General features: G+C 40.4%; 65 protein-coding genes and 1 tRNA gene (2 of these 66 only partly in view). 42 read left to right on the top strand and 24 right to left on the bottom strand.

Going from position 1 to position 57457, the window contains the following annotated elements:
- Together DMO16_RS07170 and DMO16_RS07165 are read left to right on the top strand one after the other, a co-directional pair.
- On the top strand, positions 1–328 hold the 3' end of the coding sequence (locus tag DMO16_RS07170) for an ABC transporter ATP-binding protein (protein ID WP_061968990.1). It extends 677 nt beyond the left edge of the window; the window shows 328 of its 1005 coding nt (coding positions 678–1005); its start codon lies off the left edge, out of view; the stop codon is at positions 326–328.
- A gap of 81 nt (positions 329–409) precedes the next feature.
- Positions 410–1261, top strand: a complete 852-nt coding sequence (locus DMO16_RS07165; protein ID WP_129476313.1) for a DegV family protein — start codon at positions 410–412, stop codon at positions 1259–1261.
- 28 nt (positions 1262–1289) lie between these two features.
- Here the strand turns inward: DMO16_RS07165 and DMO16_RS07160 are convergent, their stop codons facing one another.
- From DMO16_RS07160 to DMO16_RS07150, 3 genes are all read right to left on the bottom strand, one after another.
- Positions 1290–1826, bottom strand: a complete 537-nt coding sequence (locus DMO16_RS07160) for an HD domain-containing protein (RefSeq protein WP_061968994.1) — start codon at positions 1824–1826, stop codon at positions 1290–1292.
- A 187-nt stretch (positions 1827–2013) separates the two neighbouring features.
- A complete protein-coding gene (locus DMO16_RS07155; RefSeq protein ID WP_129476310.1) occupies positions 2014–3768 on the bottom strand; it encodes a UbiD family decarboxylase in 1755 nt (584 codons plus the stop codon).
- Positions 3769–3854: 86 nt separating this feature from the next.
- On the bottom strand, positions 3855–4040 hold the full coding sequence (locus DMO16_RS07150) for a hypothetical protein (protein ID WP_061968999.1): 186 nt from the start codon (positions 4038–4040) through the stop codon (positions 3855–3857).
- A gap of 139 nt (positions 4041–4179) precedes the next feature.
- Here DMO16_RS07150 and DMO16_RS07145 point away from each other — a divergent pair, with 139 nt between their 5' ends.
- The 3 genes from DMO16_RS07145 to spxA all read left to right on the top strand — a co-directional run bounded on the left by DMO16_RS07145 (position 4180) and on the right by spxA (position 5533).
- Positions 4180–4743, top strand: coding sequence for a GNAT family N-acetyltransferase (locus DMO16_RS07145; RefSeq protein ID WP_061969001.1), 564 nt, complete (start codon positions 4180–4182; stop codon positions 4741–4743).
- A 24-nt stretch (positions 4744–4767) separates the two neighbouring features.
- A complete protein-coding gene (locus DMO16_RS25140; protein WP_276203841.1) occupies positions 4768–4896 on the top strand; it encodes a hypothetical protein in 129 nt (42 codons plus the stop codon).
- 241 nt (positions 4897–5137) lie between these two features.
- A complete protein-coding gene (spxA, locus tag DMO16_RS07140) occupies positions 5138–5533 on the top strand; it encodes a transcriptional regulator SpxA (RefSeq protein ID WP_061969003.1) in 396 nt (131 codons plus the stop codon).
- A gap of 36 nt (positions 5534–5569) precedes the next feature.
- Here the strand turns inward: spxA and DMO16_RS07135 are convergent, their stop codons facing one another.
- Entirely contained in the window at positions 5570–6232 is a 663-nt protein-coding gene (locus DMO16_RS07135) for a TerC family protein (protein ID WP_129476306.1), read from the bottom strand.
- A 313-nt stretch (positions 6233–6545) separates the two neighbouring features.
- Between DMO16_RS07135 and mecA the strand changes: the two genes are divergently transcribed.
- From mecA to pepF, 3 genes are all read left to right on the top strand, one after another.
- On the top strand, positions 6546–7220 hold the full coding sequence (gene mecA, locus DMO16_RS07130; protein WP_129476303.1) for an adaptor protein MecA: 675 nt from the start codon (positions 6546–6548) through the stop codon (positions 7218–7220).
- A gap of 90 nt (positions 7221–7310) precedes the next feature.
- A complete protein-coding gene (locus tag DMO16_RS07125) occupies positions 7311–8525 on the top strand; it encodes a competence protein CoiA (protein WP_129476300.1) in 1215 nt (404 codons plus the stop codon).
- A 34-nt stretch (positions 8526–8559) separates the two neighbouring features.
- Positions 8560–10377 (top strand): oligoendopeptidase F, encoded by a 1818-nt coding sequence (pepF, locus tag DMO16_RS07120; protein WP_129476297.1) that lies wholly within the window; start codon positions 8560–8562, stop codon positions 10375–10377.
- Positions 10378–10673: 296 nt separating this feature from the next.
- Here the strand turns inward: pepF and DMO16_RS07115 are convergent, their stop codons facing one another.
- From DMO16_RS07115 to DMO16_RS07100, 4 genes are all read right to left on the bottom strand, one after another.
- Positions 10674–11570, bottom strand: a complete 897-nt coding sequence (locus DMO16_RS07115) for a ClpXP adapter SpxH family protein (RefSeq protein WP_061969017.1) — start codon at positions 11568–11570, stop codon at positions 10674–10676.
- Positions 11567–11977, bottom strand: coding sequence for a globin (locus tag DMO16_RS07110; protein ID WP_061969019.1), 411 nt, complete (start codon positions 11975–11977; stop codon positions 11567–11569). The genes DMO16_RS07115 and DMO16_RS07110 overlap by 4 nt, the downstream gene beginning before the upstream one ends.
- A gap of 209 nt (positions 11978–12186) precedes the next feature.
- Entirely contained in the window at positions 12187–12819 is a 633-nt protein-coding gene (locus DMO16_RS07105) for a lytic transglycosylase domain-containing protein (protein ID WP_241840476.1), read from the bottom strand.
- A gap of 63 nt (positions 12820–12882) precedes the next feature.
- Complete coding sequence (locus DMO16_RS07100) at positions 12883–13458, bottom strand: CYTH domain-containing protein (RefSeq protein WP_129476294.1); 576 nt, start codon at positions 13456–13458, stop codon at positions 12883–12885.
- 133 nt (positions 13459–13591) lie between these two features.
- On the opposite strand from DMO16_RS07100, the gene DMO16_RS07095 reads away from it, so the two are divergent.
- From DMO16_RS07095 to DMO16_RS07080, 4 genes are read left to right on the top strand one after another with little or no spacing between them, the layout of a single operon-like run.
- Positions 13592–13972 carry a hypothetical protein gene (locus DMO16_RS07095; protein ID WP_061969026.1) on the top strand — a complete coding sequence of 127 codons (381 nt, stop codon included), beginning with the start codon at positions 13592–13594 and terminating at the stop codon, positions 13970–13972.
- A 22-nt stretch (positions 13973–13994) separates the two neighbouring features.
- Positions 13995–14636 carry a GTP pyrophosphokinase gene (locus DMO16_RS07090; RefSeq protein WP_061969028.1) on the top strand — a complete coding sequence of 214 codons (642 nt, stop codon included), beginning with the start codon at positions 13995–13997 and terminating at the stop codon, positions 14634–14636.
- 26 nt (positions 14637–14662) lie between these two features.
- On the top strand, positions 14663–15457 hold the full coding sequence (locus DMO16_RS07085; RefSeq protein ID WP_176716375.1) for an NAD kinase: 795 nt from the start codon (positions 14663–14665) through the stop codon (positions 15455–15457).
- Positions 15458–15468: 11 nt separating this feature from the next.
- Positions 15469–16374 (top strand): RluA family pseudouridine synthase, encoded by a 906-nt coding sequence (locus tag DMO16_RS07080; RefSeq protein ID WP_129476291.1) that lies wholly within the window; start codon positions 15469–15471, stop codon positions 16372–16374.
- A 209-nt stretch (positions 16375–16583) separates the two neighbouring features.
- Here DMO16_RS07080 and prpE read toward each other — a convergent pair whose 3' ends face one another.
- Positions 16584–17321, bottom strand: a complete 738-nt coding sequence (gene prpE / locus DMO16_RS07075) for a bis(5'-nucleosyl)-tetraphosphatase PrpE (protein ID WP_129476289.1) — start codon at positions 17319–17321, stop codon at positions 16584–16586.
- A gap of 71 nt (positions 17322–17392) precedes the next feature.
- On the bottom strand, positions 17393–18550 hold the full coding sequence (locus tag DMO16_RS07070) for an FtsW/RodA/SpoVE family cell cycle protein (protein WP_129476286.1): 1158 nt from the start codon (positions 18548–18550) through the stop codon (positions 17393–17395).
- Positions 18551–18754: 204 nt separating this feature from the next.
- On the opposite strand from DMO16_RS07070, the gene DMO16_RS07065 reads away from it, so the two are divergent.
- From DMO16_RS07065 to DMO16_RS07025, 10 genes are all read left to right on the top strand, one after another.
- Positions 18755–20596, top strand: a complete 1842-nt coding sequence (locus DMO16_RS07065) for a monovalent cation:proton antiporter family protein (protein WP_129476283.1) — start codon at positions 18755–18757, stop codon at positions 20594–20596.
- A gap of 97 nt (positions 20597–20693) precedes the next feature.
- Positions 20694–20840, top strand: a complete 147-nt coding sequence (locus tag DMO16_RS24160) for a hypothetical protein (RefSeq protein WP_090232940.1) — start codon at positions 20694–20696, stop codon at positions 20838–20840.
- Positions 20841–20951: 111 nt separating this feature from the next.
- Complete coding sequence (fabI, locus tag DMO16_RS07060) at positions 20952–21728, top strand: enoyl-ACP reductase FabI (RefSeq protein ID WP_061969041.1); 777 nt, start codon at positions 20952–20954, stop codon at positions 21726–21728.
- 394 nt (positions 21729–22122) lie between these two features.
- Positions 22123–23112, top strand: coding sequence for a glycosyltransferase (locus DMO16_RS07055; RefSeq protein ID WP_129476281.1), 990 nt, complete (start codon positions 22123–22125; stop codon positions 23110–23112).
- 52 nt (positions 23113–23164) lie between these two features.
- Entirely contained in the window at positions 23165–24172 is a 1008-nt protein-coding gene (galE, locus tag DMO16_RS07050; RefSeq protein ID WP_129476278.1) for a UDP-glucose 4-epimerase GalE, read from the top strand.
- A 27-nt stretch (positions 24173–24199) separates the two neighbouring features.
- Entirely contained in the window at positions 24200–25186 is a 987-nt protein-coding gene (locus tag DMO16_RS07045) for a glycosyltransferase (RefSeq protein WP_129476275.1), read from the top strand.
- Positions 25187–25301: 115 nt separating this feature from the next.
- Positions 25302–25985 (top strand): PIG-L deacetylase family protein, encoded by a 684-nt coding sequence (locus DMO16_RS07040; RefSeq protein ID WP_129476272.1) that lies wholly within the window; start codon positions 25302–25304, stop codon positions 25983–25985.
- 39 nt (positions 25986–26024) lie between these two features.
- Positions 26025–26645 carry a methyltransferase domain-containing protein gene (locus tag DMO16_RS07035; RefSeq protein ID WP_164988876.1) on the top strand — a complete coding sequence of 207 codons (621 nt, stop codon included), beginning with the start codon at positions 26025–26027 and terminating at the stop codon, positions 26643–26645.
- A 143-nt stretch (positions 26646–26788) separates the two neighbouring features.
- Positions 26789–27580 (top strand): glycosyltransferase family 2 protein, encoded by a 792-nt coding sequence (locus tag DMO16_RS07030; RefSeq protein WP_129476266.1) that lies wholly within the window; start codon positions 26789–26791, stop codon positions 27578–27580.
- Between the two features lie 15 nt (positions 27581–27595).
- A complete protein-coding gene (locus tag DMO16_RS07025) occupies positions 27596–28402 on the top strand; it encodes a glycosyltransferase family 2 protein (RefSeq protein WP_129476263.1) in 807 nt (268 codons plus the stop codon).
- Between the two features lie 104 nt (positions 28403–28506).
- On the opposite strand, the gene DMO16_RS07020 is transcribed toward DMO16_RS07025, so the two are convergent.
- The 5 genes from DMO16_RS07020 to DMO16_RS07000 form a co-directional block, all read right to left on the bottom strand.
- Positions 28507–29463: a GDP-mannose 4,6-dehydratase gene (locus tag DMO16_RS07020; protein ID WP_241840474.1), complete on the bottom strand. Its 957-nt coding sequence runs from the start codon at positions 29461–29463 to the stop codon at positions 28507–28509.
- A 22-nt stretch (positions 29464–29485) separates the two neighbouring features.
- On the bottom strand, positions 29486–30775 hold the full coding sequence (locus DMO16_RS07015; protein ID WP_129476257.1) for a UDP-glucose dehydrogenase family protein: 1290 nt from the start codon (positions 30773–30775) through the stop codon (positions 29486–29488).
- 106 nt (positions 30776–30881) lie between these two features.
- Entirely contained in the window at positions 30882–31859 is a 978-nt protein-coding gene (locus DMO16_RS07010; RefSeq protein WP_206738068.1) for a hypothetical protein, read from the bottom strand.
- Positions 31860–31879: 20 nt separating this feature from the next.
- Positions 31880–32866 carry a hypothetical protein gene (locus tag DMO16_RS07005; protein ID WP_206738067.1) on the bottom strand — a complete coding sequence of 329 codons (987 nt, stop codon included), beginning with the start codon at positions 32864–32866 and terminating at the stop codon, positions 31880–31882.
- 46 nt (positions 32867–32912) lie between these two features.
- Entirely contained in the window at positions 32913–34007 is a 1095-nt protein-coding gene (locus tag DMO16_RS07000; protein ID WP_129476248.1) for a sugar phosphate nucleotidyltransferase, read from the bottom strand.
- Between the two features lie 131 nt (positions 34008–34138).
- Here DMO16_RS07000 and DMO16_RS06995 point away from each other — a divergent pair, with 131 nt between their 5' ends.
- The 6 genes from DMO16_RS06995 to DMO16_RS06970 all read left to right on the top strand — a co-directional run bounded on the left by DMO16_RS06995 (position 34139) and on the right by DMO16_RS06970 (position 39358).
- Positions 34139–34795: a class I SAM-dependent methyltransferase gene (locus DMO16_RS06995; RefSeq protein ID WP_129476246.1), complete on the top strand. Its 657-nt coding sequence runs from the start codon at positions 34139–34141 to the stop codon at positions 34793–34795.
- 36 nt (positions 34796–34831) lie between these two features.
- The gene (locus DMO16_RS06990) at positions 34832–35632 is read left to right on the top strand and encodes a glycosyltransferase family 2 protein (protein ID WP_164988874.1); all 801 of its coding nucleotides are present in this window, start codon (positions 34832–34834) and stop codon (positions 35630–35632) included.
- A gap of 97 nt (positions 35633–35729) precedes the next feature.
- Positions 35730–36857, top strand: a complete 1128-nt coding sequence (gene glf / locus DMO16_RS06985; protein ID WP_129476241.1) for a UDP-galactopyranose mutase — start codon at positions 35730–35732, stop codon at positions 36855–36857.
- Positions 36858–36888: 31 nt separating this feature from the next.
- A complete protein-coding gene (galE, locus tag DMO16_RS06980) occupies positions 36889–37878 on the top strand; it encodes a UDP-glucose 4-epimerase GalE (protein WP_129476238.1) in 990 nt (329 codons plus the stop codon).
- A 16-nt stretch (positions 37879–37894) separates the two neighbouring features.
- A complete protein-coding gene (locus tag DMO16_RS06975; RefSeq protein WP_129476235.1) occupies positions 37895–38605 on the top strand; it encodes a glycosyltransferase in 711 nt (236 codons plus the stop codon).
- Positions 38606–38635: 30 nt separating this feature from the next.
- Positions 38636–39358, top strand: a complete 723-nt coding sequence (locus tag DMO16_RS06970) for a glycosyltransferase (protein WP_129476232.1) — start codon at positions 38636–38638, stop codon at positions 39356–39358.
- Positions 39359–39406: 48 nt separating this feature from the next.
- On the opposite strand, the gene DMO16_RS06965 is transcribed toward DMO16_RS06970, so the two are convergent.
- From DMO16_RS06965 to DMO16_RS06960, 3 genes are all read right to left on the bottom strand, one after another.
- Positions 39407–39844: a hypothetical protein gene (locus DMO16_RS06965; protein WP_129476228.1), complete on the bottom strand. Its 438-nt coding sequence runs from the start codon at positions 39842–39844 to the stop codon at positions 39407–39409.
- A 165-nt stretch (positions 39845–40009) separates the two neighbouring features.
- Entirely contained in the window at positions 40010–40162 is a 153-nt protein-coding gene (locus tag DMO16_RS24155; protein WP_156412556.1) for a hypothetical protein, read from the bottom strand.
- Between the two features lie 34 nt (positions 40163–40196).
- Complete coding sequence (locus tag DMO16_RS06960; protein ID WP_129476225.1) at positions 40197–41063, bottom strand: hypothetical protein; 867 nt, start codon at positions 41061–41063, stop codon at positions 40197–40199.
- Between the two features lie 191 nt (positions 41064–41254).
- Between DMO16_RS06960 and DMO16_RS06955 the strand changes: the two genes are divergently transcribed.
- Complete coding sequence (locus DMO16_RS06955; protein ID WP_129476222.1) at positions 41255–42346, top strand: hypothetical protein; 1092 nt, start codon at positions 41255–41257, stop codon at positions 42344–42346.
- A 114-nt stretch (positions 42347–42460) separates the two neighbouring features.
- Positions 42461–43351, top strand: a complete 891-nt coding sequence (locus DMO16_RS06950) for a hypothetical protein (RefSeq protein ID WP_129476219.1) — start codon at positions 42461–42463, stop codon at positions 43349–43351.
- A 41-nt stretch (positions 43352–43392) separates the two neighbouring features.
- Here DMO16_RS06950 and DMO16_RS06945 read toward each other — a convergent pair whose 3' ends face one another.
- The 4 genes from DMO16_RS06945 to DMO16_RS06930 form a co-directional block, all read right to left on the bottom strand.
- A complete protein-coding gene (locus DMO16_RS06945) occupies positions 43393–44073 on the bottom strand; it encodes a YetF domain-containing protein (protein WP_241840658.1) in 681 nt (226 codons plus the stop codon).
- Between the two features lie 90 nt (positions 44074–44163).
- Positions 44164–44601: a GNAT family N-acetyltransferase gene (locus DMO16_RS06940; protein WP_425590021.1), complete on the bottom strand. Its 438-nt coding sequence runs from the start codon at positions 44599–44601 to the stop codon at positions 44164–44166.
- 2 nt (positions 44602–44603) lie between these two features.
- Positions 44604–45122, bottom strand: a complete 519-nt coding sequence (locus tag DMO16_RS06935; protein WP_061969090.1) for a 2'-5' RNA ligase family protein — start codon at positions 45120–45122, stop codon at positions 44604–44606.
- Between the two features lie 64 nt (positions 45123–45186).
- On the bottom strand, positions 45187–45909 hold the full coding sequence (locus DMO16_RS06930) for an alpha/beta hydrolase (RefSeq protein ID WP_061969092.1): 723 nt from the start codon (positions 45907–45909) through the stop codon (positions 45187–45189).
- Between the two features lie 129 nt (positions 45910–46038).
- On the opposite strand from DMO16_RS06930, the gene DMO16_RS06925 reads away from it, so the two are divergent.
- The 3 genes from DMO16_RS06925 to DMO16_RS06915 all read left to right on the top strand — a co-directional run bounded on the left by DMO16_RS06925 (position 46039) and on the right by DMO16_RS06915 (position 47610).
- Positions 46039–46593, top strand: a complete 555-nt coding sequence (locus DMO16_RS06925) for a phosphatidylglycerophosphatase A family protein (RefSeq protein ID WP_129476214.1) — start codon at positions 46039–46041, stop codon at positions 46591–46593.
- Between the two features lie 128 nt (positions 46594–46721).
- A complete protein-coding gene (locus DMO16_RS06920) occupies positions 46722–47417 on the top strand; it encodes a DUF6143 family protein (protein ID WP_206738066.1) in 696 nt (231 codons plus the stop codon).
- A gap of 117 nt (positions 47418–47534) precedes the next feature.
- Positions 47535–47610: transfer RNA gene (locus DMO16_RS06915), tRNA-Val, on the top strand.
- A gap of 374 nt (positions 47611–47984) precedes the next feature.
- Here DMO16_RS06915 and DMO16_RS24150 read toward each other — a convergent pair.
- The gene (locus tag DMO16_RS24150; RefSeq protein WP_164988872.1) at positions 47985–48158 is read right to left on the bottom strand and encodes a hypothetical protein; all 174 of its coding nucleotides are present in this window, start codon (positions 48156–48158) and stop codon (positions 47985–47987) included.
- A 360-nt stretch (positions 48159–48518) separates the two neighbouring features.
- Between DMO16_RS24150 and DMO16_RS06910 the strand changes: the two genes are divergently transcribed.
- The 6 genes from DMO16_RS06910 (at position 48519) to DMO16_RS06890 (ending at position 54715) form a co-directional block, all read left to right on the top strand.
- A complete protein-coding gene (locus DMO16_RS06910) occupies positions 48519–49355 on the top strand; it encodes an STAS domain-containing protein (protein ID WP_061969100.1) in 837 nt (278 codons plus the stop codon).
- 311 nt (positions 49356–49666) lie between these two features.
- A complete protein-coding gene (locus DMO16_RS06905; protein ID WP_061969102.1) occupies positions 49667–50374 on the top strand; it encodes a DNA alkylation repair protein in 708 nt (235 codons plus the stop codon).
- An 816-nt stretch (positions 50375–51190) separates the two neighbouring features.
- On the top strand, positions 51191–51334 hold the full coding sequence (locus DMO16_RS24145; protein ID WP_164988871.1) for a hypothetical protein: 144 nt from the start codon (positions 51191–51193) through the stop codon (positions 51332–51334).
- A 139-nt stretch (positions 51335–51473) separates the two neighbouring features.
- Positions 51474–52217, top strand: coding sequence for an SDR family NAD(P)-dependent oxidoreductase (locus DMO16_RS06900; RefSeq protein WP_129476207.1), 744 nt, complete (start codon positions 51474–51476; stop codon positions 52215–52217).
- 82 nt (positions 52218–52299) lie between these two features.
- Positions 52300–53193, top strand: a complete 894-nt coding sequence (locus tag DMO16_RS06895) for a cation diffusion facilitator family transporter (RefSeq protein WP_061969108.1) — start codon at positions 52300–52302, stop codon at positions 53191–53193.
- Positions 53186–54715, top strand: coding sequence for an MDR family MFS transporter (locus DMO16_RS06890; protein ID WP_129476205.1), 1530 nt, complete (start codon positions 53186–53188; stop codon positions 54713–54715). The genes DMO16_RS06895 and DMO16_RS06890 overlap by 8 nt, the downstream gene beginning before the upstream one ends.
- Positions 54716–54738: 23 nt before the next feature.
- On the opposite strand, the gene DMO16_RS06885 is transcribed toward DMO16_RS06890, so the two are convergent.
- Positions 54739–55110, bottom strand: a complete 372-nt coding sequence (locus DMO16_RS06885; RefSeq protein ID WP_129476202.1) for a VOC family protein — start codon at positions 55108–55110, stop codon at positions 54739–54741.
- A gap of 130 nt (positions 55111–55240) precedes the next feature.
- On the opposite strand from DMO16_RS06885, the gene DMO16_RS06880 reads away from it, so the two are divergent.
- The 3 genes from DMO16_RS06880 to DMO16_RS06870 all read left to right on the top strand — a co-directional run.
- Entirely contained in the window at positions 55241–56101 is an 861-nt protein-coding gene (locus DMO16_RS06880) for a LysR family transcriptional regulator (RefSeq protein ID WP_129476199.1), read from the top strand.
- 75 nt (positions 56102–56176) lie between these two features.
- The gene (dapD, locus tag DMO16_RS06875) at positions 56177–56893 is read left to right on the top strand and encodes a 2,3,4,5-tetrahydropyridine-2,6-dicarboxylate N-acetyltransferase (RefSeq protein ID WP_129476196.1); all 717 of its coding nucleotides are present in this window, start codon (positions 56177–56179) and stop codon (positions 56891–56893) included.
- Between the two features lie 26 nt (positions 56894–56919).
- Positions 56920–57457, top strand: partial view of an N-acetyldiaminopimelate deacetylase gene (locus tag DMO16_RS06870; RefSeq protein WP_061969118.1) — the 5' portion only. It continues 587 nt past the right edge of the window; 538 of the gene's 1125 nt are visible here — the first part of the coding sequence; it begins with the start codon at positions 56920–56922; its stop codon lies beyond the right edge, outside the window.

Below are 57457 nucleotides of genomic sequence, written 5' to 3'. Positions count from 1 at the left end.
AGGTGTGATGTATCTTGGTAACATTGTAGAACTGGCAGAAAGTGATGAGCTTTACGAAGAACCATTGCATCCTTACACCCAGGCTCTTCTCTCCGCTATTCCTGTTCCTGATCCGGAAGTGGAACGCAGCAGGGAGCGTATCATTCTTGAAGGCGATCTCCCTAGCCCGATCAGCCCTCCAAGCGGCTGCCGGTTCCGTACAAGGTGCCCGCACGCAATGGATGTGTGTGCCAGCAAAGAACCGAAATGGTTGGAAGCGCGGGAAGGCCACTGGGTAGCTTGCCATCTTTATGACAATGAGTTGAACACTGAGAATAAACAGCAGTAAATACAGCGATCTCCTGTATATCGGGAGATCGTATTGTGTTATGTTAAGGAAGCAAGGAATCTTTTCTAGTGAGGTCATTGAATGAATATTACGTTTGTACTGGATAGTGCCAGCGATTATTGTGCAGAGCATCATGCGTTATCCGTTCCTTTAGCCGTCGTTCCTCTTAATATTACGTTTGGCAGCGACCATTTCTTAGATGGCGAAACGATCAGCACGGATATGTTTTACGAGAGAATGGCAAAAGAAGAACACCTTCCAAAAACCAGCCAGCCATCCCCGCAAGCCTTTTTGAATGTATTCCAAAAAGAGATTGAAAAAGGGAATGAGCTTATATATGTAGGGCTTTCATCGAATTTGAGCGGAACTGTGCAAAGCGCGTCCATTGCTAAAGGGATGCTTGATGAAAAGGTCCAGAACAGAGTCCACATTATCGATTCAGGTACTGCTTCTGCAGGGGTTCAAGTGTTGATTAAACTTGCAGACTCTCTGGTCTGCCAAGGCAAAAATGCAAAGCAGGTTGTTGAGGAGATTGAACAACAAAAGGAAACCATTATTGCTTACGTGCTCCTGGAGACATTGGAGAATGTTAAAAAGGGCGGGCGTATTTCAGCAGTTCAAGGTGCTATTGCGGAATTTTTAAATATTAAACCGCTCCTATCAGTACAAAATGGAATCGTTGAAACAGTGGGGAAGTTTAGGGGAAAGAAAAAGGGACTTTGCAAGCTGAAAGAGATCCTGCAGGATTGGCACCATCAGCATCCTGAGAAAGAACTCTTTATCATTCACAGCCTTCCGTCAAAACAGGAAGTAATCAAAGAGTTTGGCGAATTTTTCTCATTCTCTAAATTTAAATCGGTTACATTTACACGCTTTGGAAGTACCATTGGAACTTATGCCAGTGAAAACGCGATAGGATTTATCCTTCATTAAAATATAAAAAACACTCCGTATGATTTGTTTATACGGAGTGTTTTAGATTTTCAGTCTCATATTGAGCATCCACCAATCGGTCCAATTTTTTAATGCGGGAAAGTGCGGTCTTCATATCCAGATTTCGATAATGATGCATTCCGCCTGGCTCTTCGTCTGCTTCATCTGCCAATGCTACTACCCGTTGAAGAGGCAACAGGTCCAGCTGTCCTTTTGGAAGATAGGAATCGGTGTGAAGTAAAATGGCTAAAGCAATTTCTTTGGCTTTACGAGGATCTTCTCCAAGCCGGATCAGCAGCTTATGTGCCCGTTCCGCTCCTTTTATCGCATGGATATCATTCTCTTTGTAAAGCGAGTAGTCCCATTGGCCATTCGTATACCAGGTATAGTGTCCGACATCATGCAACAATGCCGCTTTTGTGGCAAGATCAGGATCGACTCCATACTCTTTTGCAAACGATAAGGCATGATAGGCGGTAGCAATCGCATGAACAACACCAGACCTGTTCAAGTACTTTTGGGCGGATGGTTGCTGAAAAATATCGGTTAATGTTACATTTCTCATCGCAATTTCTCCTTCCTTTGTTCTTTTAAAAAAAACCCACCTTATTCAGAGGGCTTGTTTCTCCAGAAATGTATATTGTTATATACTATACCACCAAAATGGAGGTGTATCAACAAATAAAAATGTAAAATAATTGGGAGCGCTCTCATTTGAACAAAAATTAAAGAAGGGATTTCTCCCTTCTTTATTAAAAATATTCCTTCCAGCGCTTGGTTACCAATTCATTGATATCTGGCCGTGTTTCAACCGTTTCAGGATAAAAAGGTTTCATTCGTGCATCAATAATGATAGGGCCGCTGTATTTTAATTTATTCCGATCCACCTCATGTTTCGCATACAGATCAAAGGCAGGGTCGAACCGGGTAAAGGTGGTCCATAAAAATTGTGATTGAGAAGCTGCAATGGAGGCATCATCCACCAGGAAAACAAGCTGCCAGTCGCTAAGCTGCCGAGCTGCAGTTGCCAACAGTTTTTCAGCAAAATCAGGATCGTCTTCAAAAGATGGACCGGAAAGGCATATACACCCTCCACAGTACAGCTGGACATCATGAATACCCGGAATGGTTGCACCATCATAGGTCCTCCGCAATTCTCTGACAGGCTCACCAAGGCCTGTCATGACCGCTTTGCTGCCGGTGTTGAATTTTCGCCCCGTATAGTCCAAGGTGTCCATCGAGGTATCGTTAAGGATGAGGAGATCACGCTCAGGCAAAAAGCGCTCAAGCACAGCTTCGAGCAACTGAGAAAAATCCTGCAAATCCACATCTTTATTCGTCACCATCAAGAACTTAGTTAACGTCAGCTGGCCTTCACCCATAATACGCAGCGCATGGGCAAGTCCTTCTTTATAATAGGATTCACGGACAACTGCACCAGCAAGGGCATGGAAGCCTGTTTCTGCGTATGTCCACAATTGTTTAACCCCGTTCATTACCACTGGGAAAAGGGGGCTCATAAGGCGTTGCAGGTATTCTCCGATAAAGTAATCTTCCTGTCTTGGTTTTCCCACGACTGTAGCAGGGTAGATGGCATCCTTACGCTTCCACATCCGGCCAACTTCAAAAACAGGGAAATCGTGTGCCCATGAATAATAGCCATAATGGTCTCCAAACGGTCCTTCTGGTTCTCTAACATGCGGAGGCGCATAACCGCCAAACGCGAACTCCGCTTCTGCGATCAATGGATGTGGATACCCGGGAGCGTGAGTAAGATTCAGCTTGTCACCCATGAGCATGGAAGTGAACATAAGCTCAGGGACAGCTTCAGGAAGCGGGGCGATGGCACTGATGGTAAGCGCGGGTGGACCTCCAAGGAATAATGTCACAGGCAGCTTTTGATTCATCTGCTCTGCTTCATAGTGGTGAAAGCCGCCGCCCTTATGAATCTGCCAGTGAATCCCGGTTTTCTTTTCTTCTTTAATTTCAATTCGGTACATACCAAGATTGTGTTCATGTTTTCCGGGATGCTCCGTATACACAAGAGGAAGCGTAATAAAAGGATTGCTGTCCAGATGCCATCCTGTCAAGGCAGGCAGCTTCTTCATATTAACGTCTGTTGTATAGTGCTCCATAACAGGAGCTTTAGAAGGTTTAACTGCTCGTGTTCCTATTTTCAAAACATCTTTTATCATTCCTCTTTTTCCCCATAATTTTGACGGGGAAGGAGGGAGGAGATCATCGATTGAGTCAACCAGCTGCTGCACGAGAACTTCTGGTTTGGGACCGAATGCGAGCTCCACGCGCCGGATTGTGCCGAATAAATTGGTTACCACAGGGGTATCTGAGCCTTTTACATTGGTAAACAGCAAAGCAGGACCCTGCTCGTCAATTACTCTCCGATGAATTTCGGGGATTTCAAGATAAGGGTCAACCGGTGCATTTATTTCAATTAGTTCATTTTCTTGTCGAAGTTGTTGTATAAAGGTACGTATGTTAATATGCATGTATCCACCTCTAGTATGTAATTAAAATCTTCTAAGTAATATCTTTATCTTCACAAAAAAACAACTTCCCGTAAAGTAGAAGCTGTTCAAAGGTCTCTTCTTTTTACATTTCTCCAGCTTGACTGAAACGATTTGGTACGATCCACAAATTTTAAAACCGACTTTCCGCCAAACAACTTAAGTGAAAACCAATGTGAAATGATCCCCATGAATGCGGTTAAACCGATGACAAAAACGGCGAGCAGAAGCAAATCCCGGAAAAACAAGGCCATCAAATCCCCTCCAGTGAAAAGGCATTCATTCCTCTTCATTGTATAAGATGTTTATCCCTTTGGAAAGAGGGAAAACTAGTTGGTGGTAAATTTACTAACTCTATAACTAAATAACTGCGTTAGGAGCTGGCTTATTATTATGAACTGGTATGACAAATTGAATCAATACTTTCCGATTGAGGAAATGAAATCAAAAGAACACATGGAACTCCTTTTGAAGGATAAAGGAGACATCTACCATAAAGATGAAGGTCCTCATCATGTATTAATGTATGTTGAACTGGACGACTTTATCTTTATTGATTATTTATTTGTAGCAAAAGAGTCAAGAGGTCAGGGGCTTGGAAAAAAACTTCTGCAGCAGCTGAAAGAAAAGCGAAAGCCGATCATACTTGAAGTCGAACCCATCGATTATGAAGACACAGATACAGAAAAAAGGCAGCGTTTCTATCGCAGGGAAGACTTTACCCATGCTTCAAAAATCGGGTACAGACGAAAATCCCTTGCAACCGACAAAGTGAACGAAATGGAGATTCTTTACTGGGCTCCCGAAGGAGAAAGTGAAGAAAGTGTTTATGAAAACATGAAAAAGACGTATAATGAAATACACACGTACAAAGATAAAGAATTGTACGGTAAAGCATATGAAGATGTAACCGATGTATTAACCTTTCAGCACGATAAAGGCGCCATAACCGAGTAATTTCTATGGCAAGGAGGTATCTGCATGAAAGCCAAGGAAAAGAAAAAACAGACCAAACGGGAAATGCTTAAAGAGATGCTGAAAAAGAATCTTAGAGGCTTATCAAATGTTCCCAAAAAAGGTCCTGCTTCGCAAGTCAAATCAATTGCATAATCAAGCATATAGGATGAAAATTTCTTCATCCTATTTCTTTTTTTATGTTTTGTGAAACTTTTTACAGGGTAATACGTCTATATAATTGAATTACATAATTTCGATTATGGTGTATAAGTTTTATTACATTTTTGTGAAGACCTTTCTTGTTTAAAGAAAATGTAGTATAATAAAAAATATGATTTAATAACTATTTTAAAGTAGATACTAAATCAGGAGTATGGGGAAGGAGAAGATCCATATGGTTACTCTATTTACTTCGCCGAGTTGTACATCTTGTCGTAAGGCAAAAGCGTGGTTAAAAGAAAATGAAATTCCATACCAAGAAAGAAATATTTTTTCAGAGCCTTTAAGCATAGAGGAAGTTAAACAGATTCTTCGCATGACAGAGGACGGAACGGATGAAATCATTTCTACCCGTTCAAAGACGTTTCAGGAATTGAACTTGAACGTTGAAACTATGCCCCTTCAGGATTTGTATCAGTTAATTGCTGACAATCCAGGGCTATTAAGAAGGCCAATTATCATGGATGAAAAACGACTCCAGGTAGGCTACAATGAAGATGAAATCAGAAGGTTTTTACCTAGAAAAGTCCGTACGTACCAGCTTCTTGAAGCACAGCGTATGGTTAACTAAAAAAACTTCTACAGATTAACTTCTGTAGAAGCTTTTTTATTTGGATTTTTTTGCTTTTTTAATGAATACACCTGCAAGCATGACGCCGAGGACGACAAAGATGATTACGCCGTATTCCAAAGCGGGATTTGATCTGAAGAAGGGCTGCAGTTCCTTTTCGGATATAATCATGCCAGCCGCTGTATAAGCAAGAATGGCCGAACCGATATAAATCAAAAAAGGAAATCGTTCCATTAAGTGAAGAATGGCTTTACTTCCCCAAATAATGATCGGCACAGAAACAAGCAGTCCAATAATAACGAGCGGAATGGAGCCGTGTGACGCTCCGGCAACTGCCAATACATTATCCAGGCCCATGGCAACATCGGCCACAACAATCGTGCGTATAGCCCCAATGAGTGACATTCCAGGTTTGATATCGTTTTCCTCATCATCGTCAACAAGCAGCTGAAAAGCAATGTAAATAAGAAGCAATCCGCCAATCAGATAAAGAAATGGTACCATCAGCAAATAAACAACGAGTACAGTTAAGAGTACCCTTACAACGATGGCAAGGCCTGTCCCAATTAAGATCGCTTTATTGCGTTGCCGCTCCGGAAGATTTCTGCTGGCTAAGGCAATGACAATGGCATTATCTCCTCCAAGAAGAATATCTATCGCGATAATTTGCAACAGTGCGATCAAAAAATCGGCTTCCACGAATCTAAAACCCCTTTCAGGTGATAAACCCCATCATGTGTGTTAATATATACGAAAATGTTTTAATAAAGACCATTGAATTATATGACAGCAGATATAGGGCGTCAAGAAAAGCTCTTTTGATGAAAAAAAGGGCAGAAAAATGGGTCAGCATTTTTATTTCCAACTTTGAACTTTTGTCATAGAATAAGAGTACAAGAATGAAGCAACTTTGGATTGAATTTTCTTATTTTAGGGAAAAGTGACTATACATCATACCCAGGGGAAAATATCCCTTCATAGGATACAATACGGAAAGAAGGGAGAGAACGAAATGGAAATCGAAAGAGTAAATGAATTTACCATAAAGTTTTTCATTACGTATAGAGATATAGAAGACCGCGGTTTTGATCGAGAAGAAATATGGTCAGATCGTGAACGGGGGGAAGAGCTGTTCTGGGAAATGATGGACGAAGCCCATCAACAAGAACAATTTCCGCTTGAAGGACCGTTATGGATTCAGGTTCAAGCATTGGATAAAGGACTTGAAATCATTGTAACCAGAGCCCAAATGTCCAAGGATGGCACGAAATTGGAGTTGCCGTTAGGTGATGAAAAAATTGATCTTCCTGTGGATAAAAATATCGAAAAAATACTGGATCAGCAATTTGCTACAGATGAATCAGATATAGCAGAGGATATTGAGCTAGCAGATGAAGATTATCTCTCATTCCTGCTGGCGTTTAAGGATTTCGAGGACATGATCATGCTCTCTCATAATGTTGACAGCACCCTGTTTGCCAACTCCCTGTACCACTTTGAAAATAAGTATTACTTGTATGTGACTTTCAATCCAGAGACGACAGATCGGGAACAAGATGACTTATTGTCTCAATTGCTTGAATATGGTGCTGATTCGGATGCTTCCATCCACCGGATTCAAGAATACGGAAAGCAAATCATTGCAGAGCACGCGCTCGAAGAGGTCTCTACTCACTTTAACCTTTAAGCAAAAACCGATTTCATAACTGGAATCGGTTTTTTTGTTATTGAAAACTTTGGAGAGGTAAAATAAACTAAAAGAAAAAGGAGTGATGTCATGCTCGTTGCTTATTTGGACAACGGGACCCGGGTTAATCTGTTAACCGGTTATACGAAAGATGAGCTAAAAGAAATGCAGCGCAAAAACGGTTTTTACTGTCCGGAATGCCGCAGCAGGATGCAGATTAAAGCAGGTACGATGAAAGTGTGGCATTTTTCCCACCTTCCCGGCGTCAGTGATTGCTCCCTGTTAAAAGGAGAGTCCATGTATCACCTTCTCGGCAAAAAACTTCTGTATGAACAGGCCAGCAGGCAATATTCCGATGTGCTTTTGGAACCGTTCTTTCCGGATATCTCCCAGCGGCCGGATTTTTTTATCCCCGCCAACTTTCCCATTGAGTTTCAATGCTCGACCATGTCTCCATCCCTTTTTATGAAACGGACGAAAGGTTATATCGGCAAGGGAATGTCACCAAAATGGATTTTGGGCAAAAAAAGACTGAAGATACTGAGCCCCTTTATGTTTCAGCTTTCCTCATTTGATTGGCTTACTGCGAAACTTTCATCACCTCAACTTCCATCCCTCACTTATTTTTGCCCGGAAGAGGCAAAAGTGCTTCATTTAACGTCGATCATTCCTGTTACCTCAACCCGTGTTTACGGAACCCTTTTTCAAACTCCACTAGAAGAGTATTCCTTTCAAGAATTACAAACCCCGCCTTCAGAAAAAAACACCAACTCCTTATTTCCTGTTACCTCCTGGCTTCACATGAAAAAACAGTGGAGACTCTACGCCTTTAAACAAAATCACCCAACCTTTTACTATTTAAAAAAACTTTTTCTTCAAAATGGATCCGCCATAGCCTATTTCCCTTCTGAAGCCGGTATGCCTGTATTGGGTTCCTACACGTTGACCGAGCCCTCTTATGTCTGGCAATCATACCTTCTGCTTTTAAGCATCATTCCTTTAAAAATGGGAGAGCCCATCAGTTTTTCACGTGCCTATAAATCCATGCAATGGCTGGTTGAGAAAAAACTGCTGACAACAAGGAAGCTGCCCCTGATTGAAACCCACTATTCGCATGCTGTTTTGAACTATCTCGATCTTTTATGTGCTTACGGTGTATTAAAGCCGGCAGGAAAACATCAATTTATTAAAATTCGACAGCCTGTGTTCCCGAGCACAATGGATAAGGCGTTAAAAAATGATTTCCATATCATGCAGTTCAGTGTAAAACATGGTTTGAATCCACTGTTTTCTGGTAAAATGTAGTTATGCACAATACTACAGATGGAGGTGCAGCCAAATGGCTCAAACCAAATCCAAGTCTCTTCCAAAAAGAGAAGAGCTGCCATTGCAGGATACATGGGATCTTGAAGCGATTTATGCAACCAACGACAAATGGGAAGAAGAATTTAGTGAAGTTAAACGCTTATTGCCGGAAGTTAAGCAGTTCCAAGGAAAACTGGGTGAATCAGCAGATATGCTGTTTCAGTTTTTTCAAAAACAGGATGAGCTGACAAAAAAGCTTGGGAAGCTGTATACATACGCCCATATGAGATATGATCAGGATACAACAAACTCACTTTATCAGGGACTGAACGACAGGGCATCTAACCTTGCCACACAGGTGGGCAGTTCATTATCATTTGCCGTGCCGGAAATATTGTTACTCCCGGAAGAAACGATTGACTCCTATATCAAGGATAACAAGGATCTTGGGTTGTACAAGCATGTCCTTGATGAAATTAACCGCCAAAGACCGCATGTTCTTTCTAAAGAGGAGGAAGCATTGCTGGCTGATGTCAGCGAAGTAACGGCAAGCCCTAGTACAACCTTTGGCATGCTGAACAATGCAGATTTAAAGTTTCCTGTGATTAAAGATGAAAATGGCGAAGAAATCGAGGTAACCCACGGAAGATATATTCGCTTTCTTGAAAGCAGCGACCGCCGCGTAAGGGAAGATGCCTTTAAAGCAGTGTACGGCACGTATGACAAGTTTAAGAATACCTTCGCAAGCACCTTGGCGGGTACTGTGAAAAAAGATAACTTTTTTGCTAGAACGAGAAAGTTTGATTCAGCCAGACAAGCGGCATTGAATGATAACAACATTCCAGAAGAGGTTTATGAGAATCTGGTTAAAACCGTAAATGATCATCTGCATTTGCTTCACCGGTATGTGGATATACGGAAGCGAGCTCTTAATCTGGATGAATTGCATATGTATGATCTGTATACACCGCTTGTACAGGATGTGAAAATGGAAGTAACCTATGAAGAAGCCAAGAAGCTCGTACTGGAGAGCCTGGATCCGATGGGTGAAGAATATAAGAACATCGTAAAAGAAGGCTTTGAAAAACGGTGGATTGATGTTCATGAAAACGCTGGAAAGAGGAGCGGTGCCTATTCTTCCGGAGCATACGGAACCATGCCATACATTCTTCTTAACTGGCAGGACAATGTCAATAATCTTTTTACATTGACTCATGAAGTCGGACATTCTGTTCACAGCTATTATACTAGGGAATCTCAGCCTTATCCGTACGCCGATTATTCCATCTTTGTAGCGGAAGTGGCATCTACGTGCAATGAAGCCTTACTAAATCACTATATGCTGAACAAAACAAAGGATAAGCAAGAGAAATTGTATTTGTTGAATCACCATCTTGAAGGGTTCCGGGGGACCGTTTTCAGGCAAACCATGTTTGCAGAGTTCGAGCAGGCAATCCATGTACGTGCGGCGAATGGGGAACCGTTAACGCCAGAACTACTGACTCAGATCTATTACGATTTGAATGTAAAGTACTTTGGCGAGAATGTGGTGATTGACAAGGAAATTGGTCTGGAGTGGTCCAGAATCCCGCATTTTTATTACAATTTCTATGTGTATCAATATTCCACAGGCTTCAGTGCGGCAGCCTCACTTTCCAAGCAAATCCTGGAAGAGGGCGAGAGTTCGGTTTCCCGGTATATTGACTTTCTGAAAGCAGGGTCCTCTGATTATCCGATTGAGGTACTGAAAAAAGCAGGAGTGGATATGACAACTTCCAAGCCGGTTGAAGATGCTTTGAAAGTTTTTGAAGAAATATTGGATGAGATGGAAAGCTTGCTGTTTGAACAATAAAAAGAAGCTCCTTGCCGTTCCCCGGCCGGGAGCTTTCTTTCATTGATGAAAAAGCTTATTAAGTTTATAGCGATAGTTCAGGCATAACATTAATAACAGGATGGCCACAAACAGAATGGGGACTGAAAGAGCAAAGGATATCATCTTCAACAACGATAAAAGAAAGAAATAAAAACCGCCAGCAAGCATGAATGCACATAAGAGGAATAAAATGATAAACACAATGAACAACCTCCTTGGCATTATTCTATTTGCTTAAAGCACAAAAAAGACGAACCATATAGGGTTCGTCTTTTTTAAGAATGGGTATATTTCCAAAAAGTACCGTGTTTAACAGGCACCTTTTTCACAACTTGCTGCAAAACCAGTTTCTTCATTATTGTTTCGACTTCGCTTTCCGTCATATTGTAGACGACTGCGAGTTCTTTGGTTGCCACAAAGCGATAAGTTTTCATAAATTCTTCTATCGCTGGAGGGGCACTGGGCTCCGGCCGAAAACCGAGCATTTCTTCTATGATGGTCACATAAATGGAATATTGATAGCTTCCTGCAATTTTTATGCCTTCTTCTTCAGCTTTATCGTTAAACATGATCAGTGTTGGTATTTGGTCAATTTCCATCTCGTTGGCAAACTTCCAGTCACAATGCAAGGCTTTGATGGCTGATTGTGAATGAATATCTTTCATAAACTCACACGCGTCCAATCCAACCATTTCGGCAATGGAATAAAGAACGTCTTCTTTTGAGATATTTTGCTTTTGTAAAAATAAATGTTCTCTCAGTGTTCGCAAAAATTTGTTTCCTGACTGTTTGCCTTGAAGCTCGGCTGCCTTGATGGCAAGAAAAACCAGATAAGGTGCAAGTATTGGATCTTCCCGCCATAAATCGCCGTCACAGCTCATGCCTGTCATGTTGGCAGTCTTATCCCACCTCTCTGCAATCCGTTTTGCAGATGCATATCCCTTTTTTCTAAAAGAGTTCAGGGAATCCAACCGGCCGCCGAGGATATGCCTTAATGTGAAATATTGGCCGTATTCTACCTGCAGCTTTTTTAATATAGGTTCAAGTGCCCAGCACTCGGGGCTCAAAGGATCAATAACAGAATAGAGTTCCAATGGTTTATGACAGTTGGAAGCAGCGATATTCCCCTTCTGCTTCGCTTCAAAAGGATACCCGGCTTCAGAAAATGTCAATAGTTATTCTCCTTTCCATGGCTATCATCGGACGTATTTACCATATGATAAGCAGTCATGGTTAGACGGCTGATAATAAAATCCCGTAAAGGGCCTTGCAGGGATACAGAGTCCATCGCTTTTTCCATACAGCCGAGCCAGGCTTTGGCATGGCGGTGTGTAATGGGAAAAGGCATATGTCTTGCTCTAAGCATAGGATGCCCATGCTCGATCGTGTATAAAGAGGGACCTCCAAGAAACTGAGTTAAAAATTGTGTTTGTTTACGTGCGGTTTCAGTCAGATCATCTGGAAAAAGCGGAGCCAAAACCTCATCTTGCTTCACAAAACCATAAAAGTTTGTAACCATTTCCTTTAAAACGGCTTCTCCACCCAAATGTTCATAAGGGGTCATGTCCATATCATTCATGGTGAAAACTCCTTCATGCTTATATCAAAATAAGAAAAATAATGGGGATGTTTCTGTTCAGACTAGACCATCCATCCTGAAAAATCCGGAAGAATAGTATTCCCATTTTTCATTTGTGTAAACTTATTGTAGCAAGGGTATGGCAGTCTTAGCAAACAATAGGTCTGAGGACTGTACTACAGCAAAAAAAACACCCTTTTTAAGGGCGTTTATGCGTTGAGGGCTTCATAAGTATGTAATACTTTGGCCACATAACTTTGGGTTTCTTTAAAGGGAGGAATGCCTCGGTATTTGGCTACGTTTCCCGGGCCGGCATTGTATGCCGCCAGAGCTAATTTTTCATCACCGTGGTACTTGTCGAGCAACTGTTTGATGTATTTGATTCCGCCTTCAAGGTTGTCTTCAGCATGATATGGATTTCTGACCCCCAGGCCTCTGGCGGTTTCAGGCATAAGCTGCATAAGTCCCATTGCTCCTGCAGGGCTTTTGCTCATGGGGTTAAACCCTGATTCATGCTGTACTATCGATGTAATGAGTGCGGGATTCATATTGTATTTGGAACTGATTTGATCAATCAGCTGGTGTATATCCTGATGCGGTTTGGAAGCGAGGGGTGCAGTAGTTGGCTTTACAGGCAACTGCTCCTGCTGGGAAACATTGGTCACACTCAATCTCTCCTGAGATCCCGCCGTTGTCTGCTCGGGCATTATGCCCGCAGCCTCAAAAAGCTGTTCAAGAATCATCGCAAACGGTGAAGATGCAAAAGGGGATTGGATGCCGGCAGCACTTATATGCTTTAGAACTTTAAGCTGCAGCATCATTTTTATCGGATTAAATTCCATTGGTTTCTCTCCTCATCTATAGAACTAATCATACCAAATGAGGTAGATATAAACAATTGGCTCTTAGTTGTTTTTTGCTTCAAAAAACCGCTGGATTTTGTTTAATGTGGCCCGTTCAGGAATTCCGTAGCTTTTCAAAAGATCTTTAAAATCCTTCTCACCCTGCAGTCTTTCTTTTGCCTCGTATTCAAGTTCGAAATCTGTATTTGAAAGATACTGGTTTTCATCCAGAACCAGGATTCCGTCTCGATAAGGCAATTCCGCCCGCCTGGTGGTTAGTGTGCCGAGGTAAGCAATGTCTTTGGGATGAATTTCCAACTCCATCAGAATGGAGGGGATATCGCCATTCACCAAAGAGTTTTCTTTCATGATTTGATCAAATTCTGAATCTGTCAGGGATTGATGGGTCTCAAGAAGGCCGTCGGGATGGGGCTGCTTCAGGGTAAGTATGCGGCTGCCGTTCTTTTCGCGGATACGAAGAGCACATTTATGATGCTTTAATGAGAAAGAGGGGGTATCGAAATAGTGGTTGATCTGAGTGATAAAAGATTCTTCTTTAAGGGACAGATCGTTCGAGATTCGAAAAAATTCATCAGGAGTCAATAAATTTTTAAATTCAATTTCAACTTCTTGCTCCATGGCCAGCACTCCTTTTTGGTTGTTTTACACGAATCTCATTATGACACAGGTCATTTTGATTCTCAAATGACAAAATGTACACATACTTATGTTAAACTAGGGTGTAGAATATTTGTTTTTTTAGGAGGTACATATGGCAATCAGACATGACATACAACACGCAGAAACGGGTGATCAGCTTATTCTTCAGATTGATCAGAACGGTATATCCCAATGGAAGGATGGGGAAAGGATGCTGGTGGATTCCGATCAGCTGTCCTTTATCTATGTTCTGGAAACGGAGGATGACCTGGTTTATATCGGGCTGCCAGAACCATTCTGGGGCAAGTTAAGCGAAGCCTTAACAGCCAGACTTCCTGTAGTACTGCAGGTAGCCGGAGGAGAGGAAGCCTTACCGCTCGGAGCTATTCATTCTGAACTGTCTTATCTGATAGAGAACATTAAAGATAACAGTAATTATGGAGAAGAGATGCTGGAAGCAGTAGAAAAAGCGTTTTCGGCTCATATTAAGTAAAGACAGGAAGGTGAATAAGAGTATGGACTGGGAAACCCTTCTCGCACCCTATAAACAAGCTGTTGATGAATTAAAAGTGAAGTTCAGGGGCATTCGCGAACAATATCAAAAAACGATCAAGCAATCTCCGATTGAATTTGTGACTGGAAGGGTAAAGCCTATTAATTCGATCCTCAATAAAGCCTGGCAAAAGAATATTCCGCTGGATAAAATTGAGGAAGAAATTCAGGATCTGGCGGGATTGCGCATCATGTGCCAGTTTACGGATGATATTAAAAAAGTAATCGACATGCTCAGAAATCGGAAGGATTTTGAGATTGTAGAGGAGCGCGATTACATTACCAATAAAAAACCAAGCGGTTACCGATCCTATCACCTGGTGATCCGCTATCCTGTACAAACCCTGGATGGAGAAAAGCCCCTTCTTGTAGAAGTGCAAATCCGGACCCTCGCGATGAATTTTTGGGCTACAATTGAACATTCATTAAACTATAAATACCAGGGCCAGATCCCAAAGGATATTCAGCTTCGTCTTCAGCGCGCCGCTGAGGCAGCTGGCCGGCTGGATGAGGAAATGGCTGAAATCAGAGGGGAAGTTCAGGAAGCTCAGATCGTTTTTTCAGAACGGACGGACGACGGACCTGGATCGGCTCCAACTACATAACTTCTTTGAAAGCAGGTGACTCACACGTGAAGTTTGCCATTATTTCAAAAGGCGACCAAAAATCGAATACACTGAAGCAAAAGATCAAAACCTATCTTCAGGAATTTGAATTGCAATACAATGAAACAGAACCGGATATTGTCATAACGGTAGGAGGGGACGGAACCCTCCTCCATGCCTTTCATCATTATGTACACCGGATTAATGATACAGCATTCGTGGGTATCCATACTGGTCACTTGGGTTTTTTCGCGGACTGGGTGCCGGATGAAGTTGAAAAACTGGTGATTCATATTGCCAAAACACCTTATCAAATCGTGGAGTATCCGCTATTGGAGGTAACTGTCCGATATTTGGACGATGTGGACGAAAAAAGCTATCTTGCATTAAATGAATGTACTGTGAAAAGCGGCGAAGGCTCACTGGTGATGGATGTTGAGATTAAAGGGGATCTGTTTGAAACGTTCAGGGGAGATGGCCTTTGCATTTCCACTCCATCTGGCAGTACCGCCTACAATAAGGCTCTTGGCGGGGCGATCATTCATCCTTCGCTGCCATCCATCCAGCTTTCAGAGATGGCGTCCATCAACAACCGTGTGTTCCGTACCATCGGTTCACCCCTTGTGCTTCCACAGCACCACACCTGCATGCTTAAACCGGTGAATGATGTTGATTTTCATATTACAATTGATCACCTGTTTTTGCTGCAAAAGAAAGTTAAATCCATACAATGCCGTGTTGCAGAGGAAAAAATCCGTTTTGCCCGGTTTCGCCCATTCCCATTTTGGAAACGGGTTAAAGAAGCATTTGTTACGGACTAACAGGAGAACGTATGACAACATTTGTAATCAAGTGGATGGTAAAGGAAAACGAAGCCGGCTTGCTTCGTGAGTTTTTACGGGTCCATAAAAAAATTTCCAAGAGTGCGTTAGCTGACATCAAATTTGCCGGCGGTGAACTCCTTGTGAATGGGGAGCCGTCGACGGTAAGAAAATCAGTTGTAACAGGTGACGAAATTTCGGTCCGTTTTCCTCCGGAAGAAATCAGTTCCTCGATGAATCCATTGCTGATCCCGCTTGATATCCTTTTTGAAGATGACCACCTTTTGATCGTGAACAAGCCACCAGGCCTGCCAACGATCCCGTCTCGTTATCAATCGTATGGATCACTTGCACAGGCCGTTCTTTACTATTATGAAGAAAAAGAAATTCAAAGCACGTTTCATGCCATCAACCGTCTCGATAAAGATACTTCGGGGCTGGTGATGATTGCGAAGCACCGCTTTGCTCATTCGTTATTCTCAATACAGCAAAGAAACAAAGAAATCAAACGGACATATCTTGCCGGTGTAAGCGGAACGTTCAACGAAAAAAAAGGCACCATATCCGCTAATATCGCAAGAAATACGGAAAGCCTTGTTGAACGGATGGTCTGTGAGCACGGACAAGTGGCAGTTACCCACTTTGAGCTATTGAAGGAATTGGGACAGAATAGTCTGGTTGCTCTTCAACTCGAAACCGGAAGGACCCATCAAATCCGTGTGCATATGTCACATATCGGTCATCCATTACTTGGAGATGACTTATACGGAGGCCCAATAGATGTAATCGGCAGGCAAGCGCTTCACAGCTGGAAGGTATCTTTTTATCATCCGTTTGAGGAAAAAGAAATGGCGTTATTCGCTCCGTTGCCCGAAGATTTAAGTCGTTTATTTGGTCATATTGAAGCTGAGGATTGATGAAAAAACGACTATAATTAGTGAAAAAAACAGCCAGAAGGCTGTTTTTTTTTTCTGTCTTTTTACGAAAAAGGGGATTCTGGAAGGACACATGCTCCTAATTTACGGTAAGATAAGGCTTACGATGAAAATACGAGCCGAAATCGAAAACTTACTGGCCGGATTTCGATATTTACTGGCCAAAACAAAGAGCTTACTGTCTCTGTCCCTTACCTTGAGAAACTGCGGAACTTTTCCTCGGCATAAGGCATGGAAGAAGAGACTGAGATGAGTTCCTTTTCTGGATATCTCAATGCGGTAAGGCGGTTGCCGAATACGCAGCCGGTATCAATATTGATGGTGTTATTTAGCTCCCTCGGTTCCTGAACGGGAGTATGTCCATAGACAATATACGCTTTTCCGGAATATTTTGCGGCCCAGTCACGGCGCTCCGGTGTGCCGTCCGGATTGTGTTTTCCGGTTATATCGCCGTAAAGGACAAAGGTTTTTACCTGTTTTCCTTGTTTGCCGATCAGGTCCTCTCGAATCCCGGCATGAGAAACCACAAGTTTGCCGCCATCAAGAACGAGGTAGAGCGGAGCTTTTTCATACAGTGAGATAAAATGCTCTTTGACCTTTTTGTAAAGAGGACGGCGGAGATTCTGTATCTCAGCTACAGTCGTTTCGAGTCCGTAATTAATCGTCACGTTGCGGCCAATCAAGTAACGATAAAGCTTGTTGCAGTGATTGCCAGGCACATATAACGCTTTATTCACCGACACCAGTTCATATACGTGTTCCATCATTTTCACCGATTCTGGGCCGCGGTCTGTCAAATCCCCAAGGAAGACAAGCTGACGGCCAGTATGAACCGGCACACCTTCGTTCCATTCATATCCAAGCTTTTCCGTCAGCTGCCTGTATTCATCCCAGCAGCCGTGGATATCGCCTATAATGTCATACTTCATTTCATTCACCGTCCTTGTTGGTTATTACTATAACCCCAAATCATTAAAAAAAACACCTGCAAGGCAGGTGTTTATTCGAACATGTATTTTCTTGTTCTTGACCTTACATTGAGAACGAGACCAAAGGCAATCATCTGGGCGAGAACCGAGCTTCCTCCATAACTAATGAAGGGGAGGGGGATCCCGGTAATCGGCATGACCTGAATGTTCATTCCGATGTTCTGGAATACCTGGAAGGTGATCATGCCGATGACACCCGCACAAAGGTAGCTGCCGAACGCTTCATTGCTTTCCAAGGCGGTATTGATCATTCGGTAGACGAATAAAAAGAACAAGGAGATCAGGACGCTTGTACCGATAAAGCCCCATTCTTCACCGATCATGGAAAAAATAAAGTCGGTATGTGCTTCTGGAAAATAAACGGAACCATTAGTAAAACCTTTACCAAAAAGCTGGCCAGATCCAACAGCCATTAGCGCGTTACGAATTTGATATCCTGTGTCCTTATGACCGTAAGGATCCAGCCAAGCGTAGAATCGCTGAAGCTGGTATTCATCCAAAATATAATCAAGAAAGAACTGAGGAAACGTAAAGTAAAGCCATACCAGCAGGCTGATAAAAAGAATTCCAATCAGGGCGATAATAGATAATAGCCTCCATCTAATTCCTGAAACGAGCATCAAGCTTAGAGTGATTGCAACAAATACCAATCCTGTGCCCAAATCGGGCTGCATTAAAATGAGCAGCATGGGGGGCATGACAATAAATGCGATTTTTCCTATCAGAAGTAAATCCTCACGTAGGGTACGCACAATATATTTCTCATTGTGTGTAGCGATGCAATTACTGATCGAAATGATCAATGCTACTTTCATCAACTCTGAAGGCTGAAGGGCGAAAGGGCCAAAGCGGAACCATGCCCGTGCACCATTAATGTTCGGAACAATGGATTCGGGAGCGACGATAATACCAATTAAGAGCACGATACCCAGTCCATATAAATACCATGAAAGTTTTCTAAACTGATCAAAATCAAGAATCATGACCCCAACGACGGCAAAACCGCCGATGGCATACCACATGATTTGTTTGATCACAAAGTTCGAATCATATTGAGCAACCTGCTGAGCACTGTATATACCCAAGCAGCTCACACACATCAACAAAAACAACAAAAATATTAAATTATAATCAAGCTGCTGCAGCGGGGACTGCCTGTTAGTTTCCATTGCATTCATACTCCTTATTTCGATAACATGTTCTATCTTACCGAAATTTTTCAGGTTTGCCTACTAATAAGGAGAGATTTAATTTGACAATTCCTTTACTTCTTCATTATAGTGGACAAAATCAAATGGTGCATACTAAAGTAAGAAGGGTTTTCATAAAATTTATCTTGGGTAATAAGAATTAATGGAAAAAAGGAGGTAGCTATGGGAGGCCATGCTTCAATCACATCACTCGTAATTGTTATTTTAACGGCATTTTTCATACCAATCATTCTCAGCAAACTGAGGATCAAGTTTTTACCGGTTGTGGTAGCGGAGATTATTGCCGGGATCATTATCGGAAAAAGCGGATTTGACATCGTTCATGCTGGAACATGGCTCGATATTCTTTCTGTGCTCGGCTTCATCTTTTTAATGTTCTTAAGCGGACTTGAAATTGATTTCTCCGTATTCGCGCCAAGCTCAGAAAAGAAAAAGCTGCCTAACGGCAAACGTGAACCGAACCGGCTCAAGATATCTACGATTATATTTACCTTGATTTTTATCGTCTCATTCGGTTTGTCCTTAATTTTTGTCTGGACAGGGTTTACGGACGATGCGTTTTTCATGACACTGATCATCTCCACGATATCACTGGGAGTGGTTGTGCCGACACTTAAAGAAGAAGAATTGTCACGTACCGGCATTGGCCAAATCATTCTGCTAATTGCTGTTATTGCCGATTTGGTGACCATGATTCTGCTTGCAGTCTTTGTTTCCCTTCAATCAGGGAACAGCGCTCAGATGTGGCTGCTGCTTATCCTGTTTGGAGCAGGGATTATTCTCTATTTTGTCGGAAAATACATGCGTCATCATACGTTCCTTGAGACGCTGTCCAAAGGTACGGTGCAAATTGACACAAGAGCTGTTTTTACACTCATTATCGTACTCGTTGGAGTATCCGAATCGGTGGGAGCGGAAAATATTTTAGGCGCCTTTTTAGCAGGAGTCTTAGTTTCTCTGCTTTCACCGAACCAGCACATGGTCCATAAACTGGACTCATTTGGCTATGGGTTTTTGATTCCGATCTTTTTTGTTATGGTCGGTGTGGACCTGGATTTAATTTCGATCCTTAAAGATCCTAAAGCGCTCATTCTCATTCCGTTGCTATTGATTGGTTTATTGATATCAAAATTTATCCCGATCCTGGTGCTCAGAAAATGGTATGACTGGAAGACGGTACTTGCATCCGGTTTCCTTTTGACCTCAACCCTATCATTGGTTATTGCCGCTGCTAAAATCGGTGAACGGATCAAGGTTATTGATACTAGAACTTCATCCGCGCTTATCCTGACGGCAGTGATCAGCTGTATTATAACTCCGGTGTTCTTTAAAAAACTGCTTCCACGGAAGAACAATGAAACACCGAAAGAAGTTATTGCTATTATAGGTGCCAACCAATTTACGCTTCCAGTGACCAAAGAGCTGGACAGCAGCCGTTATGAAAAAAAGATCTATCATACCAAGCAGGTAGAGAAAGATCCGAAACAGCTTGAGACCTTTGATATCATAGAGCTGGACAATTATGCAATAGAAACATTAAAAGAATGCGGCGTGTTTGAGTCCGAGATTCTCGTTGTGGCAACAGGGGAAGACGGCGTAAACGAAGCGATCGCCCAGGAAGCGAGAGACCATGGGATCAGGAGGGTAATTACCCGAATAGAGGATTCAGTCAAAAGGGAAGAGCTATCCAATAAAAACATCGAAGTTTATTCCGCTTTCTTCAGTTCGCAGGTCTTATTGAAAATGATGATCGAAAATCCTTCGGTCGCGAGCTTTCTGTCACGTAATGACAACTCGCTTTATGATATACCGGTTAAAAAAATGGATTATCATAAAACAGCCCTTCGAAATTTCCCGCATTTCGGTGATGCTATTATTGTGCGCATTTTTCGGGGCAAGGACTCTATCGTGCCACACGGTGACACAGAGATCCTTTTCGGCGATAAATTGATTGTGACTGGAAGCCGGGATCATATCAAGCAATTAAAAAGAGTATTGCGATAAAACAAAACGCAGAAAAAGCTTAGGTATTGACTTAGCCATTTTTCTGCGTTTTTTCTTTTGAAATCTGTTCATACTATTGAAAAAAGGAGTGATTTACATGACCATGCCTACCGTTCGCTGTCCCCGTTGCCACAGAGAGGCAGAAATCGACACCGTTCTGACTGCTCAGTCCAATCAAAATGTGATTTTTCATTGTTCCGGATGCGGGTATGAAGCAAGAAACATTGAAACCAGCAAAGGCTAAAACGTAATGAAAGAGGATCGGTATTTCCTTTCTTTTAAAATCTGTTATACTAATATTAGGACTAGGTACTAATAACAAATGCTAAAAAAAGGTCTAAGGAGGAAATACAATATGAACCTTTCACTTGAAAATCGTACATATGTGGTCATGGGTGTGGCCAATAAACGCAGCATCGCCTGGGGAATCGCCCAAGCTCTATCAAATGCAGGTGCCCGCCTGATCTTCACGTATGCGGGAGAACGCCTGGAGAAGAATGTAAGAGATCTTGCCGAAAGCTTGGAACGCAAAGATTCCATCGTGCTGCCATGTGACATTACAAATGATGATGAAATCAAATCGACATTTGAACAGATCAAAAGCGAAGTTGGCGTTATCCATGGATTGGCCCACTGTATTGCGTTTGCCAATACGGATGAACTAAAAGGCGAGTATTTGAACACTACACGTGATGGGTTCCTTCTTGCACACAACATCTCATCTTATTCGTTGACTGCTGTCGCAAAGGAAGCACGAGGACTGATGACAGAAGGAGGAAGCATCGTAACTCTTACGTATCTTGGAGGAGAACGTGTTCTCCAAAATTACAACGTTATGGGTGTGGCCAAAGCGTCCCTTGATGCCAGCGTGAAATACCTTGCCAATGACCTGGGCAAAGATAATATTCGAGTAAATGCCATTTCTGCCGGACCAATCCGTACACTCGCGGCAAAAGGAATCGGCGACTTTAACAGTATTTTGAAACAAATAGAAGAAAAAGCACCACTTCGCCGCAACACAACCCCGGAAGAAGTCGGCGATACAGCTCTCTTCCTTATGAGTCATCTTTCCCGAGGCATCACCGGGGAAACCATTCATGTGGACAGTGGATACAGCATTTTAGGAAACTAATCTTTGTATAATAATATTTAATCTGCCAGCCAGTATACCCAGTATATTGGCTGGTATTTTTTTATGATTAATGCTGAAAACGGTGCGATGAGCAAACCGATCGTGGCCAATAAGAAATTCAATGTAATTAATAAAAACGATGTCTGTTCTTGGCTCCCTTTCCTTCTAAATAATGAAACTGTAAGTCTTTTTAAAAGGCTTTTTTCGTAACCTTTGCTGCTTTTTGCACTCCAATCAACTTGTCAATGAAGCCTATTACAAAAAGGTTTCGTGGCCGAGAAATGGCAGAAAATGGACGAATAAATAACCGAAGACAAGCGGATAGCATAAAGTGATTGTAGGGTAATGCATCTGGAAAGAGGGATGGTTTTGTGAAGAGAATGAGAGGAGTATTATGCTAGTATCTGTTGTAATGCCTGTTTATAATGGTGAAGTTTATTTATGGGAATCTGTGGATAGTGTCCTAAATCAAACCTATAAACATTTCGAATTAATCGTTGTAAACGATGGATCCACAGACCGTACGAAAGATATTTTGAATTCATTGAATGATGATCGAATAAAGATTATTCATCTTGAAAACAACGGTGGAGCCGCAAATGCATTAAATATTGGCATTAAAGAAGCGAAAGGGGAGTGGATCGCTATTCAGGATGCTGATGATATCAGTTTACCAAACAAGTTAGAGGAACAGATACGTTATATCCGTAAACATAAGGATGTAACCGCTGTAGGTTCTCTTATAGAATGTATTTCTGGTCATGCTGAAGTTTCCAGGAGAAATCTGCAAATAGAAGCCACTAGAAATCATCTATCTTCTAAAGAGCATATAAACGCTTATCGTTTCTATTTAAACCCCTTTTGCCACGGATCCGTTTTATTTTCTAAATCAATCTTTGATCAAATAGGCGGCTATGACCTTCAATATAAAATATGTTATGACTATGATTTATGGTTAAGGATGCTTGAGAGAACCTCTATTCATAAAATACCCATTGTGTTGTATCAGTATCGTGTGCATTCTGATTCGATCAGCCGGAACAATCAGGTAACGTTGAATGAAGATTGGCTAGTAGCATCTAAACATATAAAAAAACGATTACAGGATAGATATAAAAGAGAGCCAAGTTTTATAGTATTTGGCATAGAAGAGGCGTGCGAGGATTTTAAACAAGTCAGTTTAATTAACAGGATAGATGTATCAGGATATTTTCATAAAGATTTTGACGATGATGATATGTTACAGCTTTATAAAGAGAGGGACACTGATGGGATTATTTTTTTGGAAGATATTAGCCTGATAAGAGTGTTTTATAAACTGCAGGAAAAAGGGCTAGAGCTGAATAAAAACCTGTATAAAATTTGGGCAGGATATTATAAATAACACTCGTTCAAGGATGAGAAATTAATAATCGTTTTGGATTGGAGGCAGCAGCATGGCCATTTTAGTTACGGGAGGCGCAGGTTATATTGGCACCCATACGTGTATAGAGCTTTTAAAAAAAGGCTATGACATTGTCGTGTTAGATAAATTGTTTAATAGTAAAACAGAATCAGTCAACCGAGTAATGGAGATCGCCTGCAGAAATTTTAAATTTGAGCATGTGGATCTTGTAGAGAAACAGGAACTTGAAAGAGTCTTTACTGAGAATAACATTGAAGCTGTCGTTCACTTTGCCGGATTAAAAGCAGTTGGGGAGTCAGTGGAAAAGCCACTTGATTATTATCGAAATAATGTCATGGGTACGATTGTTCTTTGCGAGGCAATGCAGCGGTTTGGTGTTAAAAATATGGTGATTAGTTCTTCTGCCGCAGTCTATGGCACAACCCAACAATTGCCAATATCAGAAGATGCACCGCTTGGTCCCAACAACCCATATGGCCGGACGAAGCTGATGATAGAAGAAATACTTCGAGATCTGCATGTTTCAGATAATGAATGGAGCATTGCTCTCATGCGATATTTCAATCCCGTAGGAGCACACGAAAGCGGCCGGATCGGGGAGGATCTGAACGGAATACCTAACAACTTAACACCGTATATCTTACAGGTCGCTATCGGGAGATTGAAGGAAGTTAACATCTTTGGAAATGATTATCCTACCAAAGATGGTACAGGAGTAAGGGATTATATCCATATCACTGACCTTGCAAAAGGACACCTGAAGGCGCTAGATAAAGTGTTGGCAGGCAGTGGTATAGAAGCTTATAACCTTGGGACTGGAAAAGGGTATAGTGTGATGGAAATGATTGCAGCGTTTGAAAAAGTAACAGGACAAAAGATACCTTACAAAGTGGTGGACCGCCGGCCAGGTGACGTTGCTGTTAGTTATGCAGACCCTGCTAAAGCCAGGAGAGTACTCGGTTGGGAAGCACAAAAGGGTCTTGATGAAATGTGTGCTGATGCTTGGAATTGGCAGAAGAACAATTTTTATGGCAATTAAAAATGAATCAGTTAAAGGGGTGTATGAATGTTTGTTTCAGTTGTAATGGCTGTTTACAATGCTGAAGACTATGTTGAAGAGGCTATTAAAAGTATCTTAAATCAGACCTATCATCAAATAGAGCTAATTATTGTTAATGATGCATCTACTGATCGGACCTATGAAATTCTTGAGTCAATAAAAGATTCCAAGATGAAACTTATACACTTAGTTAAAAATCAGGGAGCTGCGCATTGCCTAAACTTAGGAATTAAGCAAGCTAGCGGCAGTTGGATTGCGATTCAAGATGCTGATGATCTCAGTCTTCCAAATCGCATTGAAGAACAGGTAAAATATATTACAAAAAATCCCGGGATAGCAGCGGTAGGATCGTTTATTCATTGTATACATGGAAAAGAAATCATTTCAAAAGAATTATTATTAATGGAAGAGGAAGGATATAATGCCTCCAGTGAACATTTAAAAGAACATCGTTTTTTTTCCAGTTTTATATGTCATGGTTCCGTTATGTTTTCTAAATCAGTTTTCGATCAATTGGGAGGTTATAATCCGGCCTATAAAATCGCTTATGATTATGACCTTTGGATGCGTATGCTTGAAATACTACCATTTCATAAACTGCCTAAAGTATTATATGAATACCGAATACACCAGGATTCACTTAGTCGATTAAAAAGGCAGGACACGGTGAATGAAGTATGGCTGATTTCCAGTAAAAACATTCAAAAGAAATTAGTTGATGGTTTAAACCGTAAACCGAATTTCGTTATAATTGGCGACCGTAAGACATGTAAAGAGTTTAAAAACATTGCGTGCACAGAAAATTCACTCTCAGTCTATGATTTTTACTATAAGAATAATAGGAGTTTAAGTTCTAAAATTTATAAACTATGTTGCACCGGTAAGGTAGATGCAGTAATTTTTCTTAACAGTTATAAATTATTAGGAATTTATGAGCAGTTAAAACAACAGGGATTGATTTTTAACGATAATTTGTTCAGGATCATGGTTTGATATCTTCTTACTAAAATACAATTTGTAATGGATAATCGTGTTTTTTGCCTATACATCCCCGTGGTTGGTGAATAGATTAAACTAATACGACGTATTTAGGTTTCGGGGGTGTACGATGCTTAACGCTGGGAAGGAACGGATATTAATCATAGCGCCACACTCTGATGATGAGGTATTGGGTTGTGGAGGATTGATTGAAAGAGCATGCGGGTTAGGAAATCAAGTGAAAGTTGTCATTGCAGCATTAGGAGACACAACATTCATTCATTCTGGAATGAAAGTGACGGCTGATATTAGAAAAAAGGAACTATCCGATGCCTTATCGTTTCTGGGTTGTGAAGATTATGAAGTAATGTTTGAAGATAAAGAAGGGATATTGGACACCATCCCGCAAAAACAATTAGTCTCAAAAATTGATGACATCTTGATGAATTTTAAACCCTCAATGGTTTTCATACCGTATCCGAGTTTTCATCAGGATCATAAGGCGCTTTTTCATGCCTGCATGGCCAGCTTAAGGCCACAGCCGCATCAAAATTATAAGTTGATTGCTATGTATGAATACCCTTTAATCGTCTGGCAGTATCCTCGAATTAACAATGCCGGTGAGCTATTTTTGGATCTTAGTGAAAAAATAGAAATGAAGGTAAAAGCAATGAAAATGCATGTTTCCCAAATCCGTGAGTCCCAACATCTTATTTCACCAGAAAGCATAAAGAAATGGGCAGAAAAAAGAGGGATGGAGAACGGGTGCCAATATGCAGAGAAATATTATATTTTACGTGCACAGCTTTTCTAGCATCATGCCAGGATTAAAAAAGTCATTAAGGAGGAGCTTTTGCTGAATAACTTTTCAATAAGGCCCAAAAGCAGAAATTTTGGTTTCGACCGGGGAAAACCTATTGATCGATTTTACATCGAGAAATTTATAGAGAATAACCGTGCAGAGATAACAGGACATGTTCTTGAAGTAGGAGATAACTTTTATACGAGGACTTATGGAGATAACGTTACGAAAAGCGATGTGCTGAACCTCATTTCTTCAAATGAAGCAACCATTGTTGGTGACTTAGCAACAGGAGAAAATATTCCTCAGGGGGTTTTTGACTGTATTATTCTTACCCAGGTCATTCATGTCATTTATGATATTAAAATGGCATTAAACCATACATTTAACGCGTTAAAACCAGGAGGGACATTGCTGTTAACGACTTCTGGTTTAAGCTCTAGCTGTCGAACAGATTTTCATGGAGACTATTGGAGATTTACAGATACTTCATTAAGGATGCTGTTGAATGAATTTGTTGATGAAGAAAGGATAGAAATCGATGTATTTGGCAATGTTGCTGTAGCAAAAGCATTTCTTGACGGTTTGGCCATTCATGAAATCCCTGAAGCCATTTTAGGCATTAAGGATGACCATTACCAGGTGATCCTAACTGCAAAAGTTAAAAAATAACGATTAAAAGAGCAAATGATGAATTGCTCTTTTTTTATTTGATACAAACGTCAGTACAATCAGGCATGGATAAAGTGCATATAAAATAACAAGGAATATTTTTATTTACAGGATATTATAAATTTTAGGAGGTGTTTAAGTAGTTGGATAAAGAAGTGACCGTTTTAATACCTTCATTTAATTCAGGAATCTATTTAAGAGAAGCTTTAGAGAGTGTGTTTAATCAAACGTATCCCAATTGGAAAATCATTTTAGTAGATGACGCATCAACAGATGATAGCTTGTCCTATGCTGCGGATCTGTTGGAAGATCAAAGAATTACACTTATCCAGAATAAAAAAAACACAGGCCAATCGATGTCACAAAATATTGGGCTTGAAAAAATAAATACAGAATTCTTTTTGCAATTAGACGCTGATGACTGGCTTCCGGAAAACACATTGGATGTTTTAATGGATGCAGCAAGGAATTTACCCAAAGACGTAGCATTGATCGTTGGCGATGTTATAGAAGTGACTGAAATAAGAAATAGAAAAAGATACAGATATGTTTCTAATGAATGGGACAATATCAAGCAGGATAAATATGACCTGTTGCTTTCAAACTATATTCCTTGGCCAAAGTTTTACCGGACAGCATTAATAAAGAAGATGGGTGGATGGGCAACCAATGATCCGTTTAATGGCAGGCATGCAGAAGATCTTCGTATGTTTTTACGGCTAATCGGAGAATACCGTTTTTATTATATACCGCAAACCATATTAAACTATAGAATACATGCCACAAATTCCACCCATCAAAAAGACGTTTACAAAGAGGCTGTAGAGTGGATCGTTCGCGATGCTCTTCACCGGTGGGGAAATGAATATGAACCAGTATTTAAGACAATCAGGGGCGGTTGGAGAGTAGTTAAAAAGTTAAAGCGGATTGAATAGGGAGGGTCGGTGAAAATGGACGAAAAAGTAACGGTTTTGATCCCCTCGTATAACCCTGGCCAGTATTTAAGAAATGCAGTAGAGAGTGTAATGAACCAGACATATCAAGGCTGGAAAATGGTCATCGTAGACGATGCTTCGACTGATGATAGTTTATCAACGATACAAGACTATCTATCCGATCCCCGTATAATCCTTATAAAAAACAAACAAAATTTAGGTCAGTCCAAAACTCAAAACGTTGGTTTAGAGCAAATAAATACTCGTTTTACTATGATGCTGGACAGTGATGACTGGTTTTTTCCTGACACCCTTGAAATTCTGATGAATGAGGCAGAACGTGTGCCAGATGAGGTAGGTTTGATCTGCGGAAAAAAAACAATCGTAATAGAAAATGAGGATGGTGAAGTGCTTTATAAGATACTGGATATTAAGGGTCGTTCATTTGACGATCCTTATGAATTCTTGCTGGAAAATTTCATTCCATATCCCCGTTTTTACCGGACATCTGCGCTTAAAAAAGTAGGAGGCTGGCCAACGGATGACCCATACGAGGGGCGTTATCTGGAGGACCGCCGCATGGATGTTCTATTGATCAAAGACTATAAAATTCAATGGATTGATAAGATGCTCTATAATTATAGAAAACATATCAACAATGTGACAGTTAATAAGAAAGCTATTTTAAATGAAATGATTAAATGGAATATTCATTATGCGCTGAATAAATGGGGGAATAAGTTTGAGCCTCAGTTCTCAATAAATAAAAACGGCTGGGTTGAATTAAGCTCACTTATACCGAAGGAAAAAAATGGACTCTGACCCCTAAAAAAAAACTGTCTCAAGAGGTTCGTTTCAAAACGATCTGAATGAGACAGCTTTCTGTTTATTATTTGGTTGTTTCTGAAGACCCTGTCTTGATTCATTTAGTTGGGAGATGAGGATTGATAAACATTTATTGTTTTTCGTAATCCTTCATCCAGACTTACCTTAGGTTCCCAGTCAAGTATTTTTTTTGCTTTGTCAATGTTTGGCCGTCTTTGTTTCGGGTCATCTTTTGGCAGAGGCAGAAATACGATATTACTGGGGGAATTGGTGAGTTCTTTTATTAATTTAGCGAGATTTAAAACGGTAATCTCATTTGGATTGCCTATATTTATAATTTCACCGTTTGCGGCATCATTTTTCATCATTAATCTAATGGCACGGATGGTGTCATCGACATAGCAAAATGACCTTGACTGTGAGCCGTCTCCATAGACCGTAATTTCCTCTCCCTTTAAAGCCTGATTTACAAAATTAGAAATTACACGACCATCATCATTTCTCAAACCAGCAGAATACGTGTTAAATATCCGGGCAACCTTAATCTGCACCCCGAAGAGGCTGTGGTATAAATAGCAGAACACTTCCCCAAGCCGTTTGCCTTCATCATAGCAGGCCCTGGGCCCCCAGGTATTAACATTGCCCCTGTAATCTTCAACCTGAGGATGGATTTCTGGGTCGCCATAAACTTCACTTGTACTTAAAAATACCATTTTGGCATTGTAAATTTTACTCAGTTCTAACATGTTTTTAGTTCCAAGGGTATTAATTTCTATGGTTTCAAAAGGGAATTTTTGGTAGTATTTGGGGGATGCCGGAGAAGCGAGGTGATAAATTTGGTTTATGTCTGTTATTTCTTTTAGTTGAAAGAGGTTTTCTGAGCAAACATCATGTTTTATAAAGCGGAAGTTTGGATGAACACTTAACTTATCAATATTTTGCATCCTGCCTGTAGAAAGATTATCAATTCCTAAAATGCAGCAGCCTTCAGATAAAAGTGTTTCTGCCAGCTGATATCCCAAGAAACCAGCTACCCCGGTAATTATTATTTTCTCCAATGCACCATCACCTCTCATGTGATTATTCGTAGCCTATTCCTTCATAAATATAGCCAATGGATCTCATCTCAGCTGCATCGAGCATGTTTCTCCCGTCAAAAACAATAGGGGACTTCATTTTATTTTTTATATCAGGCCAATCTATATTTTTATAATGAGGCCAGTCCGTACAGATTAAGATGGCATCTGCATTTGTCATTGCTTCTTCTGGAGAATCTTTTTGAAGAACCTTATCCATTAGATCGCCAGGGAGTTTGGCGACGGGATCGTGGACTTCTACCATTGCTCCTTCATTTATTAAGTCTTGTATGATCTTCAAGGATGGCGACTGTCTTATATCATCTGTTTGAGCCTTAAAGGAAAGACCCAATACAGCCATTTTTTTTGCTGACAAGCTGAGTAATCTTGTTTTTATTTTTTTAAAGAGATAGCCCGGCTGATTCTCATTAACCGCATGGACTTTCTCCAGAATGGAAAGATCGATATTATTTTTCTTTGCCGTATCGATCAAGGCCAGCACATCTTTTGGAAAACAAGATCCCCCATAACCAATACCAGCATCTAAAAATAATGGGCCGATTCTTATATCCAACCCAACCCCTTTAGCGATATCCTGCACATTAATATGCAATTTGTCACAAAGTATGGCTATTTCATTAATAAATGAAATTTTAGTTGCCAAAAATGAATTAGCCGTATATTTAATTAATTCTGCAGCACTTGGTGTAGTAACTATAAATGGTGCCTTTATTCCTTTATATAGCTCTTGAAGGAGTGCGATTGCTTGATCATTTTCACTTCCAAGAATGATCCGGTCTGGATATAGGGCATCATGTAAAGCACTACCTTCTCTTAAAAACTCCGGATTGGATACTACGTCAAAAGAAACAGAATCTTTCTTTGTAATTTCGATCCACCGCTTTACTTGTTTAGAGGTTCCCACCGGCACAGTGCTTTTGATGACGATTATTTTGTATGCATTCAGGTTTGTACCGATAAATTCAGAAGCTTCTCGCAAAAAGTCCAAATTGGCACTTCCATCTTGATTTTGCGGGGTACCGACACAGATGAAAATAAGGGGATTATCTTTTATAGCTTTTTGATGATCCATTTCAAAGGTGATTTTTCCAGAAGCTAAGTGCTTAGTTAGCAGCGTATCTAAACCCGGTTCGTAAAAAAATAGTATTCCTTTCTGTAAATCATTAATTTTCTTTTGATCAACATCTATCACTGTTACCGAATGTCCCAATTCTGCAAATATTAAACCGGTAGTTGTTCCTACATAGCCTGCCCCGATGATTAAAACATTCAATTAAACACCCCCGTTAAATTTTAGCTATTTTAAAATATGAATATAACCAATAAAAGGAAACGGCTATAGCTAAAATTAAACACAGTTCCTGTCTTGAAATTTGTAATTAGTCTTTATATTTTTTAAAGGCACGCCGATCCTCACTAAAGGGATTGATAATCTCAGATTGCGCTAAATGATTATTTTTATAAATAGTACGTATTTGATCACTAATCATCCTGCCGTTATCAAAGTAATCATAACTCCATGGAATGTTTAACAAATCCCGGTGGCCATGATTCTCTAACAATCTTTGATATTTATTCAGTATGTTAATACCGTGGGTGGTTGTTTCATTGTTTATTAAATACAAGGTGTCAGTTATAAAAGCCAGCCCGGAAAAATGAAAAAATCGTAAAGGTTGGTCATTTACCATATAGTTGCCGCTTGTTTGTGTAATATTTCTTTCAAATAGATTCCAATACGCAACATTGTATCCGGGGTGTTTTACATTCATGACTTTATCAAAAAAAACAGGTACAAGATCCATCCACTTTTGTTCATTGAATAACCCTCTTGGAGGATCGGTATAACAGTAGTGGTTCAACCGGTAGCAGTACCAATCCAAAAATTCCAACGACTCTTTGGATCGCTTGAGCGCGATAAAACCAGTATTGAAATTTCCGGAGTTCAAGAGTGCGAATTCCCCAAATAAATAGGCTGGATTTTTTACGGAATTTAAAATATGCGGTGTTAAAACAATAGAATGTAAGCGAAGGGCATCCTCAACCTCTATGAAAGGTCCAAAAACCAGGGTATCACTATCCAGGTAAACGACATTTTCTTCTTTTGGATACTTTTGAAAAATATACCGAAACAGCTGTCCTTTGCTGAACCCTGCTGTTTCATATTGACTATATTTAAATATCGTTTGTTCAAAATGAAGATATCCCATATCTTTCGCCAAAACGATCTCATCAAACAGGTCTAATCCATCTACAGAAACAGGAAGATGTTTTTCGATAAGACAGACGACCATTTTTGATTCTGGATGATGCCTTTTAATGGATTGTGCCAATGCCTTGGCCATTGCAAGGTGGTTCATGCAAACAGAAGTACAGAAAATCAATGTCCTCTCACCTGCTTTTTTCTTTTACTTAACCGTTTAATGGCTTTATTGGTTAATGAATAGGGATTGGTTGTATAAACTTCTAAATTAGGATTATATCTAAATGCAGATCGAGATCCGTCCTCTATCCGTCCCCCATGATCAAAAAAATTATAACTCCATTCAAAATGGGTAGGGTAGAGGTTTTCATTTTCCTCCATAAGAGCAATGTATTGATGTACAACTTTATATATAGACGGATTGTCTGGAAGGTTATCTCGGAGAAAATGTAATGTTGAAAAATGAAAAAATCTAAAAGGTTCACCGTTAGCATAATATACGCCATCTTTCATGCTGATGCTGCGCTGGTTTATATTCCAGAACGCTACATTATAACCGTCATGTTTCAGCACATAAATCTTATCAAACAACATTAAGGCTGCTGTTAGCCATCTCTGGTCGGTAAACAGTCCTTGTTCCGCATCATTAAAAGCATAGTGTTCAAGTCTTGCTGTCCACCAATCCAGCAATGCTTCTGCTTCCACTGAACGTTTAACTCCAATGTACCCACCGTTTATGATACCGACTCTCAGAATCAAAATTTCTGCATTTTCCCCCCAAATGGTGTATGTGTTTTTTGGTGGTTCATTATAATGAGGAGTCAATACAATGGAATGCGTTTTAAAGGCAGCAAATACTTCATCAAAACGGGAAAACACTTGAGTATCTGAATCAATATAACTAAAAAATTCTTCATCTTTATACTTGCTGTAGACATATTTCATAAGTTGTCCTTTACAAGCACATGCCGCTTCGTATTGATTATATTTAAATATAGTGGTTTCAAAGTTTGTAAAGCCCATATCCTTAGCCAATACCACTTCATGAAAATCCTGGTCGTCCAATAAATCGGCAGGCAAGCTTTTTTCTAGCAAACAAATAACCAATTTACTTTCCGGCATATGCTCCTTTAGTGATTTGGCCAATATCTTTGCCTTTGCCAAATGATTTAAACAGACGGATGTACAAAAAATCATATTTCACATCACCTTACTTGGATATTATTTTAGTGTAATCAAAAAAAAGGCATTCAATGGAAGCGGTTTCTATGTGCAGTTTATCGATTTTTGTCCCTTTTCCGAAAATACTATGAGTAATTAAAGAAGAGACATCACTTACATAAACGTTTTCCAAAACTATACTGTCTTGAATCCTGCAGTTATCTATAACGGCACCCTGTGAAACAGAAACATACGGACCTATGGTAGAATTTGTTATCACACAGTTTTTATCAATATGAACGGGCGGAATCAACTTGCAGTTTTTGATGATGGTTGAAGGGTCTGTTGTCTCCTCTGATCGATTCAGGGAATCTAAAACCCAGCGGTTTGCTTCAAACCATCGTTCTATTGTGCCTACATCGGAGTATTCCTTATTAGTAATTTGATAAGAGATATTATATTGATGATTGATTAACCATTGAATTGCGTCAGTAATTTCGTACTCTCCCCTTGAGGAGGGCTGTATATGGTTAATGGCAGTGAGCATTTTGGAGTCAAACGCATATGCTCCAATTATCGCAAGATTTGATGTTGAATTTATTGGTTTTTCTTCCACTTTAATGATCTGATTGTTTTCTACGTGGGCGATTCCATAATCACTAGGATTAAAGACCCTTGTAATCAGTACAGCACCGTTGATTGAACTTGACAGGATAGCTTCTTTAAGGGATAAAAGCGATTCATTGATTAAGTTATCTCCCAATAAAAGAATAAATGGCTCCGTCTTCAAAAAATCCGATGCTTGCTTCACCGCATCTCCGATTCCATTTGCTTTCGGCTGGTAAATCAGTGTAATCGAAGTATTGTCGGCCGGTCGATGATCTATATACTCACAAACATCTTTTTGTGCAGGGTTTAATACAATGCCTATTTCGTTAATGCCTATTTTTTTCAGGCTTTCAATACAATATTCCAGTAAGGGTTTATTAGCAACTGGGATTAGGGTTTTGGCCCTTGATAACGAAAAAGGCTGGAGTCTTGTACCTTTTCCGGCAACTAAAATTAATCCTTTCAATAAAAAAACACCACCAGACTGAATAATTAGTATTTTATCTATCATAAAAATATATGTTACATTATGCATTTAAACTGAAAAACGTTACATAAATAGGTGATTTCTAAGGACATAAAATCTATTTTATGCCCAACCAATTTGTAGTCTTTGGAATAATTTAAAAGAGAAAGAGGATTTTTATTTGAGGTGAGAGCAAATAAATGTATTCAAAAGAGTTCTTTAAAAGCAAAAGGGAAGATTCATTATCATCCGCACATGGGGTTGTCCCCATTGTTATGGACTTAATCCAGCCAAAATCAGTTTTAGATGTTGGATGTGGGACGGGAACCTGGTTAACCGTATTTAAGAAGAAATATAGAATAAGAGATATTCTTGGCGTTGATGGTGATTATGTGGACAGGAGGCAGCTGGATATACCGAGAAGAAAGTTCTTCCCGTATAACTTGGAGAATCCTCTTGATTTAGGAAGATCATTTGATTTGGTCATGTCTCTTGAAGTAGCGGAACATCTGCCTGAACATTGTGCTGAAACTTTTGTGCAATCCCTTGTGAATCATGGTTCTGTTGTATTATTTTCAGCTGCGATACCTGATCAAAGCGGTGATCACCATGTAAACGAACAGTGGCCGGATTATTGGATAGAAATATTTAAGAAACACGATTTCCTGGTCATTGACTGTATAAGAGATAAGGTGTGGAACAGTGATACAGTTGGATGGTGGTATGCTCAAAATATGTTTTTATTCGTAAATAGGGCATATTTATTTAACCACCCGGTTCTGTTGTCTCTTTATGAAGATGTAAATCCGGTATTATTAAATAAAGTACACCCCAATAACCAGTTATCGTCTTTATGAGATTAGATAAGAATAATGAAGAACATGGAGCGGTTTATGAAAAATTATGATGTCACCGTTTTGATCCCTTCCTATAATCCTGGAATGTTTTTAAAGGATGCGCTGGAAAGTGTGTTCAGACAAACGTACAATAAATGGAAAATTGTATTGGTGGATGATGCCTCCACAGATAAAAGCCTTGCTTCTGTCGAGCACTATTTAAATGATCCCAGGGTTACAATAATTCGTTTGAAAGAAAATGTCGGTCAGTCAAAAGCACAAAACGAGGGTCTAGCCGTTATTGATACACCTTATATAATGAAGCTTGATGCAGATGATTGGCTTTTTATTGATACCATTGAAAAACTAAGAAATGAAGCAGAAAAGGTTTCAGAGCAAGTGGCACTGATTTGGGGCAATAAAACCGATGTTTATGAAGATCGAGAAGGGAACAAATTATTGGAAGTCCCTCGCATTGGTGGACGTTCCTATGGTGATAGGTATGAATTTTTATTATCTAACGATGTACCTTTTCCCCGTTTTTATAGAACGTCAGCTCTGAAACAAGTAGGTGGATGGCCGACCGATGATCCATGGGATGGACGTCATCTTGAAGATAAACGAATGGATGCCTTGCTTATTGAACACTTTACTATTCACTGGATCGATGAAATGCTCTATAATTACAGGCAGCATGCAAATAATGCCACAAAAAAAATAGATCTTTATAATGAAGTTTTTGAATGGCACATCTATCATACGTTAAAAAAATGGGGTGATTTATATCGCCCTGTTTTTAGAAAATATTGTGGCTGGCTGCAGTTGGCACAACTGCTGCCAAATCAAAATCCTGTATAAAAAACAGGATTTTTTTCTTTTATTTCCTTGGAAAATACATAGGAAACTCCTTTACTGCATACATAAAGCATATAATCCCAATTGTGGGGAGGAAAAGATGAAATTCGATTATTTAATTGTAGGAGCGGGTTTCTCAGGTTCTGTAATGGCTGAAAGAATTTCCAGTATATTGGGGAAGAGGGTTCTAATTGTAGAAAAAAGGAATCATATTGCAGGGAATGCCTATGATTATTTTGATGAAAATGGAGTTCTCGTTCATAAATTTGGTCCGCATATTTTTCACACGAATTCGAAGAAAGTATGGGATTATCTTTCAACCTATACGGAATGGACTCCATATTATCACAAAGTTCTTGGTATGCTTGATGGAGAAATGGTACCCATTCCCTTTAACCTCAACTCCCTAAATCAACTATTTCCTTCAACCAGTACGAAAGCAATTGAAGATGCCCTGTTGGATCAATATAAGATTGGTGAAAAAATAACGATACAACAGCTTCAAAATAACAAAAATAAACAGCTGAAAGCTCTCGCAGATTACATTTATGAAAAGGTATTTCATGGATATACCGTAAAACAATGGGGATTAAAACCCGAAGATCTTGATCCGTCGGTAACAGGACGGGTACCTATCATAATCTCTAGAGACAATCGGTACTTTCAAGATAAATATCAAGCGATGCCAAAGCATGGATATACTGAAATGTTTAGGAGAATGTTACACAGCCCAAACATCAAAGTATTGTTAAATACCGACTACAAAGAAGTCATTGCAGATGTTCATTATAAAAAACTAATTTTTACTGGTCCTATCGATCTGTATTTTGACTATAAATTTGGCCCATTGCCCTATAGAAGCTTACGGTTCGAATTTGAATTCCATAATAAAGAGGAATTTCAAGAAGCAGGCCAGATCAATTATCCAAATGAGTATGAATTTACGCGCATTACGGAATTTAAAAAATTAACACACCAAAAGAACATCCTGGGAACAACGATTGCAAGAGAATATCCGGAAGCCTATAAAATAGGCATTAATGACCCATATTATCCGGTTCCCAAAAAAGAATACAGGGAGCAATATAGGTTATATGAAACGGAAGCGCAAACGATTAAAGACAAAGTGATTTTTGCCGGAAGATTGGCAGAATACAAGTATTATAATATGGACCAAATCGTAGGCAGGGCTCTGCACTTATTCGAAAAAGAAATTAATGCAGGATAGGATAATAAATGAGGAGAATAGGGGAGTTGCCATGATTCTTGTGACAGGCGGGGCAGGATACATTGGGAGTCACGTAGTCAAAGCCTTAATCATGAAAAATTATCAGGTTGTCGTAATTGATAATTTGTCAACAGGCAATCAGGAAGCGATAGATCCTAAAGCAATATTTGTAAAAGGGGATGTAAGGAACCCTAAAGACTTAGGGGAAATCTTTTCAAAATATTCTGTTTGTGCAGTTATGCATTTTGCAGCAAATGCGTACGTAGGAGAGTCAGTTGAAAAACCTGCAGTATATTATAGCAATAACGTCAATGGAATGATAACCCTATTGAAGATGATGGTGCAACATCATGTTAAGAAAATAGTTTTCTCCTCTTCATGTGCCGTTTACGGGAAACCACCCTGCAAGATAATAAATGAAAATACACCTGCAATGCCCATTAATCCTTATGGTTGGACAAAATTAATCGGTGAGCAGCTTTTAAAAGACTTTTCAATAGCCTATTCACTAAAATATATTGCTCTGCGGTATTTTAATGTGGCAGGTGCCATTGGCTCGGGAGAATTGGGAGAGGACCATACACCGGAGACCCATTTGATTCCCAATATATTAAAACATTTACTGGGCGAGACGAAAAAGATTTTTGTGTTTGGCAATGATTATGAAACAAAAGACGGTACCTGCATTAGAGATTATATCCATGTTACAGACTTAAGTAATGCCCACCTCCTTGCACTTGAAGCACTGCTGGACAGCAGTGTTGCCAACAGAGTTTATAACGTAGGGAATGAAAAAGGAATAAGCGTGAATGAAATCATAAAAATGTGCGAAACGATCACCGGCAGGAAAGCGGCTGTGGAGTATGCAAAAAGGCGTGAGGGAGATCCTCCGGCACTCATCGCCAGTGCAGAATTATTGAAAAAAGAGTTTAACTGGAAGGCACAGTTTGACCTGAAAGATATGATTGAATCCGCATGGCAGTGGTTTTTACATCATCCAACAGGGTATAAAAAAATCTGAATAGAAAGGGGATTATATGGTATCAGTCATAACCTGTACAATTAGGGACTCCTGCATGGAAAATATATTTGATAATTACAAGAATCAAAATTACGATCCAAAAGAATTAATTATTGTACTGAATCAAGATAGTATGTGTTTACAAAAATGGCTTGAAAAGGCAAAAAATTATGATAATGTGTCTGTTTACCAAGTCCCCCAGCATACCTCTTTAGGCAATTGCATCAATCTCGCTGTGGGGCACGCAAAATATGATGTTATTGCAAACTTTGAGGATGACGATTATTATGCGCCAGCCTATCTTCAAGATTCTCTTTCTGAAATGAAATCAGCGAAAGCGGATGTTATAGGAAAGACATCGGTATATATATACTTAAAAAATAAACAAGTATTGGCTGTTTTCAATCCAGGCAATGAAAACCAATATGTCAATGATCAAACCAGCTTTGCAAAGCAATATTTGCAGGGAGGTACGTTAGTATTTTATAAAGCAATTTTGGATCAAGTAAGGTTTCCGGATCAGATCAAAGAAGTAGACCGGATTTTTTGCAGAGACTGTGTGAAGGCGGGGTTGAGGGTTTACTCAACAACAAAAGAAAATTTCACCTACTTAAGGAATGATGATCAGGAACAGCATACATGGAAGGTGCCGGTGGATGTTATTTTAAGTATAAGCCAATTTATTACGAAGACTGATGATTTCAAACCGTTTGTTTCAAAGTTTTGATGTCTTTTATCAGGAACAGAGGAGGCTTTTATGGTTTCCGTCATCACTTGCACAATAAGGGATAGTTGTATGGAAGAGGTTTTCCTTAATTTTGATCGGCAGCAGGATGTAGAAAAAGAACTAATTATCATTTTAAATAAAGATAATATGGATGCTGAAAAATGGAAAAAAAGAGCGTTGAATTCTTCCAATATCTCAATTTATCATTTACCATCTAATACTACGTTGGGTGAATGTTTAAACTTTGGTGTAGAAAAAGCAAAGTTCAGCTATATCGCTAAATTTGATGATGATGATTATTATTCGCCATATTACTTGATGCACTCCCTTCAGTCTTTAAGAAATTCTCAAGCATCCGTCGTGGGAAAAACCTCCATTTTTATGTATTTTAAAGATCAGGGCCTGCTTACCGAATTTAATCCGAATAAGTTTGGGGGGACAGTTGCGAAAAATGAGGAGACATACAATAATCATTTATTAATGGGAGGGACGCTGGTTTTTAAAAAAGAGGTTTTTAATACGGTAAAATTCAGTTCCACCAATATAGCTGAGGATGCAGCTTTTTGTAAATCATGTATAGAGAATGGTATTCCTGTGTACTCAGCAACTAAAGATAACTATGTTTATTTAAGAAGCTATGAACCGGATAGCCATACATGGAGGATTAAAAATGATACGATCTTGAAATTCTGCACTGTGATTGCTAAAACCGATGATTATAGGCCTTATATTACGAAAAAACCTATTCCCTAAATAGAAAAAAATCAGGCTCAAATGGCCTGATTTTTTCGTAATCAGTTATTACGTGAATAGCTGGATTGCAACGATTTGACGGCAGTCAATGATGATCGGATATCCATCCAAGATGAAAGTTGCACAGCAAGTCTTATGATCGAAACATGCGAATGTGATCTCGCCATCAAAGAAGTCTTCTCCGCCTTTTAGCACGATTTGTACCAATGCACCAGGTGTTAACTTTCTAATCTGCTTACATGCACAGCCTTTACAGTTGTTAGAGCTTTCTTGTCGTTTTTTCTTTTTTTGTATAAAGCTTGAACTTGAGCTAGAGCTTTCTTTTTTTCTTTTCTTGTGTACAAAACTGGAGCTAGAGCTAGAGCTAGAGCTAGAACTTGAGCTTTCTTTTTTCTTTCTTTTCTTGTGTATAAAGCTGGAGCTGGAGCTGGAGCTGGAACTTTCTTCGTGGCAGTTGCACCCGTCGTTATTAAATAATGAACCCATTACTTTTCCTCCTTATTTGTTTCCCTTACTCCTGTTAAATCAGGGGGTAATATAATATATTGAGTTTTTTAAAATTTGCATAGATAAGTACCTACTTGTACAAAAAATAGGTTTTCTACCAGAAATAGAAAAAAGAAGGAGGAGATCCTTCTTTTTTAGTGGCCATCATTGATTTTTCTTAGGCTTCCACGTTACTTTTCCGCACGTTTTGCAGCCCTTCTTTTTTTTCACAGGGTCAAACAATGACGGTTTGCTTTGTGATTTTGACTTTTTCTGCTGGCGATCACGATACCTGCTGCGCATTTGAGATTTATCCATTCCACCCACACCTTTTCAGTAAGTTGATTTTATACTATTCTTTACTGCTCCGAGTGGTATAGGTATTTGGCTGAAAGGGATTAATGGCGGTTGAAGTTTTGCCTTGTTTTTGTTTAAACGGATTGATAGTCGATTCTGGGATTTGCATGTTTTTAAATGGGTTAATGGCTGGCCCGTTATGAAGATTTTTATTCCGTGACACTGTTGCAGGACTGCTTCGGACAGGTATAAGCTGTTGAGCAGCGATGAAGGTGTCAGGCACCTTCAATTCAGGCTCGATTTTTGGCTTTTTCATTTTTTTTGTTTCTCTTTCGCATTGCAGATCAGCGAGCATGGGATTTATTGATCTTAAGATGTGGTTTATACCTGCCTGGAATTCTCCAAAAGAGATGGAGGCGAGGGAAGAAAATGTCTTGGAGAGTCCAATCTGTAGGATGAGGTAGCTGATCCATTCAGGAATATATTCTTTCTCCCTCCATCTGAAGGAAAAAGAATAGTGATTTGATTTTCTTTTGCATAGGATGTTCTTATGGATAATGTTTTGAACAGCGTTTTCGGTATTCTCGGCTGGAGTAATATAGAGAAGTTTGGAATTTTCTGTTTGAACGATGATGGGTACAGGCTGATCTGCAACAAACGAAACCGATATTGTGGCTGTTATGTTCACTCCCGAGGGGTTTTCTTCTATAGTAACATCCGTATGCTTAAGTATTTTTTTAACACTTTCCAGGTCCCTTTGCTCAAGACCTGAGATCACATAACATTGGCCATACAAAGCCGGTTCGATTTCATCATAGTTTTCATTCCATTGCAATCCCCAGTAATTTAATAAGGGTTTTATATGCTGAAAAAAATTGGTGTCCACCTGTCCGATCTGTTTGCCTCCAAATGTAAGAATCATATTGTCTATCCTCCTAACCGCCCGAAAAATAGGCATTCATTCTTGTGTCATAACCTATCGTACTCCCATAGTATGTATGGAATCTTCAGAACATGATAAGGAAAGGAAGGGAAACTATGGGTTTAAATCACAAGAAATCGATACCGAAGGCTACCAATAGTCTCCAAGAAGAATGCATAAGGGTGCAGAAGGTGTACGATTGGTTAACAGACACATTTTCTGTAACCAAACAAGTTAGTTTCAATCCAGAGCAGATAAGAAGGATAGAAGAAGCTTTAGCGGATCCGGCTCGCCGTCCTCTGCGTCTGACCTGCCAGACACCGGTTACTCCTCCTGTTTTTCCGCTTAATGGGGATGAAACCATGGCGGCGACTGAAACATTTATGTGTGAGCAGGTGGGAGAAAAGAGAGATGTTACCGTTTCACTGAATGGCAGCTTCGTGGAAGCCCAGCTCGTAGAGCTTTTGTTTACTTCCGAAGTGGAAGTTGCAGTCGTCGACAGAAACGGAAAGGTTGTTACTTGTGTAAGGACCGATGCATCTGTCCTTGAACCATTCGTGTTATGTTATCCTGATGGAACGGATCTATTCTGCCGCATCACGCGCATTCTTTGCAAAATTCCAACAGGAACAGTCATTCTAAACAGTCCGGCTCCAAGATCTTTCACCGTAACAATCACCTTCTGTGTCGATATCCAAATTGAAGCAGAAGTTAAACTTGAAGTGCTTGCTAAATTCTGCGCACCTCGTAATAATGATCTTTCAGCTGAAGAAAATGAAACGTTCGCTTGTCCTGAAGTTGTATTCCCGGCGCAATGTCCGGATATCTTTCCTAGACCGAGCTGCGACTGCAGTGTATCTGGTGAAGCAAGTGGTTGCACTGGCAGTAATGCCACGGAAAAAGGTCGTCTTGGCGTCCTTGCAGAAATCTGCCAGAACTGCAGCTTGAGTGACAGCTCATTAAAATTTACGTTTGATGAAGAAGACGGCGACATGAACAACTTTACCTTCACGGCAGACAGCTTCGATCAGGATAGTCTGGTTTGCGAACCTTCTGAAGGAAAAGGGCTGAAATTTACAGTATCAGGTACAGGTACAACCGATGAAGGTGAGGAGTTTGACTTTAATTTCGCAACCGTCAGCAAACATTCCGGAACCTTATTCCAGTTGCAGCTAGTGAATGAACGCGGTGTAACGGTATTTGAATCAGGCATTGTAAAAGTCGAAGAAGGCACCCTTGAAGTGGAAAATTGCGTGTCCTTTGACGACATCAAGATGAAATAATCTCATGAACTGTCTAGAGAGCAGGGATCTCCTGCTCTTTTTTTGTATTTCAGTGAACGAATCACCCCATATTACATAAGATAGAGATGGGAGCCTATTTAGGGAGGGACGCAAATGCATTCTCAAAAAGAGCGGTTGAGCTATGACCGTCTGATTGCCCGTGCTGAATTTTATCAGGAAAAATCGTTAGCTCTTGAAAAAAAACTGGTTTTTGCCGAAGAACAAATTGAGACCCTTGAGAAAGAAGTGAACAACGCGGCAAGAGAGGCTGAATTTCAGGCACTTGACGCTCACAGGGCAAGACTTGAAGAAGAGGTCATCCAGCTGAGGGAACAGTTGGCACATGCCCAAAGTGTAGATTATGAAAAAAGAGTTGCCGATTATGAAAATTTGTTGACTGCAGTTCAGGAAGAAATTAATGAGAAGGAAGTCAAACTGGAAAACAGCATGCAAAAAATCAAGGCTCTGGAAAAAAAGCTGTCTCTTCAGGGACGTCCCGATCCATTCCTGAAAAAAGCGGAAGATGAAGAAGACAGCATCTTTGTAAAACGGGATTATGAATGTCTTTGCTTGTTTGATTATTCCATGATCATGAAGGAAGATCTAAGCGGTTTGATCAAAGGGTCATTTTTGATCGAAAATACGGGGATTGTATCTTTGCATAACCCGTCCATTTGCTTTAGGTTCCAGCCAAACGAAGCCAATGTCCTAAAAGGAAAAATCTACTCCACCGAAAACAATGAAACGAATCAGGATAATCTAGCAAACTATCAGTGGATGTTTATTGATAATGATTGGTCAAAAGAGGCAAAGGAAAGAGGAGAACTGTGGATATGCCCCATTCGCGACCTTTCCATAGATCCTGGGGAAAAAGCTGTGATTCAAGATTATCTTATTCCGTTTAAAAAAGAAGCAATCGGAAATCTGACCATTGAAGCTTTTGTATTTTTCAACAAACAGCAATACAAGGTAAAGGCCTTAAATCATATCGCTATCAATTTCTGATCATATCCAAAACCTAAAAAGAACACATGTCGTGTTCTTTTTTAATTTTCCTTCATCACAAACAGACCCTCGTCTTTTTTCCATTCTGCATAAAATACTTCTTTTGCTGAGTGAATGTTTTGCTGTTTAAGCTGTTTTAACAGCCATTCTTCGTTAACACCAGCTGTAGGGAGGTTATCAGTTAGAATGGTTCCATCCATGATTAAAGTCACTGGGAGGGTGGTTTCTTCTTGTGACAGCTTTAAGTCCTGGCGTGTGACTGGCTGATTATCGCTTTTGGGAAGAACAGAGATCGAACCGTTCGTCTCAAGAATGGCATAATCGATTTCTCTTATACTGAAATATCCTTTTTGCCGGATCAGGTTTTGCAACTGGTTGATATCAATTTTGTTTTTTTTCATTTGTTTCCGGTCCATTGTCCCTTTTCGAATGACAATCGAAGGGGTACCCTCCAAAATCTTTCGGAATTTCATGGACTTTTGAGTGAGGATTTCCAATGAGTACATGAGAATTCCCCAAACACTGATTGCGAACAATATCATCCAGATATGGACATCGGGATCATACATGGCATTACCAACAAGTTCCCCAAGAATGAGTGCAGAAATAAAATCAAAGGGTGTCAATTGGGACAATTGCGTTTTTCCAAGAATTTTCGTCAGGAAAAATAGTGCGAAAAAGCCTACGACCATTTCAGTTGTAATTGTACCAAGGTTCATGATATCCCCCAAATGATGCGAAATTACAGATAGTGTTCACTATTGGACTGTAAATTACTCATAATTAAACAGAAAAAAGCATTGAACCAATGGTCATTGGTTCAATGCTTTTTTCATCGCCACATGGAGAATGTTAGCGTCGATAAAGGGTTCTTTTGATGTTGTGGTGTATCCCAGCTTTTTATAAAAAACCTCTGCCTGTACCTGCGCATATAATGTTAACGCGGGATAGTTCAGCCGGGAGGCTTCCTGCTCCATGCTCTTCATCAGCAAATCACCAAGGCCTTGCTTGCGCCGGTTGGAGAGTATGCAAACCCTTTCCACTTTTCCGCCATCCCCAATGGGACGCATTCGTCCAGCACCAATCGGTTGATTTTCGGCATCATAGAGTACAAAGTGAGTAGCCGTATCCTCAAGATGATCCACTTCGAGTTCTTCTGATACGTTTTGTTCGTTAACGAATACCTCTTTTCGAACAAATAAAGCATCCTTGTATGCTTCATCTTTCGAAGTAATGACTTTGATTTTCAAGTTTATGCTTCCTTCCCCAGTTTGAATGTTTTGTATACGTTCCAGCGGTCTGATTCTTCATCCCGTTTGAGAAGGTGAAATTCATTTACGGTTTCTTTATATTCTGCTTCCACCATTTTAAGACGTTCAAGAACATCGGCGTGCTCTACATCAGAAAGCTTTTGAGCAAGCGTCAGATGGGGGACGAAATTATAAGGATGCTCATGCTGAAGCGGCCCCTCGTAAAGCTTTTCATGAAGAGAGATAAGCTCTTCGGTATTGTTTACTTTTAAATAGATGACATTGTTAACCGGATGAAAGGAACTTACCCGAGAAATATGAATCTTGATAGGAGGAGCAGTCTTGGCCACATTTTCAATATAACTTACAATTTCATCAATTTCAGAATCACTTGCGACAAACGGATCCTTCAGGGTAATGTGAGGATCGATAATGGAATAATGAGGATCATAACGTTTGCGGTATGAATTTATTTTATCTTTCAGGTCTGTAGATGGGAAAATGGCAATACCATAGTTCATTTAATTTTCCTCCCTTATCTTTTGGATTAGTATATCAAAAATTCTTATAACTTCACAAATTGAATTATTTCCCGAAAATAAACTTCAATGCAGGAATCAAGTTCTTCTGCCAATCAGACCAAAGGTGATTTCCATCAAATTCTTCATATCGATACTCGAAATTCTTGGTTTTCAGTTCGCTGGCCAATTTCCGGTTGGGAGTCAGAAAATCTTTTACACCGCTAGGCGATGCATATTCGTTTTCTTCCGTTCCCACAGCGTGGTAAAACTTTAGTAATTCATACCCCGAAAAGGAATACAGAATGTCCAGTACATTTGCATCAATAAAAGGCGACTGCAAAATCAACTGGCCAAATGTACGAGGAAAAGTTAATCCGCAGACAAGCGAAACAAACCCTCCCAGTGAATCTCCAATCAAGCACATACCGGAACCCAGGAGATATGTATTGAATTCATGGTTAATGTAGGTTGGCAGTTCATTTGACATAAACCTCAAGTAGGAGGAATGTTTTAAGCCGTTAGGGTGGTATTTTTGATATCTGTCATCTCCACGATGATGGGCAATTCCAATAATGATCATGGGCTCAATGTCCTGAGATTGAATCAAGTCGTCCGCTGTTGAGGCAAGTCTTCCCAATTGAAAATAATCGGGACCATCTTGCGCGATCAGCACCGGGTATTTTTTTAAAGTGGTAAATGCTGGCGGGTAATAGACCAGTAAAGGAACCTGTTCGTTCAGCTCCTTGCTATGTAGGGTTTGTTCATCGATGGTACCTTTAAAGGGCATATCTAATTCTCCTATCTTGAAAAGAGCGCTTTCATAGTGTTCGTTTTATTTTATCATACAGTGGTATAATGTAATCAAGATTTATGATAATTGTGCAAAAATCCAAGGAAAGCACAAGAGGTGAACATAATGACAAAGAGAGTACACAGCCGGGATGTAGAGGCAGCGGCGAGGACATTGCTGGCTGAGCGCGGTGTCTCAATACCCGATATAGCTGAAATTGTATTTGAAATGCAGTCTCCGTTCTCTCCTCAATTAACAATGTCTGAATGCATTGAAAGTGTAGATAAAGTACTAACAAAACGGGAAATGCAGCACGCCCTGCTTGTTGGAATCGAACTGGATAAACTGGCAGAGAAAAAAATGCTGTCGGAACCACTGCAGGCCATTGTTGAAATGGATGAAGGTCTTTTTGGCGTAGACGAAACGATTGCGCTTGGTGCGGTTTTCGGCTATGGAAGTATTGCAGTAACGACATTCGGTCATCTCGACAAGTACAAACTGGGAATCATTCGCAAGTTGGATACGAAAACAAACGAAGGTGTTCATACATTTCTTGACGATCTGGTGGCCAGCATTGCCGCCAATGCTTCCAGCCGTCTTGCTCATCGCCTCAGAGACCAGGAAGAACGATTATCGAAGGAAGAAATCGCTATGAACGACCAGGAAGAAAAAATAGGGTAACCAAGCTGTCCTTATGGGATGGCTTTTCTTTTACCCATTTTTCCAAATAGACTGACCAAGTATAGCTTATCTACATATGGTAATAATGTGTAAACTTTAGAGAAGGGAAAATGCATATGCTAAATAGAATGTACCCGTATGGACAGGGGGCAGGATATGGTTATGGTCAGGGAAGCTATCCCAACATGAATCCAAACATGAACTATCCTAATCCCAACATTAGCCCGAATATGAACTATCCGGTAAGTCCTAATATGAATGTGAATATCCCCGTACAGCCCAAGATGCCAAATATGGGCTTTGGCAAGTATCCAAAAGAGGAGAAAGAAACCGAGGTCAGTCCTGCAGAAGAAACGAAGGCCAACAACTTTCTCGGATCTACTGATACGCTTTCGGTCTGTCCCTGCCCGCCAGGTGAGAATGTATGGGCATCGCTTGTCAATCCGGCAAGCTCTAACGTGGATGTTTCCTTACAGCGGATCACCATCTCGAACATGACATGCAATCCCATGGTTGCTAAAATCTATTTCAAGCCAACGCTTCCGTTTAACGGGAAAATGTCCTCAAATGTAACACCGGCAGATCTTTCAAAAAATCCGCCTGAACGGCCAAGAGGGCAAATCCAGTACGGAATTCTTCCCAATTCCCCAGTCAATGGGACAATTGCAGCAACACGAGTAATTCCAGCAAATACTTCCATTACGGTTGATCTCGACGGCCTGTGGGTGATCGGTCAGGGGACGAACGTCATGGTCTATCTGACCGCTCACTGCAACGACTGTAACTTAAAATCCGTAGTTTCCTTTGAATGGGAAGAAAAATAATGGAATCAAAAGGGCCCTGTTTTCAGGGTCTATTTCTTTTTAAATATTTTTGATAAAAGGGGTTGTCAAGTTAGCTTGTTATGAGATATAATTCTATTTGTCCGATACATAATTATTGATCCGATAGCTCAGCTGGGAGAGCGCTACCTTGACAGGGTAGAGGTCGGGGGTTCGAACCCCTCTCGGGTCACCATAACTTATACATATTAACAGCCTGTAACGCCTTGTATATCAAGGATTGCGGGCTTTTTTATTTTTTGATGCACTCCTTCCTTCATTTGTAGGGGGGAGCGATCACTTCATAAGCAGAAGTTTTTTCCCTTTTCGATGAGTTTATTATTTTTTAAGAACAGACAAATAAAGGAAGACTGGGTAAATAAACTCTTTGACTACATTAATCAATTTAATAATATTGTCGCAAATTTAGAAAAATAATACGATAAGTCTAAATAGAGTATGAATTAAGCTTATATTGCTAATTGAGCTAATGGGATGGTCAAAATAGCAACAATCTATACGAAAAGAGACAAAGAAAAAAACCCTTTAGAAAGGGTTTTTAAATGATTATTAAACGCCGGTGCGACGGTGTTGGTTGTTTGCCTTCTTCGTCTGCTGGCTTTTCATTTGCTTTGTAGATTTTACAGGATTCGTAGAAAATTTCCCGTTTGCCTGCTGCTGTTTTTTTTCAGCCAGTCTTTGCTTAACCGCCTCTTGAAAGCTTAGTTTTTTTTCAGATGACATCTATTCATACCTCCTAATGCCGATGATTCTTAACTTTAATGATATCTTCTTATGGGCGTTTTGTCTGCATGTTTTTACAGATTGGGCATCTTAATAGGAGAATAGAGGCATTTCCACTATGTATTACCCCATCTACATTTGAAGAGTTTGGCCTGTTTGATATACTTATTGTTTGGCTAATTACCAATATTTACTTGAGCATTTTAAAGAAGTTGTCCCTGGTCATTTGCTACAATAAAATTATGATTAAAAAAGATTAGCAACTTCTGGGTAAAAATGTTAAATGGCTTTAATTGGACTTTAAAGTAGAATACAGAGGAGAAAAGACTATTTCTAAACGGCTGGAAGGAGAAAAACCTAATGGAAAAGCTTCAGCAAAAACAGATTATGGATTTTATTGAATACAACAGGGAAGAGTTTCAAACCAAACTATTATCTGAGGCTGGTGATGTTGCGGGTAAAATAAATGATATTTTACAATCTGGAAATATCGATCTTTTGAAAAACGCGGAGAAGATGATCAAGTTTGTTGTTGAAAACAGAGACAACGAACTTGTATCCTTTGCTCAACAAGAAGGTGTAGCCTGGGCGAGGCATGCTTTAACCCTCACTCTTAAGTTGGAATGGGTACATGCCATTAGAAGAACGATATGGCATTATATGTATGAATTTGATCTTAGGAACACCAATGAACGCAGCATTTCAGACTATAGGGAAACGATCTTTCAAATGGAGCAGCAGGTCAACGACGGCATCGATAAATTTCTCAATAGTTTCTTTATAAGCTATTCTACTTATAAAGATGAATTGATCAGCACTCAGCGAAAAATGGTGGAGCATTTGTCCGTTCCTATAATACCAATCAGTCCTTTTGTTGCGGTTCTTCCTTTAATTGGCGTTATTGATGTATATCGTATAGATACCATTGAAGAAAAAGTTTTAACGGAGATTTCCAATATGAAAATTCGAACCTTGATTATTGACCTATCAGGCATTACGGATATGGATATTGAGGTCATTCATCATTTTCAAAAAGTGTTGAGCGGCGTTTCCTTAATGGGATGTGAGGCGGTCATTACTGGTCTACGTGCAGAACTAGTTAGAAAAATGATTCATTTAGATATATCATTTGATCAATATGCATCAACTAAAGGTACTCTTCAGCAAACATTAACCACCTATTTTAAAACAAATTAAATGAAACAGAACAAAATACGTTCAGAAATTCTTCTTTACCGATCTTACTAAAAAGATCGGTTCAGCTTGTAGACAAAGTCTCATGTCTACAAGCTTTTTTTATTGTAGAATGAAACCAGATACGGTTTGAGGGGAGAATTTAGATGTTATTTTATCGAAACATTCTACTGATGGACGTCACCAAATTACACTGCAGCTCTAGATGAATTAGGGTCTTTACTCTTTGTACAAAGATCGGAAGCGAACTGAAATAGCCTCCGCGGTTCGCGGTTAAAATGAAACGAGAAAAATAGTAAGGGAGGAATTGCACAATGGACTTTGAAACAGTTATGCAGGAACTTGAAGTGCTCGGTAAGGAACGAACAAAAAAAATGTACTTATCAAATGGTGCGCACGAGCCGCTTTTTGGTGTGGCTACAGGTGCTATGAAACCACTCGCAAAGATAATAAAAATAAATCAACGTTTAGCTGAAGAGCTTTATGCCACAGGTAACTACGATGCCATGTATTTTGCAGGCATCATTGCAAACCCAAATGGCATGACTGAGGCTGACTATAACCGATGGTTGGATGAAGCATATTTTTATATGCTTTCAGATTATGTAGTGGCAGTAACTTTATCAGAGTCGGAAATTGCACAAGACGTTGCTGATCAATGGATTGCAAGCGACGAAGAACTTAAAATGTCTGCCGGCTGGAGTTGTTACTGCTGGCTGTTAGGGAATCGCAAAGACCATGAGTTTTCAGAAAGTAAAATATCCAATATGCTTGATATTTTGAGAAATTCTATTCATGCTTCGCCAGAACGAACAAAATCTGCAATGAATAATTTTTTAAACACGGTGGGGGTTTCATTTTTGCCGCTGCATGAAAAGGCGGTCGAGACCGCGAAGGAAGTGGGTATCGTAGAAGTAAAACGCGACAAGAAGAAAAGCAGTTTCCTAAACGCTTACGAAAATATTCAAAAACAAATGGATAGAGGGAAGCTTGGTTTTAAAAGAAAGTATGTGAGATGTTAACAATAGCTTTTTTAGTACTCTTTTAAATCACCATAACTTATACATAATATCAGCTTGTTAGTCCTTGATGAAGTCTGTCTGTTCTTTTCTCTTACTTCCCTTTTATTGTTATCCTTTTTAGTAACTTGTTTCAATGATATATCATGTAACATAAGGTATGTCTTTAAAGGAAATTAAGGATAAAATCGATAACGTATATCAAAGGGATATGCGAAACGTACATGAGGATGTAAGGTATATGCTAAAAAGGACAGCCAGCCCGGCTGTCCCTATTTATTTGGATCCAATTAGCTTCGCCCTTCTAGCAACCAATTTTGGGACGGGTTCTTTTCAACTTTATTTACGTCACAGCATTTGAATTTAACAAGACTGCCATCAGAAATTGCTGCTATAACAATCCCTGTAGTAGGATCATATTGTCTGAAGGTCACTTGAACGGACGTACCATGTAAATGAATACGCACCACATTTCCAGGCTTCAGGTGTTTAAACCGCATGCAAACCTGTGAATGTTTTTGGGGGAACTTCATTTGCCAACCACCTTTTTTAGGATTAGAACTTGTACTTGTGATAGCTTATGCATCTCGTCCGATGTTGGTTTGGACGGGCAGCGAATTTTTGGACCTATGTTTTTCTCTGGCATGTTGGGGTAACGTAACAAATAAGAAAGGATGAATGTTGATGAGTCAGAAAATGAAGGCAGTGGGTTTGTACAAGTATCTCCCAATCGACCATCCAGAGAGTTTGGTGGATGTATAAATTGAATAAGCCGGTTCCAGGACTAAGTTTACCCGCTCTCTATTCGAAAAGGAAGATATGATAAAACAGCATGAGGTTCTCTCAAAAGCCACATTAACGGAAACATTGGGACCTTTCAATGCAGAAACCATGAGAGAGGCGCATTCCAAGCTGGAATCAGGTAAAACGATTGGAAAAGTAGTTGTAAGTAATAACAAATAAATAAAAGTAGTTTCTAACTTTAAAAACAGCAGCCAGCTGCTGTTTTTTTTAGATCATTCCCTGTTATTGTTATAGAATTTAAGGGAATATTTCAGGAATCGAATGAAGCTAAATCCATGTAAAAGGAGATGTTCCACATATGTTTAAAGGCAAGGTAGTGATTGTAACGGGTGCAGGGCAGGGGATTGGAAGGCAAATTGCGATTGATTACGCGCATGCGGGTGCTCGTGTGGTTATTGCGGATGTGAAGGAGGCAGAAGCGGCGGAAACGCTGAAAGAGATTTCTTCAGCAAATGGAAAGGCTGAATTTATCGAAACCGATGTCCGGAAACCGGAGGATATCGTGGCATTAATGGAAAGGACACAGACTATTTTTGGTCCAGTTGATATTCTGATTAACAATGCCGGAAAGGGGATTTGGAAATCACCACTCGAACTAAGTGTGGATGAATGGGATGATGTCATTCAAACAAATCTCCGCAGCGTTTTCTTATGTTCCAGAGAAGCGGCAAAACAAATGAAGCAAAAGGGAGGGGGATCGATTGTGAATATTGCATCGACTCGTGCTTCCATGTCAGAACCCAACAGTGAAGCATATGCTGCCACCAAAGGAGGCATTGTGGCTATAACCCATGCTCTGGCCGCTTCCTTGAGCGAAGAGGGAATTACAGTTAATTCCATTAGTCCTGGCTGGATTGAAACAAAGGACTATGAGGGCCTGCGTGATGTGGACCATGAACAGCACTGGTCAAAACGCGTTGGAACCGTTTCTGACATATCAAGAGCTTGCTTGTATTTAACGAATCCGGAGAATAACTTCATCAACGGTGAAAATCTTGTTATTGATGGCGGAATGGCCCGGAAAATGATTTATCACGATTAATAATCTTGCACAGGGATGTTTTTTAGTAAGTTTAGACATCCTAACTGCAAATACAGGAGTATGGTTAAAGGGAGATTAGGACATGGCAGAGCAGAAGGTGCAGGCAAAAGTGGAGAGAGGCGTTTATCTTAGTTTGGCAGCCTATATCGCTTTATCCTTTCTAAAACTGGGCATAGGCTGGCTTTATTCCTCCGAAGCTCTGGTAGCAGACGGATTAAACAACTCAACGGATATTCTGGCCTCTTTGGCTGTTCTGATCGGTTTGAAAATTTCAAAAAAACCTGCGGATTTAGACCATCCCTATGGCCATCTCAGAGCGGAAACCATTGCATCCATGGTCGCTTCTTTTATAATGGTAGTAATTGGGCTCGAGGTATTGATTTCTGCCATCAAAAGTATTGTGGTTTTTGAAATCGAGCCTCCATCCATGATTGCAGGAATCACGGCCATTTTTTCTGCCTTGGTTATGCTGGGAGTTTATCGGTACAATATCAGGCTTGCCCGCCAAACAGAAAGCCAGGGTTTAAAAGCAGCGGCTTTAGATAACCGGTCCGATGCGTTTGTCAGCATTGGTGCGGCTGTGGGGATCTTTGGAGCACAGCTCGGTGTAGTTTGGCTGGATCCCTTGGCGGCAATCCTTGTTGCCATCATGATCATCAAAACCGGCTGGGATATCTTTTACGAAACTTCACATAATCTCTCCGACGGGTTTGATTATGAAGAGGGGAAAAGGATAGAAAAGCAAATTTTGAACGTGCAAGGCGTGAAGCAAGTAACGGATTTAAAAGCCAGAAAACACGGGAATTCGGTGATTCTTGATGTAACCATCCATGTTCACCCGGATCTGAATGTGATTGAAAGCCACGCGATTACGGAAAAGCTTGAAGCCGAACTCAGGCGTAAATATAAAGTAGAAAGTATTTCTGTTCATGTAGAGCCGCATGAGATACGAAAAGAGGTTGAGACAAATGAATGAGAGTTTCCAAAGGAAAGAGCCCGCAAGCAGAGAAGAACCGCAGACAAAACGGCCGTATGTTCTTGCATCGGTGATTATTGCCATGTTTATGGCAGCCATCGAAGGAACGATTGTTTCTACAGCCATGCCTGGCATTGTTGGGGATTTGGGTGGATTTGCTTTGTACAGCTGGGTATTTTCCGCATATCTGCTCATGCAGGCGGTCACTATTCTTATTTATGGGAAGTTGTCCGATTTATACGGCCGTAAGCCCGTTTTCATGATTGGTATTATCATTTTTTTAATAGGATCGGTTATGTGCGGGCTGGCAGGCTCTATGAAACAGCTGATCATTTACCGTTTGATTCAGGGTCTTGGAGCAGGAGCCGTGCAGCCAATCGCAACTACAATTGTTGGGGACATGTACACGATTGAAGAGCGGGCGAAAATTCAGGGCTACCTTGCAAGTGTTTGGGGAATCTCAGCGATTGTCGGTCCGTTGCTTGGAGGTTTCTTTGTTACATACTCCCATTGGTCATTAGTATTTTGGATGAATATCCCGCTTGGAATTCTAGCTATGGCAGGTGTTGGAAAATTCCTGCATGAGAACGTAGAGCGGAAAAAAGTACATATCGATTACCTTGGTTCGCTCCTTGTTTTGATTGGGGTAAGTTCCCTGATGGTTCTTCTTATACAGGGAGGGACAGCGTGGCCATGGAATTCATGGGAAACCTACGTTCTCGGAATCGGCTCGGTGCTCATTCTGTTCGGTTTCTTCAAGCATGAGTCAAGGATTCCTGAACCCTTGATGCCGATTTCTTTATGGAACAACCGCCTGATCTCGCTTTCAAATGCCGCATCGCTAACGAACGGTGCTGTGTTGATCGGGATTTCCAGTTTCCTTCCCACTTATATTCAAGGGGTGATGGAACAGCCACCCGTTGTGGCTGGTTTTACGTTGACTGCCATGTCGGTTGGATGGCCAATTTGTTCAACGATTGCCGGAAAGCTGCTATTGAAAATAGGGTTCCGCCCCGTAGCAGTTTCAGGCGGTATTGCCTTGCTTCTTGGTTCGCTAGTATTTATCTTTATGGACCCCGCCAAAGGCCCGGTTTGGGCCGGTGCTGGTTCCTTTCTTATTGGGTGCGGCATGGGGCTGACGAATACCACCTATATTGTTGCCATTCAAAATACAGTCGACTGGAAAACGAGAGGGATTGCCACGGCATCCAATATGTTTATGAGAATCGTGGGAAGCGCACTGGGAGCTGCCGTTCTCGGCGGTATTCTGAACACCAGACTGAGTACCTATTTTGACCGCCATGGAAATGAAAATGAGAAGGTCACACTCGATGCGGCTAACATTTTGCTGGATGAAGAAAAAAGAAGCAAGCTGAGCAGTTCGGTACTGGAGCTGCTGCAAAATGGCCTTTCGTTTTCCCTTGCCGATGTTTATAAAGGTGTTCTTATCCTGTCGATTTTAAGTTTGCTGTTTTCCATTCTGCTTCCCAAAACAGAAAATCCAAAGACAAAAAGCCGGTAATTACCGGCTGCTGTTCTTCATGGTTATGTTGTTTTCTCAAGAAACTCTATGCGATTACCGAAGGGATCACGGAATGAGAACCTTGATAAGCCCGGAATTTTAATTTCCTCTTTTACAGCTAATCCGTGGGAAAGAAGATGTTTTTTTACAGAGTCAAGCTGGGCCACTTCAAATGCGGGGTGGCTTTTTCTTTTTTGGAGAGGAATGTTTTCAATACCTAAATGAAGCTCCTGCTTTCCCATTTGATACCATAATCCGCCGTTTGGTTTTAAACTCTCGGGTTTTTCAATCTCCTGAAATCCCAGGATTCCCGAAAAGAAGGATCGTGCCTGATCTTCAGCACCAGGGGGAATGCAAAGCTGTACATGGTGAATGCCTTTTACGTCTACTTTCATTGTTTTCATCCTCTCATTATGGTTCATCTCTACTTTTTATCTTAAATATTTCGTGCAGAGATGAAAAATAGAATATAATAGGTTAGAGTTATAAGTTTTGCTTATGAAGTTTAGCCGAAGGGGGAGCAGCATGCAGCTATCTGAATTTAAAATCCTTCAAGTGCTCGCTCAGGAATTAAATATGAGAAAAGCATCCGAGCGCCTGTATGTTTCTCAGCCAGCCTTGAGCCAGCGCTTGCAGAGCATTGAAAACAGCTGGGGGACAAAAATTTTCCTACGATCGCAAAAAGGGCTCGCAATCACGGCAGCAGGAGAAAAAATTATATCCCATGTTAATGAGACGCTGAAAGACGAAGGCCGTGTGAGAGAGGAACTGCAATCCCTTTCCAAAGAAGTGTTTGGTACACTAAGGCTTGCGGTGGCGTCCATCATAGGGCAGTACTGGCTTCCAAACACGTTAAAAAAATATGTGAACCTGTATCCGCAGGTCAATATCTCTCTCATTACGGGCTGGAGCAGTGAAATCATCAAGCATCTGTATGAAGATCAGATTCATATTGGGATCGTCCGGGGGAATCCGGAATGGCGGGGAGAAAAAATCCACTTATTTTCTGACAGTCTGTACCTTGTGGATACGGATATTTCTTCTATTGAAGAGTTACAGAAAACAGAAAAGCCTTTCATCCAGTTTAAAAGCCATTCCACCTATTATCAGGATATCCAGGAGTGGTGGCAGGACCACTTTTCCATTCCTCCGAAAAAAACCATCATTGTTGATCAGATCGAAACATGCAAACAGATGGCTCTTCACGGGATTGGATATGCCATTCTGCCTTCCATCTCCTTACGTGAAGCGGATGCCTTTCATCAGGTTCCGCTGCATAATAAGAATGGCGAGCAGATGAAGCGTGACACATGGATGATCTGCCATGGTGCTTCACTTGAACTGAAACAGGTCGAAGCTTTCGTGAAATTGGTGAAGGAAGATTGAAACAATTTGGTTTGAATGTTGGCTGAATTAGTGGTTTAATACAATACAGAACGTATTAAAGGAGGAGCACACACCATGAAAATGATGGATGCAAATGAAATTATTTCTTTTATTAGTAACAGTAAAAAATCAACACCTGTAAAAGTATATGTAAAAGGGGATCTGAAGGGGCTCCAATTCGGTGAAAACACTCAATCGTTCATCAATGGGAACACCGGGGTACTATTTGGTGAGTGGAAAGAGATCCAGGACGTACTGAAAACCAATGAAAGCAAAATTGAAGATTTTGTGGTGGAAAATGATCGCCGCAATTCAGCCATCCCGTTGCTTGATATGAAAAATATTAACGCACGTATTGAACCAGGTGCGATTATCCGTGACCAGGTTGAAATTGGAAACAACGCTGTAATCATGATGGGCGCTGCCATCAATATCGGTTCAGTAATTGGTGAAGGTACTATGATCGACATGAATGTGGTTCTTGGCGGACGTGCAACTGTCGGGAAAAACTGTCATATCGGAGCAGGTTCCGTCTTGGCTGGTGTGATCGAACCGCCATCTGCAAAACCTGTTGTTGTTGAAGATGATGTCGTTGTTGGGGCGAACGCGGTGATTCTTGAAGGAGTTACAGTTGGACAAGGAGCTGTTGTTGCAGCAGGTGCCATCGTCATCGAAGATGTACCTCCATACACAGTGGTAGCCGGAACACCTGCGCGTGTGATTAAAGAAATCGATGAAAAAACAAAATCGAAAACAGAAATTAAGCATGAATTGCGTCAACTGAACGATTAATCTTGTCTGGACAGGAATGATATTGAATGGAAGCTCAACGTTTCATTGACATTAGAAGACAGCTGCACCAAATTCCTGAACCGGGTTTTATGGAATTCAAAACACAGCAGTTTATTCTAGATTTCATAACTCAGCTGCCACAAGAACGCCTGAGCGTAAAAAAATGGAAGACTGGTTTACTTGCTAAGGTGTCAGGTACCCATCCTTCAAAAACAATTGCTTATCGCACGGATATGGATGGATTGCCGATTAAGGAAGAAACCACCTATGAATTTTCTTCTCTTCATAAAGGATTCATGCATGCCTGCGGACATGATATCCATATGTCCGTCGCATTGGGGTTGCTCGATTATTTTGTCAATCACCCGGTGAAGGATGATTTGCTGTTTGTGTTTCAGCCGGCAGAAGAAGGGCCAGGGGGGGCACTTCCTTTGCTTCAAAGCGAAGAGTTTCAGTCCGAAAAACCCGATATGATCCTCGGATTGCATATCGCTCCGGAATATCCGGTTGGCACAATTGCGGTCAAAGAAGGGCTTTTGTTCGCCAACACGTCGGAGCTTTTTA

Source organism: Fictibacillus sp. S7, from assembly GCF_004127935.1.
Classification (GTDB): domain Bacteria; phylum Bacillota; class Bacilli; order Bacillales; family Fictibacillaceae; genus Fictibacillus_C; species Fictibacillus_C enclensis.
The sequence above is the reverse complement of the archived record's forward strand: the minus strand, read 5'-3'. Positions and strand labels throughout refer to the sequence as shown.

Bases quoted from the DNA above. Each gene is read 5' to 3' on its own strand.
- DMO16_RS07165 (WP_129476313.1), top strand. From the start codon at position 410: ATGAATATTACGTTTGTACTGGATAGTGCCAGCGATTATTGTGCAGAG.
- DMO16_RS07160 (WP_061968994.1), bottom strand. From the start codon at position 1,826: ATGAGAAATGTAACATTAACCGATATTTTTCAGCAACCATCCGCCCAA.
- DMO16_RS07155 (WP_129476310.1), bottom strand. From the start codon at position 3,768: ATGCATATTAACATACGTACCTTTATACAACAACTTCGACAAGAAAAT.
- DMO16_RS07150 (WP_061968999.1), bottom strand. From the start codon at position 4,040: ATGGCCTTGTTTTTCCGGGATTTGCTTCTGCTCGCCGTTTTTGTCATC.
- DMO16_RS07145 (WP_061969001.1), top strand. From the start codon at position 4,180: ATGAACTGGTATGACAAATTGAATCAATACTTTCCGATTGAGGAAATG.
- DMO16_RS25140 (WP_276203841.1), top strand. From the start codon at position 4,768: ATGAAAGCCAAGGAAAAGAAAAAACAGACCAAACGGGAAATGCTTAAA.
- spxA (WP_061969003.1), top strand. From the start codon at position 5,138: ATGGTTACTCTATTTACTTCGCCGAGTTGTACATCTTGTCGTAAGGCA.
- mecA (WP_129476303.1), top strand. From the start codon at position 6,546: ATGGAAATCGAAAGAGTAAATGAATTTACCATAAAGTTTTTCATTACG.
- DMO16_RS07125 (WP_129476300.1), top strand. From the start codon at position 7,311: ATGCTCGTTGCTTATTTGGACAACGGGACCCGGGTTAATCTGTTAACC.
- pepF (WP_129476297.1), top strand. From the start codon at position 8,560: ATGGCTCAAACCAAATCCAAGTCTCTTCCAAAAAGAGAAGAGCTGCCA.
- DMO16_RS07110 (WP_061969019.1), bottom strand. From the start codon at position 11,977: ATGAATGATATGGACATGACCCCTTATGAACATTTGGGTGGAGAAGCC.
- DMO16_RS07105 (WP_241840476.1), bottom strand. From the start codon at position 12,819: ATGGAATTTAATCCGATAAAAATGATGCTGCAGCTTAAAGTTCTAAAG.
- DMO16_RS07100 (WP_129476294.1), bottom strand. From the start codon at position 13,458: ATGGAGCAAGAAGTTGAAATTGAATTTAAAAATTTATTGACTCCTGAT.
- DMO16_RS07095 (WP_061969026.1), top strand. From the start codon at position 13,592: ATGGCAATCAGACATGACATACAACACGCAGAAACGGGTGATCAGCTT.
- DMO16_RS07090 (WP_061969028.1), top strand. From the start codon at position 13,995: ATGGACTGGGAAACCCTTCTCGCACCCTATAAACAAGCTGTTGATGAA.
- DMO16_RS07080 (WP_129476291.1), top strand. From the start codon at position 15,469: ATGACAACATTTGTAATCAAGTGGATGGTAAAGGAAAACGAAGCCGGC.
- prpE (WP_129476289.1), bottom strand. From the start codon at position 17,321: ATGAAGTATGACATTATAGGCGATATCCACGGCTGCTGGGATGAATAC.
- DMO16_RS07070 (WP_129476286.1), bottom strand. From the start codon at position 18,550: ATGGAAACTAACAGGCAGTCCCCGCTGCAGCAGCTTGATTATAATTTA.
- DMO16_RS07065 (WP_129476283.1), top strand. From the start codon at position 18,755: ATGGGAGGCCATGCTTCAATCACATCACTCGTAATTGTTATTTTAACG.
- DMO16_RS24160 (WP_090232940.1), top strand. From the start codon at position 20,694: ATGACCATGCCTACCGTTCGCTGTCCCCGTTGCCACAGAGAGGCAGAA.
- fabI (WP_061969041.1), top strand. From the start codon at position 20,952: ATGAACCTTTCACTTGAAAATCGTACATATGTGGTCATGGGTGTGGCC.
- DMO16_RS07055 (WP_129476281.1), top strand. From the start codon at position 22,123: ATGCTAGTATCTGTTGTAATGCCTGTTTATAATGGTGAAGTTTATTTA.
- galE (WP_129476278.1), top strand. From the start codon at position 23,165: ATGGCCATTTTAGTTACGGGAGGCGCAGGTTATATTGGCACCCATACG.
- DMO16_RS07045 (WP_129476275.1), top strand. From the start codon at position 24,200: ATGTTTGTTTCAGTTGTAATGGCTGTTTACAATGCTGAAGACTATGTT.
- DMO16_RS07040 (WP_129476272.1), top strand. From the start codon at position 25,302: ATGCTTAACGCTGGGAAGGAACGGATATTAATCATAGCGCCACACTCT.
- DMO16_RS07025 (WP_129476263.1), top strand. From the start codon at position 27,596: ATGGACGAAAAAGTAACGGTTTTGATCCCCTCGTATAACCCTGGCCAG.
- DMO16_RS07010 (WP_206738068.1), bottom strand. From the start codon at position 31,859: ATGAACCACCTTGCAATGGCCAAGGCATTGGCACAATCCATTAAAAGG.
- DMO16_RS07000 (WP_129476248.1), bottom strand. From the start codon at position 34,007: ATGCATAATGTAACATATATTTTTATGATAGATAAAATACTAATTATT.
- DMO16_RS06995 (WP_129476246.1), top strand. From the start codon at position 34,139: ATGTATTCAAAAGAGTTCTTTAAAAGCAAAAGGGAAGATTCATTATCA.
- DMO16_RS06990 (WP_164988874.1), top strand. From the start codon at position 34,832: ATGAAAAATTATGATGTCACCGTTTTGATCCCTTCCTATAATCCTGGA.
- glf (WP_129476241.1), top strand. From the start codon at position 35,730: ATGAAATTCGATTATTTAATTGTAGGAGCGGGTTTCTCAGGTTCTGTA.
- galE (WP_129476238.1), top strand. From the start codon at position 36,889: ATGATTCTTGTGACAGGCGGGGCAGGATACATTGGGAGTCACGTAGTC.
- DMO16_RS06975 (WP_129476235.1), top strand. From the start codon at position 37,895: ATGGTATCAGTCATAACCTGTACAATTAGGGACTCCTGCATGGAAAAT.
- DMO16_RS06970 (WP_129476232.1), top strand. From the start codon at position 38,636: ATGGTTTCCGTCATCACTTGCACAATAAGGGATAGTTGTATGGAAGAG.
- DMO16_RS06965 (WP_129476228.1), bottom strand. From the start codon at position 39,844: ATGGGTTCATTATTTAATAACGACGGGTGCAACTGCCACGAAGAAAGT.
- DMO16_RS24155 (WP_156412556.1), bottom strand. From the start codon at position 40,162: ATGGATAAATCTCAAATGCGCAGCAGGTATCGTGATCGCCAGCAGAAA.
- DMO16_RS06960 (WP_129476225.1), bottom strand. From the start codon at position 41,063: ATGATTCTTACATTTGGAGGCAAACAGATCGGACAGGTGGACACCAAT.
- DMO16_RS06950 (WP_129476219.1), top strand. From the start codon at position 42,461: ATGCATTCTCAAAAAGAGCGGTTGAGCTATGACCGTCTGATTGCCCGT.
- DMO16_RS06935 (WP_061969090.1), bottom strand. From the start codon at position 45,122: ATGAACTATGGTATTGCCATTTTCCCATCTACAGACCTGAAAGATAAA.
- DMO16_RS06930 (WP_061969092.1), bottom strand. From the start codon at position 45,909: ATGCCCTTTAAAGGTACCATCGATGAACAAACCCTACATAGCAAGGAG.
- DMO16_RS06925 (WP_129476214.1), top strand. From the start codon at position 46,039: ATGACAAAGAGAGTACACAGCCGGGATGTAGAGGCAGCGGCGAGGACA.
- DMO16_RS06920 (WP_206738066.1), top strand. From the start codon at position 46,722: ATGTACCCGTATGGACAGGGGGCAGGATATGGTTATGGTCAGGGAAGC.
- DMO16_RS24150 (WP_164988872.1), bottom strand. From the start codon at position 48,158: ATGTCATCTGAAAAAAAACTAAGCTTTCAAGAGGCGGTTAAGCAAAGA.
- DMO16_RS06910 (WP_061969100.1), top strand. From the start codon at position 48,519: ATGGAAAAGCTTCAGCAAAAACAGATTATGGATTTTATTGAATACAAC.
- DMO16_RS06905 (WP_061969102.1), top strand. From the start codon at position 49,667: ATGGACTTTGAAACAGTTATGCAGGAACTTGAAGTGCTCGGTAAGGAA.
- DMO16_RS24145 (WP_164988871.1), top strand. From the start codon at position 51,191: ATGATAAAACAGCATGAGGTTCTCTCAAAAGCCACATTAACGGAAACA.
- DMO16_RS06900 (WP_129476207.1), top strand. From the start codon at position 51,474: ATGTTTAAAGGCAAGGTAGTGATTGTAACGGGTGCAGGGCAGGGGATT.
- DMO16_RS06895 (WP_061969108.1), top strand. From the start codon at position 52,300: ATGGCAGAGCAGAAGGTGCAGGCAAAAGTGGAGAGAGGCGTTTATCTT.
- DMO16_RS06890 (WP_129476205.1), top strand. From the start codon at position 53,186: ATGAATGAGAGTTTCCAAAGGAAAGAGCCCGCAAGCAGAGAAGAACCG.
- DMO16_RS06885 (WP_129476202.1), bottom strand. From the start codon at position 55,110: ATGAAAGTAGACGTAAAAGGCATTCACCATGTACAGCTTTGCATTCCC.
- DMO16_RS06880 (WP_129476199.1), top strand. From the start codon at position 55,241: ATGCAGCTATCTGAATTTAAAATCCTTCAAGTGCTCGCTCAGGAATTA.
- dapD (WP_129476196.1), top strand. From the start codon at position 56,177: ATGAAAATGATGGATGCAAATGAAATTATTTCTTTTATTAGTAACAGT.